Consider the following 57,671-nt stretch of genomic DNA (forward strand, 5'->3'; position numbering starts at 1 on the left):
TCCGGGGGTGTAACCGTGGGGGCCTGCCGGGTGTTCCCGGCGGCGGCCCGGCCGTTGTGGTGCTGGGGCTCGGCCGTGCGGGGGTGTAACCGGGGCGGCATTGCGGGTGTTCCCGGTCGCTGCCGCGTCCGGCCGTTGCCCGGCCGATCGGGTGGTAACCGTGGCGGCCTGCCGGGTGTTCCCGGCGGCCAGCCCGCGGTGACCCGGGCTGTTGCGGTGGTCTGCCAGGTATAACGACCCGGCCCGGCCCCCGATTCCGCCGCCGGAGTGGCCCCGACCACCCGACAGGCGACGCCGAACCCGACAAACCGCCCACCTCGCCGGCCCAGCGAACCCGACACGGCGGCCAGGCCAACATGATCCACTCGGGTTCCTGGAAGTCGCGGTGTCCCGCTGCCCAGGATGCCCCGACTTCATGGAAGCCGAGTGGATCATGCTTGCGTGCACCGTTCGTGTCCCCGGACCGGGACTGACCAACAGGTCGGCGCGTCGTGAGGTCGACCTCGATCGGGTTGCCGTGTGGTGTGGTCGGGCCTGGTTGAGGTTGCCGGGTGGTGCGGTGGGGCCCGTTGAGGTTGCCGCGTCGTGTGGTGCGGCCTGGCCCAGCTCAGCGCAGTGCGAACCCGGCGCAAGATCGTGCTTGATCCAGGAAACAGGGCCTTCCTCGTGCCACGAGACCACTACATCAAGGATCGAGCACGACCTTGCGGACTTTGGGCAGGGCACCGGAAAGCTCGCTCGATCCCCGGCCTGAACGCCGTCGCGTGAGGAGAGTGGCTGTTCGTCAAAGCCCGGCCAGCGTCGATCAAGGAGTTGTGGTGGGTGACAAAATGCTCCATCGTGGCCAAGCTGGGCGCCACAACTCCATGATCGCCTCGACCGGGCAGGGGCAGCACGCGCGGGGCAGCACCGGCGGGGCAGCACGTGCGGGGCAGCACGTGCGGGGCAGCACGTGCGGGTGGGGCAGCCCGAACGTGTCGGACTGCCCCACCCGGGAGCGCGAAGATGAAATCAGAACCCTAGGACGCTCCGCCCGCCGACAACCGGCAGTCGCAGTTCGCTGTCGTTCGGCGCGACCCGCAGTTCGGTGCCGCCCAACGGCAACAACGTGTACTCCTGGTCGCTGGAGAAGACGACCACGCCGATCCGGTGTCCCGCCGGGAAGATGTAGTCCTTCGGCTCCATGGTCCACCGGTAGTCGTACAGCTTGCCCTGGCGCACCGGCGACGTTCGAGCGGCGCTCTTGCGGTTCTGCGGGTCCATCCAACCTCGCGTCACCACGGTCGGGGCTGCGGTCGACCCGGCCGGGCCGTAGTCGACCAGGTACGCGGTGAGGTTCGCGTCCGGCTTGTTGTCGATCGCCATCCGCAGTCGCATCTCCGGACGTCCGGAGATGCGCACGCTCTGCGTCAGCTCGGGGGAGCGGTAGGCGAGTCGGTTGGCGCTAGCGGTGTCCGGGTTGGACACCAGGGTGTCCGGGTGGATGGTCCGACCCTCGTCGACGAAGCTCTGCTCGACACGCGCCTTGGGCGGCTTACCGGTGGTGAGCGTGCCGGGTGCGGTGGCGTCCGTCGCGGCGAGGCGCAGCCCGACCTCACGGGCGGCCGGGTCGGGCCAGTTGGCGTACGTGGTGTAGGCGCGGTCCTCGCGCTGGAGCACCGCCGTCGGCTCGTCCATGATGCCGTTGCGCACGTTCCACAGCCAGAAGTCGAACCAGCGGTTCTCGGTCTGCTTGTACGTCCACGTCTGCCCACCGGGCAGGGTCACCGACGCGCTGCTGCCCGGACCACCGTGGCCGCCCTGGTGCAGCCAGATCTTGCGGGGGACGTCGCGCTTGGCGAGCTGGTCCCACCAGCCGGCGAAGTGCTCGGTCTTCACGTTCCAGTCGTTGAGGCCGTGCACGACGAAGACGCTGGCCTTGACGTTGCGGGCGTCGAGGTAGTCGCGATCCTGCCAGAACTTCGAGTAGTCGCCGGTGATCCGGTCCTGCTTGGCGGTGATGTCCGCGAGCTCGTCGGCGCAGGGCCCCTCGGCGCGCGCCTGCCCGGCGGTGTACTGGGCCAGGATGTCGAGGTCCTCGCCCTGGAACGTCCCGGGCGCGACCACCAGGCCGTTGGCCCGGTAGTAGTCGTACCAGCTGCTGATCGCGGAGACCGGCACGATGGTCTTGAGCCCCTTGACGCCGGTGGTGGCCACCTGGTTGGGCAGTGTCCCGTTGTAGGAGACACCGGTCATGCCGACCGCGCCGGTGGTCCAGCCGGCGGTGACCGGGGCGCCATTGGCGTCGTACCCCTTGGCCCTGCCGTTGAGCCAGTCGATGACCGCCTTGGTGCCGAGCGTCTCGGCCTGGTCCCCGCTGGTCGGGCAGCCGTCGGAGTCGCCGGTGCCGACGCTCTGGCCGAGCACCACCGCGTACCCGCGGGGTACGTAGTAGTCGTCCAGCGAGCCGGGCAGGTTGGCCTTCGCCTGGGCCCGTTGCGCGCCGGCGTCGAGGGCGCGACGCCCGTTGCGGTCGGTCAGGCCGTTCTGCGGCAGGTCGTCGACCAGCACGCTCGGGTACGGCACGTCACCCCAGGTGCCCTTGCGGTACGGGCTGTGCTCGAAGATGACGGGCACCTTGAAGCCCTGCGTGGCGGTCTCCCGGGGCCGGGAGATGTCGATCGCCACCCGGTCGGGCCGACCGTCGTGGTCGGTGTCCACCGGGGTCTGGACGAACACCCGCTCCTCGATCGCGTCGGCGAGCGAGAACACCGGTTGGGTCATGCCGTCGCTGACCACGATGCCGGTGGGCGTGGTGGGCGTGGGCGGAGCCGCAGCCGCGGGTGGGGCTGCGCTGAGAACCAGAGCGCCGGACACGCCGAGGCTCAGGAGGACCAGATGACGGGGTCGACGCATGCGCGTCTCCCTTCGGTTGGGCTGGTTGCCGGGTCGGCAGGGGCCAATCTCGAAGATCCATTCGTCGTCATGCTAGGTCCGCCGAGGCGTCCCGTCGATCCCGTCGGCTGTCCACCGTGGTCGGTCAGGGAGTCGGTGGCGTCACCGCGATGATCAGGTGGGCGCGCTGGTCGCTGGCGTTGCGGTAGAGGTGCGCGAGGCGCGAGTCGAAGGTGACCGACTCGCCGGCGGTGAGGGTGTACGACTCACCGCCGATCTCGGCGACGACAGCACCGCTGATGACGATCGCGCATTCGGTCGACGGGTGCGCCCACGGTTCGGCGGAGCTGGCGTCGCCGGGTGCGAGGTGGGCCTGGAGCACTTCCAGGTCGCCGCGGCCGGGGGTGAGTCGTTCGTAGGTGATCTGGCCGGGTGGCGCGGCCAGCCTGGTCCGGGCGCCGACGCGGCTGACGTGCACCGGTGGCGCCTCGGGCTCGGAGAACAGCTCGGCGATCGAGGTGTCGAAGACCTGGGCGAGTTTGCGCAGGGTGGAGAGGCTGGGGTCGGTGGCGCCGTTCTCGATCTGGCTGAGCAGGGCGGGGGACACGTCGGCGGCTGTGGCGAGCTGACGCAGCGTGAGGGAGTGCTGCTGGCGCAGGTCGCGGAGTCGGTCACCGAGCATGTGTCCTCGTTCCAAAAACAGTGTGGCTGAATCTTGATTGACCTGACTATACGGGTCTGTTTAGTATCGCTGAACAACAGGCGGCAACGTTCGACACCACTAGACAAGGCCGCGTCAAGACGAACCGGACGACGTCCCAGTCCGGCCTACATCCAACCCCGAGACGACGCCCCCGAGAAGCCCGCGACGCCGTCATCCCATCGGCCCCGCCGATGCGTGGTGTCGCCCGCCGGGCGTCGACGCCCCGCGGATCCCGCACGGCGGGCCGCGCGATACGAAGGTAGGAACAGCATGTCGGTGTCTCCCCGCCGGCTCCTCGCCGGAGCGTCCGCTCTGGCGACGCTGGCCGTCCTCTCCGTCAGCGCCTGTAGCGCCGGCGGCAGTGGCGGAAACGCGAACGGCACGGCCAAGACCCTCACCGTGAACACCTCGTTCGTGCTCAAGACCCTCGACCCCGGCCGGGTCTACGAGGCAACCGGTCTGACCGCCGTGCACGCCCTCTACGACACCCTGCTCACCTTCAAGGGTTCGGATGTGAGTAAGCCGGTCCCGGCGCTGGCCGAGTCGTACCAGGCGTCGCCGGACGCCAAGACGTTCACCTTCAAGCTGCGGCAGGGAGTGACGTTCGCCGACGGCAGCCCGCTCACCGCCGACGACGTCGTGTTCTCGCTCAATCGGCTGAAGAACATCAAGGCCAGCCCTGCGGTCACCGTCAGCGGCCTGACCGTGACCAAGACCGACGACAGCACGGTCGTTGTCGCCTCGGCCACCCCCGACCCGAATATCCCGGTGGTGCTGTCGATGCCGTCGACAGCGGTGCTCAACGCCAAGGTCGCCAAGGAGCACGGCGCCCGCGACGGCGCCGACGCCGCCCAGGGCGACACCGCGCAGCAGTACCTGGACACCAACTCCGTCGGCAGCGGCCCGTACGTGCTGAAGTCCTACGACCCCTCGTCGCAGGTGGTGCTGGAGGCCAACCCGAAGTACTGGGGCACGAAGCCGCAGTTCTCCCGGGTGGTGCTGCGCAACATGGATGTGCAGACCCAGAAGCTGACCATGCAACGCGCCGAGGCCGCCGAGGTGTCCCTGGACATCTCCGGCAAGCTCCTCGACGGACTGCCGGGCAGCCTGCAGACCTCCGGCGTGCAGGACACCGTCTACTTCCTCTTCCTCAACGCCGACCCGGCCGTCTCGGCGGTCACCTCGAACCCGAAGTTCAACCAGGCCCTGCGCGCCGCCATCGACTACCAGGGGATCGCCGCCCTGTACGGCAAGGGCGCCGCCCCCGGCGCCGGGCTTGTCGCGCCCGCCTTCCCGGGCGCGCTGCCGGCCGGCGAGGAGTCCAAGCGGGACGTCGCAAAGGCCAAGGCGCTGCTCACCGAGGCCGGCCTGACGAACCCGACGGTCAAGTTCACCTACCCGGCCATCACCTACAAGGGTGTGGACCTCGGCACGGTGGCGACCAAGGTGCAGGGCGACGCCGCCGAGGCCGGCATCAAGCTGGAGCTCAACCCGCAGCCGCTGACCACGTTCCTCGACGAGATGCGCGGCGGGAAGTCTCCGCTCGGGTTCACCCCGCAGAGCCTGAACTACCCGGTCGCCGACTCACTGATCAACAACATGGCACCGGGCCAGGCGACCGCGCTGCGCTCCGGCTGGACTGTCGAGCGGGCCGACCCGGCCGTGGTGGCCGCCGGCAGGAAGGTCACCGAGACCCTCGACCTGGCCGGCCGGGCCACCGCCATGCAGGAGTGGCAGCGGCTGATGAACGCGTCCTCGCCGTACCTCGTGCTGGCCAGCAACTCCTCCATCGTCGTGGCGACCACGGACCTGACCGGGGCGGACTACACCGCCGCCGGTTGGCAGGTGGACGTCGCCGCGGTCGGCCGCAAGTAGTACCGACGACATGACGACAGTCCACGACGGTGAGCCGGGCGCGGTCGCCACGACCGCGTCCCGGCCCCGGGGTGCCCACCCGCTGCTGACCTTCCTGGCCAAGCGGGTGGCGGTCACCGCGGGCCTGCTGCTCGGCGTCACCGTGGTGACGTTCGGTCTGGTCAACGTGGTCCCCGGTGACCCGGTCACCGCCAACCTCTCCGACCAGGCCCTCAACGATCCCGCCGCGGTGGCCGCCTTCCGCGAGAAGTGGGGTCTGGACCAGCCGCTCTGGGCCCAGTACCTGCACTACCTGGGCAACCTGCTGCACGGCGACCTGGGCCACTCCCAGCAGACCGGGCGGGCCGTCCTGGACGACCTGCTGCACTACGTGCCGGCGACCCTGGAGCTGGCCCTCCCGAGCATGGTGCTGGCGCTGCTCATCGGCACCGGGGTCGGCATGCTCGCGGCGGTCCGCAACGGCCGGCTCACGGACCAGCTCGTTCGGATCGGCGCCCTGCTCGGGCTCTCCACCCCGCCGTTCTGGCTGTCGCTGGTCGTGCTGTACGTCTTCTTCTACCAACTCGGCCTGGCCCCCAGCGGCGGGCGACTGTCCACCGACTTCAGCCCGCCGCCCACAGTCACCGGCATGTACACGGTCGACGGGGCTCTCGCCGGGCAGTGGGACGTCGCCTGGGACGCCGCCCAGCACCTGTCCCTGCCGGTGCTGGTGCTGACCTCGCTGACGGTGGCGATGCTGGTCCGCTTCGTCCGCTCGGCGATGCTGGAGGTGCTCCAGCAGGACTACATACGGGCCGCGTACGCCAAGGGCCTGCCGACCCGGGTGGTGCTGCGCCGGCATCTGCTGCGCGCGGGCCTCGTCCCGGTGGTCACCGTCTCCGGCCTGGCGTTCGCCTCGCTGCTCTCCGGGACGGTGCTTGTCGAGAGCATCTTCGGCTGGCCCGGCGTCGGCCAGTACGCGTACCGCAGCGCCACGGCGCTGGACCTGCCCGCGATCCTCGGCGTCAGCCTCTTCGTGGCGCTGGTCTACACGCTTGTCAACCTGACCGTCGACCTGCTGTACGGGCTCATCGATCCGAGGATCCGGTTGTCATGACGACACTTGCAGACCCGAAGGCGGAGCGGGCCCTGGGCCGACGCCGCTGGCTCGGCCGACTGCGCGGCGGCTCGGGCAGCCGACCGGTGTGGCGTCAACCGATCACCGTGGCGGCGTTGACCATCCTCGGCGGATGGTTGCTGCTGGCGTTGCTCGCCGACGTCCTCGCACCCTACGACCCGCTGGCGCAGAGCCCCGACACGTACGCGTCGCCGTCCGGGGCGCACTGGTTCGGCACCGACTCCCTCGGCCGCGACATCCTCAGCCGGGTCATCCACGGCGCCCGACTGTCCATCCCGCTGGCCCTGGCCATCGTCTCGCTGGCCCTGCTGGTCGGCGGGCTGCTCGGGCTGGTCGCCGGATACGTCGGCCGGTTCGTCGACGAGGCGCTGATGCGCCTGACCGACCTGGTGTTCGCGTTCCCGCAGATCATCCTGGCCATGGCGGTGACGGCGGCGTTCGGCCCGAACACCCGCAACGCCGTGCTGGCCCTGGTGATCGTCTCCTGGCCGGTCTACGCCCGGGTCATCCGCAGCGCCGTGCTGAGCATGCGCGGCGACGACTATCTCAACGCCGCCCGCCTGCTCGGCGTCGGGCCGATCCGGGCGTTGCGCCGCGACGTGCTGCCAAACAGCATCGGCCCGGCGATCGTGCTGGCCACCCTGGAGCTGGGCAACGCGGTGCTGCTGCTCGCCGCCCTGTCGTTCCTCGGTCTGGGCCCGCGCCCGCCGGCCGCCGAGTGGGGCTCGATGGTGGCCCTCGGCGCGCAGGACCTGTCGATGTGGTGGGTCAGCGTGTTCCCCGGCCTCGCCATCCTCACCGTGGTGATGGCCTTCAACGTGCTCGGCGACGCGCTGCGCGACCGGCTGGACCCCCGCTACACGAAGGGACGCTGAGGTGGCACCGCTGCTCGACGTCGACTCCCTGGCCGTCACCCTGCCCTCACCGCGTGGCCCGCTGCCGATCCTGCACGACGTGTCGTTGACCGTCGACGAGGGTGAGCTGGTGGGCATCGCGGGGGAGAGCGGCTGCGGCAAGAGCCTCACCGCGCAGACCCTGCTCGGGCTGCTGCCCCCGGGGGCGGCGGTCACCGGCTCGGCCCGGTACGCCGGGACCGAACTGCTCGGCCTGGACGCCCGGGGCTGGCAGCGGGTCCGTGGCGCGGGCATCGCCATGGTGTTCCAGGACCCGAGCGCGGCCCTGCACCCGATGCTCACCGTCGGACGGCAGCTCACCGAGCACATGCGGGTGCACCTGCGGATGGACCGCCGAGCTGCCGGTCGCCGCGCTGTGGAGCTGCTCGACCAGGTCCGCATCCCGGACCCGGAGCGGGCGCTGCGCGCGTACCCGCACCAGTTCTCCGGCGGGATGCGGCAGCGGGTGGCCATCGCCATCGCGCTGGCCGCCCGGCCCCGACTGCTGATCGCCGACGAACCGACGACCGCCCTCGACGTCACAGTGCAGGCCGGCATTCTTGCCCTGCTGGAACGGCTGCGCGCCGAGACCGGGCTGGCCGTCGCGTTCATCACCCACGACCTCGGGGTGCTCAGCGCCCTCACCACCCGTGGCTACATCTTCTACGCCGGGCGGGTCGTCGAGACCGGCCCAACGGGAAGTCTGCTCACCGCCCCCACCCACCCGTACACCGCCGCGCTGCTCGGCGCCCGACCGCACGGCACCCAGAACGGCGGGACGTTGCGGCCCATCCCGGGCGCCCCGCCGGCACCCGGCGAGGCGCCGCCCGGCTGCCCGTTCCAACCCCGCTGCGGGTACGCCGAACCGTCCTGCGGTGAGGCCCCGCCCCCACTCACCCCCGCCGGAGCCGACCGGTCGGTGGCCTGCGTGGTCCGTCCGCACCTGGAGGTGGCCGCGTGAACACCACAGCGCCCGCGCGACTGTCCTTCACCGACGTGGAGGTCGAGTACCGCTCCCGAGGGCGGGGCCGTGTGCGGGCCGTCGCCGGGGTCAGCCTGGAGGTGTCGCCCGGCCAGATCGTCGGCCTGGTCGGCGAGTCCGGGTGCGGAAAGTCCACACTCGCCCGCGTCGCGGTCGGGCTCAGCGCGCCGAGCGCCGGCACCGTCGAGTACGCCGGCCGACCTGTCACCCCGCTGGGCTGGCGGCCACGCTCCGGTGCCGAGGTCGGCCTGCAGATGGTCTTCCAGAACCCGTACGCCTCGCTGAACCCCCGGCGCACCATCGGCTCTCAACTCCTCGACGGCGTGCCGGCCGCGGTCACCGGGTCGGCCCGCCGAGCCCGGGTGCACGAGCTGCTCGAACGGGTGGCCATGCCGACCAGCGCCGCCCAGCGGTATCCGCACCAGTTCTCCGGCGGTCAACGGCAGCGCCTGGCGATCGCCCGCGCGCTCGCCCCGGAACCTCGCATGATCATCGCGGACGAGCCGGTCACCGCGCTGGACGCCTCGTCCCAGGCGCAGGTGGTCAACCTGCTCGTCGGGCTGGTCCGCGACCTCGACATGGGCATGCTCTTCATCTCGCACGACCTGGCGCTGGTGCACGAGATCGCCGACGTTACCGCCGTGATGTACCTGGGCCGGATCGTCGAGGCCGCACCCACCCGCGAGCTGTGGCGCGAGCCACGACACCCGTACACCCGGGCGTTGATCGACGCGGTGCCGCAGATCGGGCCCACCCCGCGCCTGCCCGCCATCCTCGCCGGGGAGGTGCCCGACCCGGCCAACGCGCCCACCGGGTGCCGTTTCCGGCCACGCTGCCCGCACGCGTTCGCGCCCTGCGGCGAGCAGCCACCCACCGTCGACCTGGGCGGCCGCAGCGTCGCCTGCTGGCTCACCGACCCTGCCACGGCCCCGACCGCCGCGCGCTCACTCTGAGGACGCCCCATGCGCATGCCCACCGAACAGGTCCTGGTCAACCTCGCCCTCTACGACGGTGTCCAGGACGCCCTCCAACCGGATCGCGGCATCTGGATCGACGCCGACGGGATGATCCGTGCCGTCGGTCAGGTCGACGACGTCCTCGCCGAGGCCGGCGCGGCCCGGGTGGTCGACCTGGGCGGCGAGCACGTCATGCCGGGTCTGACCAACATGCACGTCCACCTCTCCCTGGGGTTGCCCGGCCACCTCGCCGACACGGTGCACGGCGCGAACCTGGCCGAGTTGGTCCTGCTGATGGCCGACTCGGCCCGGCGCACCCTGCACTCCGGTGTCACCACCGCCCGCCTGGTCGGGGAGAGCCGGTACGCCGACTTCGCCCTGCGTAGGGGGATCGAGGCCGGCGCGGTCGACGGCCCGCGCATCTTCACCGCGGGGCACGCGCTCTGCTGCACGGGCGGGCACGGCTGGGACGCCGACGCCCTGGAGGCCGACGGCGCGGACGGGTTCCGCCGGGCCACCCGCGAACAGCTCCGCGCCGGCGCCGACCTGATCAAGGTCTGCATCTCCGGCGGGATCGCCGGCCAGCACGAGGCGATCGACACCCCGCAGTTGCTCGACGACGAGATGGCCGCTGTCATCCGCGTCGCACACGACTGGGGGCGCAAGGTCACCGCGCACGCCGGCCCGGCCGACTCGGTCCGCCGCGCCGTCGAGCTGGGCCTCGACTGCGTCGAGCACGGGTACGAGCTGACCGACGACGTCACCCGGCTGATGGCCGAGCGGGGTGTCTGGTACGTGCCGACGATCGTGGTGAGCCGCTGTGAGCAGTTCTTCCGCGACTCCGGGGTGCCCGGCTGGCTGATGGACCGGGCCCTCGCGGCCGGCCCACGACACTGGGAGAGCCTCCAGCACGCCATCCGCAACGGTGTGCCGATCGCACTGGGCAGCGACATGCCCCCGCACGCCGGCTACGACGAGACCACCGCGACGGTCCGTGAACTGGAGTTCATGGTGGACGCCGGGATGCCGGTCGCGGACGCGCTCAAGGCCGCCACCACCCGCCCCGCGCAGTGGCTGGGTCGTGCCGACACCCTCGGCACCGTCGAGGCGGGCAGGCACGCCGACCTGCTGGTGCTGCGCGACGACCCGACCCGCTCGGTCTCCGCGTTGCGCACCCTGCACGCGGTGATGAAGGGCGGGGTGGCGTACCGCGACGACAACGGCCGGTTCGGCGTGCCGCGATGAGCAGCATCACCCAGGTCGCCGACGGGTACCTCGACGCGCTCGCCGAGCTGGACCCGCAGGCGGCCGAGGCGGTGGGGCGTACCCCCGGGTCTCATGTTCCGGATCTCTCCCCGGAGGGGTTCGACGCCCGCGCCGAGCTGGCCCGACGCTCTGCGACGGCCGCCGCCGCGGCGACCACGCGCGACCCCGGTGAGCGGTCCCTGGCCGACGCCCTGCTCGATCGGCTGGCCAGTGAGGTCGACCTGTACGACGCGGGCTTCACCACCCGACTGCTCGCCCCACTGGCCACGCCGGTGCACCTGCTTCGGCAGCTCTTCGACAATCTGCCCCGGCGCACCGAGGACGACTGGGCGGTGGTCGCCGACCACCTGCACCAGGTGCCCGACGCCCTCGACCGGTACGCCGCGACGCTGCGCCGATCGGCGCGGCAGGGACACCTGGTCGCCCGCCGCCAGGTGCTCGTGGTCGCCGACCAGTGCACATCCTGGACCACCGCCGACTTCTACGGGCGGTTGGTCGACGGCTGCCCCGACGGCCCGGTCGCCGCTCGGCTGCACCGGGGCGCGCGGCTGGCGACCGCCGCCACCGCCGGTTTCGCTGCGTTCCTCCGTGCCGAGCTGGCACCCGCGGCGTCCGAGGTGGACGGTGTGGGCGGCGACCTGTACCGGGTCACCGCCCGCAGTTTCCTCGGCGCGACTGTCGACCTCGACGAGGTGTACGAGTACGGCTGGGCGGAGCTGGCAGGCACCGCCGCCGAGCTGCGGACCGTCGCGGGTGAGCTGGGCCATTCGCGGGTGGCTGCCGCGCGGGCGGCCCTGGACGCCGACCCGGCCGGGCGGGTGGCGGCCGGGCCAGCCCTGGAGGAGTGGCTGCGCCAGCGCACCGAGCAGCTGACCGACGCCCTCGACGGCACCCATTTCGACATCCCGTCCGCCACCCGCCGGGTGGTGTGCCGGATCAGCCCCGCCACGTCCGGGGTCATGTACTACACGCCCCCCGACCCGGCGTTGACGCGTCCCGGCGCGATCTGGTGGTCGGTGCCCACCGGCGCGTCGACGGTGCCGGTGTGGCGGCACGTCGGGACGCTCTGCCACGAGGGGCTGCCCGGCCACCACCTCCAGCACGCCGTCACCCTCACCACCGGCGCCCTGCACCCGTGGCAGCGCACCCTCTGCCAGGTGCACGGGTACGCCGAGGGGTGGGCGCACTACGCCGAGCGTCTCGCCGACGAGATCGGCCTGTACGCCGACCCGGCCGAGCGGCTCGGCATGCTCGACGGTCAGCTGTGGCGGGCCGCCCGCGTGGTCATCGACCTGGGTCTGCACCTCGGGCTGCCGATCCCGGCCGGCAACGGGTTCACCGAGGAACGCCGTTGGACGCCTTCTCTCGCGGTGGACGTCCTCACCCGTGTCGTCGGGCTGGACGCCGAGACCGCGCGCTTCGAGGTCGACAGGTATCTCGGCTGGCCGGCGCAGGCCCTGGCCTTCAAGGTCGGCGCGCGGCTGTGGCAGCAGGCCCGCCGGGACGCCGAGCGGCGCGAGGGTACGGCCTTCGACCGGAAACGCTTCCACCACACCGCGTTGGCGCTCGGACCCATGGGACTGGACCCGCTCCGCGCCCGCCTGGCCGACCTGCCCTGACCCCCCGCACCGCCGTACCCGATCGGAAGTGACAGCCGATGAGCGATGAGCTCACCACCACCATCACCGACCTGTACCGGTCCCTCGGCGACCGGCCGACCTTCGACGCGCACCTGCATCCCGACCTGACGTTCTGGGAGTCCGACGCCGACGGCCTGCTGTCCGGCCTGCCCGCGCTGGACGACCTGCGCGACCGGCGGGCGACCCGGGCGACGGGGTCGGCGCCGATCTCGGTCGCGCCGGAACACCTGCGCGCCGACGCCTGGGGCGACATCGGTCTGGTCCGGTACGTGCTGCGGGCCCGCTTCGCCGACAGCCGGTCGGACGAGTGTTTCCGGGTTACCGACGTCCTGCGCCGCGAGGACGGCTCCTGGCGCATCGTGCACCACCACGCGGAGGCGGTCCGATGAGCGCCGAGGAACCCACCACCGACCTGTACGACCTGCGGGTCGTGGTGGAGCGGATCGAGGGCCGCTCGGTGTGCGGCCTCAAGCCGGGCGACCACTTCGACGTGACGGAGTCGAATCGGCTGACCATCCCGGCCGGGGGGCATTTCTGCCTCTACGCCCTGGCGGCGTGCCTGCCGTTGCTGCCGGCGAAGCAGCGGGCGCTGGCCGAGGGGGACTGGATGGCCCGGGACAGCCACGTCGCCTGTCCGGACCCGGACGAGCGGCTCATCATGCGCATCGAACGGACCGGCCTTCAGCGCATCCCCACCGAGGAGCTGACGTGAGCGCTGGGCTGGTCGGCATCGGCCTTCAGTCCGACAAGTCCGCCGACGAGTACGCGGAGCTCGCCGAGTTGACCGAGCGGCACGGCTTCGACGTGCTGTCGGTCTTCGGTGACCTGATGTACCAACCGCCGATCTTCCCGTTGCTGGTGGCGGCCCGGCACACCCGGCGGATCCGCCTGGGTGCGGCGTGCCTCAACCCGTTCACCATGCACCCGGTCGAGGTCGCCGGTCAGGTGGCCGCCCTGGACCTGGCCTCGCGGGGTCGGGCCTACCTGGGCCTGGCCCGGGGCACCTGGCTCAACGAGGTCGGTGTGCCGCAGGTCCGTCCGATCCGGCGCATCGTCGAGACGGTCGCTGTCGTGCGGCTGCTGCTCGCCGGCGACGACAGCGGTTTCCAGGGTGGGGAGTTCACTGTCGCGCCGGGCACGTCGCTGCGGTACACGCCGGCCCGTGCCGACGTGCCGGTCCTCGTCGGCACCTGGGGGCGGCAGACCGCACGGGCGGCGGCCGGGTTCGCCGGTGAGGTCAAGGTCGGTGGGTCGGCCAACCCGGCGATGGCCCGGATGATGCGCGCCTGGCTGGACGACGCGGCGGTCGCGGACCGGGACGGCACGGGTGTCGTGCTCGGCGCGGTCACCGTCGTCGACGAGGACGGTGCGCTGGCACGGCGGGTGGCCCGCCGGGAGGTGGCCATGTACCTGGCGGTGGTGGCCGCCCTCGACCCGACGATCGAGGTGGACCCGGAGCTGCTGGCCCGGATCCAGCAGCACGTCGGCCGTCGGGAGGACGACCTCGCCGGCGCGCTGATCGGCGACGACCTGCTCGATCTGTTCGCCTTCTCCGGCACGCCCGAGCACGTCGCGGGGCAGGCGGCGGCGGTGTTCGACGCCGGGGCGAGTCGGGTGGAGTTCGGCACCCCGCACGGGTTGACGCCGCACGGCGGCATCGACCTGCTCGGCCGGCGGGTGCTCCCACTGTTAAGAGCGTGAAAACCTCCTCGTCGAGGACTCCCCGAAGATCGTTGACCTGCATATGATCTTGCGGGAAGTTGCCCGAAGAGGCACTTTCGTCCACATTAGACGAGGAGCACCATGCTCAGGAGAACGCGGTGGCTGTTGGCGGTTGCCGTCACGGCCACGACGCTGACCGCCCTACCGGGCGGCGCAGCCACAGCCGGCGGCATCGACCGACCCGGCGCACCCGCCGCCTCGGTCGACGGCAAGACCCACACCGTCACCCTGCTGACCGGCGACGTGGTGACCGTCCGCAGCAACGGCTCGGGATGCCCGCAGGCCACGATCCGGCCGGTCGACGAGAACGCGGTGATCCACCAGAGCTGCGGCCCCGACGGTCACCTGCACGTCATCCCCGCTCGCGTCGCGTCCCAGGTCGGCCCGGTCCTCGACCCCGACCTGTTCGACGTCACCACCCTGATCGCCGACGGCTACGACGACGACAACTCCGCCGAGCTGCCGCTGATCGTGCAGCCCGCCACCGCGTCCGCCCGGGTGGCCGCGCTCGGTGACGTGCTCCCGCTGCCCAGCATCGGCGCGGTAGCCGGCCGCGTACCCAAGAAGAGCCCCGCCACCGCGAAGCTCGCCACCAACTCGCTGCTCGCCGGCGCGAAGAAGGTCTGGCTCGACCGCAAGGTGCACGCCACCGCCCTGACCGGCGGTGGGCGACCCGCCGGCCTGGACCGCAACCTCGGCCAGATCGCCGCGCCGGACGCCTGGAAGGCCGGCTACACCGGCAAGGGCGTCCGGGTCGCGGTGCTCGACACCGGCGCCGACTTCACCCACCCGGACCTGGTCGGCCGGGTCGCCGAGCGGGCCGACTTCACCGCCGAGGGTGGTGACGCCGTCGACCACAACGGCCACGGTACGCACGTCGCCTCGACCATCGCCGGCACCGGCGCTGCCGCACACGGTCAGCGTCGTGGCGTGGCACCGGACGCCAAGCTGGTGATCGGCAAGGTTCTCGACGACCACGGCTCCGGCGAGGACTCCGGCATCATCGCCGGCATGGAGTGGGCCGCCACCCGGGCCGACGTCATCAACATGAGCCTCGGTGGTAGCGCACCGGACGACGGCACCGACCCGCTCTCGCTCGCCGTCGACGGTCTGAGCAAGTCCACCGGCGCCCTGTTCGTCATCGCCGCGGGCAACAGCGGCGCGCAGATCTCCTCGCCCGGGTCGGCCGCCACCGCGCTCACCGTCGGGGCCGTCGACCGCGACGACAAGCTCGCCGACTTCTCCAGCCGGGGACCGCTTGTCACCAGCAACGTGGCCAAGCCGGAGCTCGTCGCACCCGGTGTCGACATCGTCGCCGCCCGGGCCGCCGGCACCAACCTCCAGGACCCGATCGACAGGTACTACGAGGCGATCAGCGGCACCTCGATGGCGAGCCCGCACGTGGCGGGCGCTGCCGCGCTGCTCGCCCAGCGCCACCCGGACTGGACCGGAGAGCGGCTCAAGGCCGCCCTCGTCGGCGCTGCCGACCCGCTCACCGGCATCGACCCGTACGCCGTCGGCGCCGGCCGGCTCAACGCGGCCCGTGCCCTCGGCGGCCCGACCAGCGACCAGCCGGTGGTCAACCTCGGCACGTTCGCGTACCCGCAGTCCGGGACCAACGAGACGACGCTGAGCTGGACCGGTGAGTCGACTGCCGTTCTCGATCTCGACGTGTCGATCGTCAACCACGACGGCCAGCCGGTGCCGCGGGGCGCGGCGTCGCTGTCGACGAGCCGGGCGACCCTCAAGCGCGGCGCGACGGGGGCGGCGACACTGCGGGTCAACCGCGCGGCGCTGGGCAGCCGGCCGGGCTTCTACCTGGCCACCGTCACCGCCCGCACCGGCCGCAAGCTGGTCGCGACGACCCCGGTGAGCTTCTACGTCGAGCCGCCCAGCTACGACCTGACGATCCACACCAAGCCGATGCCCGGCCTGCGGGACGGCGCGGACACCTGGATCAACCTCATGGTCGCCAACCTCACCGACCCCCTGCTGTTCTACGGCGGGGGCGGCGGCACGCCCGGGGAGACCTTCACCCTGCGGGTGCCGGCAGGCCGGTACTCGGTGCTCGGCGCGTCGATCGCCTACTACGTCGACAGCGACGTGCAGGAGAGCACCCTCACCGCGGCGGGTGACCTGGACGTGCACGCCCCCCGAAGCGTGACCCTCGACCCGGCGCAGGCCCGGCCAGTCACGGCGACCGTCGACGGGGCGGCCACCACGACCACCCGGACCGACGTCACCACCTTCCAGACCGCGGTGAACGGCCTGCCGTGGTGGCACCAGATCAGCGGGTTCGGCGTGGCCACGGCGGTCCGCAGCGTGGCGATCCCGAAGCCCACCATCGGATCGCGGCGTAGCTGGGCGGCCGTCAACATGGACTCGCCGGCCGGCACCGCGAAGCCGTACCGCTACAACATCGTGCACGAGTACGCCAACGGCGTGCCGGCCGACCCGTCGTTCCGGGTGACCAGGGCCGAGCAGGCCCGACTGGCCCGCATCGACGAGCGGTTCCACCAGACCGACTCACCGGAGATGTACACCCTGCTGGTCCGCACGGGCTCCACTCCTGACGGGGTGCCGGTGACCCAGACCTACGAGGGCGTCATGCCGCCGAGCCGGACGTCGTACCTCTCACCGGAGATCGTCTGGGCCGACCAGGGTGTCTACGGCGGACTGGGGGCCATGGAGGCGCCGCGCCAGTACCGGCCGGGCAGCCAGCAGTCCAAGGTCTGGGCGCGGCAGCCGCTGCACTCCGACTGGTACGACGACCCGGCCGGCGCCGACTGGAGCTGCGCCACCGCGCCGTCGCGGTCCCGGGGCAACCTGCACCTGGACATGGTGACGCTGACCGACCAGCACCAGCGGGCCGACTGCCTTCAGGGCGAGGCGGTCGGTGTGAAGCGCAAGCTGTCGCTGTACCGCGACGGCAAGCTCGTCGACGAGCGGTCCGGCCCGTACGGCGACTTCACCGTTCCGCAGTCGATGGCCGACTACCGGGTGACCCTCGACGTCGACACAAGCCTGATCCTCCCGATCTCCACCAAGGTCAACACATCGTGGACGTTCCGGTCCGCCGGCCCGGACGGGACCGGGAGCGTGCCGTTGCCGCTGCTCGCGGTCGACTACGCCCTGCCGATGGACCACAACAACCACCCGGTCGACGGAACGGCCGAGCTGGCCGTCCGGCAGGCGCACGGTGTGAAGACGCAGAAGGTGACGTCGTTCCAGGTCTGGACGTCGACCGACGACGGCGCCACCTGGAAGTCGGCCCGGGTCACCGGCAGCGGTGACAGCTACCGGGTCGAGCTGCCGAAGGCCACCTCCGGGCAGGCAGTCTCGCTGCGGGTGAAGGCCGCCGCCAACGGCGGTAGCGGAATCGACCAGACCATCATCCGGGCGTACCACGCCGGCTGATGGTCACCCCGCTGGTGCGGCCCGGGCCCCCAACCGGGCCGCACCAGCACCCCGCCGGTTTGTGGGAGCCCTCGATTTCGAGCATCCGCTTCGCCGTCGGAGCGGTGCTCATCTCGGGGTGGCTCGTGGCGCTCTCCTGGCGAACACGCCACGAGGTCGCCTGACCGTCACTGGCCCTCCCAGACCGCCTTCGCCCCGGAGTCGCCGGTGCGCACCACGTAATACACGGTGACGGCGGCGGCCACCAGCGACAGCACCTGCAACGCCAGGGTCAGCGGCCGAGCGGGTCGCCCGTCCGCGCTGGCGTCGGCGGCCCTCGGCGGGACGAGCCGGACCAGCGCCAGGGCCACCACGCCCAACCCGATGCTGGCGTAGAGCGTGATGTCACCGAACTCCTGGTGCGCCTCCAGCTTTGGCAGGAACTCAGGGGTGACCCGGTTGGCGGCGCGCATCCGCTCGAGGAAGGCGTCGCCGGAGAGCTTGGTCAGCAGGGCGGCGACCGGCGCACCCACCGCCAGCAGACCCAGCACCCACCGGGTGTGCGGCCGGATCGGCGGGACGAACGCGTAGCCGACAGTCAGCAGGGCCAGCAGCGGCACGAACGCGACAGCGGCGTGCAGCAGCAGAGGGTGGGCCGGGATGCCCATGATCTCCTCGAACATCGGCGTCTCCTCCGGTGACATCGGCATGGACGGTGATCGTCCACACCGGGACGCTATCGGTACCAAGCGGGCGTGTCATCCCCGCTGATCGATCACCTGTCGCGACGTGACTCAGGTCGTCGCCGCGCGTACGCCGAGGCCGACCAGGATCACGCCGGTCAGCCGATCGAGCATTCGTCGCACCGAGGCGGTGCGGAGCAACCGGGCGGCGGCACCGGAGAGGAAGGTCCAGCCGGCGAGCCAACAGGTGTGCAGCGCGGCGTGCGCCGTGGCGAGCAGCACCATCGGCAGCAGGACCGGTCGGCCCGGTTCGAGGAACTGCGGCGCCAAGGTGAGGTAGATGGCGGCGGCCTTGGGGTTCAGCACGTTGCCGAGCAACCCTTGCAGGTACGGGTGGTCCACGCGCCAGGGCAACCTCCGGGCGGAAACCGTCGGTCGCCGTCCCGCCTCCGGGCGACGGCGCGACGCGGACCAGAGCATCCAGAGCCCGAGCCCGACCAGATATGCGGCCCCGACCAGCTTGACCACCCAGAACGCCTGCGATGAGCGGAGCACCAGCGCGGCCAGGCCGACAGCGGCCAGCGTGGCGTGCACGTAGAGCCCGGTGACCGTACCCAGGATGACCCACCAGCCCTGCCGCCGCCCGCCGGTGGCGACCCGCGAGACGACCAGGGTCAGGCTCGCGCCCGGCGTGGCGGTGATCGGCGCGACGGCGACCAGGAAGCCGAGCACCGCGACCCCTTGCATCCTCAGACCACCACCCGGTAGTGGGTGGTGAGCAGGCCGGCGTCGTCGTAGACGTGGAACGCGACGCCGGGCGGCTGGGTCTGGGTGGTCAACGGGCCGTCGCCCTCCCATGGCATCCGCAGGGTGGAGACCACACCCGGGGCGATCCGCAGTGGACGGCCCGCGAAGGTGCTCGCGGCGGCGGTGTGGAAATGCCCGGTCAGCACGGCGACGACCTGCGGGTGGGCGGCGACGAGCGCGGCCAGGGGGTCGGCCGGCAGTAGCCGCATCGGGTCGATGACCGGGTGGTGCAACACCACCGGCGGGTGATGCAGGGCGATGAACGTGGGTGTCCCGGCCGGCACCGAACCCAACTCGTCGGCGAGCCAGGCCATCGTCTCCTCGTCCAGGTGACCGTCGTCCGCACCGGGCACGGAGGAGTCGGCGAGGAGGAAGACCGCCCCGGCCACGTCGTGGCGGGCGTTGATCGGGCCGGTGCCGCCGCCGTCGTCACCGAGCAGACCCTTGCGGTACGCGGCGCGCACATCGTGGTTGCCGGGGCAGACCATGACCGGCAGCGGGGATTCGAAGAGCTTCGCGGCGGTTTCGTACTCGGCCACCTCGCCGTGGTCGGCGACGTCCCCGGTGATCAGGATCGCGTCGACAGGTCGTGGTAGGCCGTGCAGATAGTCCATGACCCGGGCGGTCCGCTCGGCCGACCGGGGATGGCTGTCGAGGTGGGTGTCACTGAGGTGCGCGATGACCAGCACGAGGCTCTCCTAACGGCTATCAACGTGAAAGCCGTCAGGAACGCTACTCCGGGCCAGGTCGGCCAGCGCAGCGCGATGACCGCCGCGGTCAGCTCCGCGAGCGCGGCAGGCAGTCCTTCTTGTACTTGAGGCCCGACCCGCACCAGCAGGCGTCGTTGCGCTCCGGTGGCCAGGCGATCCGCGCGCTGGGCCGCGCCGACACCTCGGCCGCGTAGCCCGCGCGGACCGCCGCGTCAGCCGGATCGCCGTCACGTCGATCGGCGAACGCGGTCAACCCGGCCACAGTCGCGGCGAACACGCCCAAACCGGCCTGACCGGCACCCCGCAGCCGAACCAGCTCCGTCTCCAGCCGGCCCCGGTGCGCGTCCCAGTCCGGCCCGTAGACCTCGGCGAGGGCGGGATGCTCGGCGAGCAGGCGATCGAACTCGGCCCGCGGCCAGAAGAGCAGATCCGACTCGGCGTCCCTGCGCTCACCGGCCCGACGGACGAGCTGGGTCTCCAGCCGGTCCGCCAGGTCGTCCTGCCGGTCGTGCGGCAGGTTCAGGTTGCGTCGTACCCGATGGCGCTGTTGCAAGAGGAAGAAGGCGACACCTGGCGCGTCCGGCGGACCGAGATCGACCACCGGGTCGATGGCGGTGCTGGCCGGCCCGGACGCGGCGGTCGCATGCTCCTTCAGGAGCGTGTCGACCGCCTCGCTCAGCCACGTCTCGGCGGTCGCCGAACGCCCACCGGCGTCCAGCGCGGCACTGACGTAGGCGGGGGCGTCGGGCTGCACGAGCAGCAACGGGCGCAACGCGGTCAACTCCGCCATCGCCTCGTCGTCGTGACCGCCGGCCCGGAACAGCGTGCGGGCCCGCAGCGCGCGGGCGAACCCGGCCCGAGGATCATCGCCGGATGGGTACGCCGCCAAGGCCTGCTCCGCGTACCGCAGCGCGGCCTCGGGCCTGGCCCGGATCTCCGCGATCTCGGCGGCGAGCGTCAGCGCGTCCCCGGCGTCGTCCGGGTCCTCCAACCGGCCCTGCTCGACGGCCTCCGCGAGGTCGGCGGCGACACCGAGCGGATTCGCCGTCCCGAGCGCCGAGCGGCGAAGTTCGGCGAGGTCAGCCTTGGTGAGTGTCTCTCTCGTCGGCACGATCTCACGGTACGTCGGGGTGCTCGCGGTACGCGGGCAGATCACCTGTTACCCCGCTCTCATGCCGCCCGCCGGGCGGACTACGACCACGCGCCGGCCGCAGCGGCCCGCGTGGCGTAGGTGTCGAAGTCGAGCGCGTCCCGTCCGAGAACCCGACGCACCCCGTCGGTCGGTTCGGCGAGATAGCCCGCCCGCATCCCGGCGAACAGGGCGTTCAGCGCCGTGGCCGCCTCCGCCGGAAAGCCCTCGGCGAGCAGTTCGGCGTGGTACTGCTCCGGGGTGAGCTCCAGGTAGCGGATCGAGCGGCCGGTCACCCGCGCGATCGTCGCCGCCGCTGCGGCGAAGGTGAGCGCACGGGGGCCGGACAGGTCGTACACCTGTTCGTGGTGACCTGGCGAGGTCAGCAGCGTCGCCGCCACGTCGGCGACGTCCTGGGCGTCGACGAACGGCTCGGGCGTGGCCCCCATCGGCAGGGCCAGCCGACCATCGAGCAGTGGTTGGCGAAACAGGTCCTCGCTGAAGTTCTGACTGAAGTTGTTCGCCCGGATGATCGTCCACTCGATGCCGGACCTCCGCACCGCCTCTTCCGCGGCGAGCATGCCGGGGGAGAAGTCACTGACCCGGTCGATTCCGCGCCCGGAGAGCGCCACGATCCGGCCGACACCGGAGTCGACTGCCTGCGTCACGAAGTCGGTGGCCAGCGCCGGGTCCTCCGGAGCGAGCAGATAGACAGCAGAGGCACCCGCCACGGCCGGCCGCCAGGTGTCCCGCCGCGACCAGTCGAAGCGCACCTCACCGGAGCGAGAGGCGGCCCGGGCGTGGTGACCCGCCGCCCGCAGCGTCTGAACCAGCCGGCGACCGGTCTTGCCGGTGCCGGCCATCACGAGTGTCGAAGGTGCGTCCGTCGTCATGACCACGAGTCAACGCGCCCGATCGTGGGCGGGACATGTCCTGTCGTACGCCGGGCATGTCCCATCGTCCGCGGTCCATCCTCCGCGATCTATCGTCGGTGACATGGACCCGTTCGACAATCTGCTGCGCGGTCTGCACGCCGACGGCGCGGCCTTCGGCCGGTCGGTGCTGACCCCGCCGTGGGCGCTGCGGTTCACCGACGGTGCCCCGCTGACGCTCTGCGTTCCAATGCGGGGCGAGGGCTGGATCTCGCATCCGGACAGCGACAAGCCTCGCCTGGTCCGGGTCGGCGAGGCGGCCATCGTGCGCGGGCCAGCGCCGTTCGTCTTCTCCGCCGAGCCCCGGTCGAGCTTCGAGCCCGGGGAACTGCGCGACGTCCGGCGCGGCCAGACCGGGGTCCTCGACCCGGTGGCTGCGGATCACACCGACCGACCCGTGCTGCTGGTCGGGGTGTACCACGTCCGGGGTCGGGTGCCTCAGCGGTTCCTGGGCGCGCTGCCGCCGGTGCTCGTCGTGCCGGAAGACCAGGACTGCGCCGCGCTGCGCGACTACCTGGACGCCCAGCTCGATGCGGGTCGGCCCGGACGGCAGGTGGTGCTGGACCGCCTGCTGGACTGGTTGTTGGTGTGCACGGTTCGGGACTGGTTCGACCAGCCGGAGGCCGAGGCGCCCGGCTGGTACCGGGCGCTGAGCGACGACACTGTCGGTCCGGTGCTGCGCGCCATGCACGACGCCCCGGGCCGGCCGTGGACCCTGGCCAGCCTGGCCGCCCATGCCGGGGTCTCCCGTTCCACACTGGTGAAACGGTTCACCGCGTTGGTGGGTGAACCGCCGCTCACCTACCTGACCGACTGGCGCATGGCGGTAGCCGCCGACCTGCTGTCCGAATCGACAGCGACGGTCGCCGCCGTGGCGCGTCGCCTCGGGTACGCGGACGCGTTCGGCTTCAGCGCGGCCTTCAAACGCGTGCACGGCCTGAGCCCGAGCGGGCATCGACGGCTCACCCGGGTCGACGCCACGGCGGCGTGACCGCTGCACTTCAAGGGCCCAGAGCCGGTCGACGAGTGGTCGCAAAACCAACCAACTACGGTCATCTGCCGTCAACCCGTCGTCGGTAGCGTCCGGTCGCCAGTTTCCCGACCAGGTCGCACAAAGGCGGAGTTATGGGCACTGTGGATCGCCGTACGTTCCTCAAGGCGATGGGAGTTCCCGCGATCGGCGCGGCGCTTCCGTTGGACCTCAGCAAGGCGCTCGCCATCCCGGCGAACAACCGGACCGGCACGATCAAGGACGTCGAGCACGTCATCATCCTGATGCAGGAGAATCGCTCCTTCGACCACTACTTCGGCACCATGCGTGGCGTACGCGGCTTCGGTGACCCCCATCCGGCGACACTGCCGTCCGGCAGGGACGTGTGGCACCAGCCCAACGGGAACGACGAACTGCTGCCGTTCCGCCCCGAGGTGAAGGACCTCGGCCAGACCTTCCTGCCGGACCCGCCGCACGGCTGGAACGACGGGCACGCCGCCTGGAACGACGGCCGGTTCGACAAGTGGGTGCCGAACAAGGGCGTCACGGCGATGACCTACCACACCCGCCAGGACCTGCCGTACCACTACGCGCTCGCCGACGCCTTCACCGTCTGCGACAGCTACCACTGCTCGCTCATGGGCCCGACCGACCCCAACCGCTACCACATGTGGAGCGGCTGGGTCGGCAACGACGGCAAGGGCGGCGGCCCGGTCATCACCAACGCCGAGGCCGGCTACGACTGGTCCACGTACCCGGAGCGGCTGGAGCGCAACGGCATCTCCTGGAAGATCTACCAGGACGTCGGCACCGGCCTCAACGCCGCCGGGTCCTGGGGCTGGACCAACGACCCGTACATCGGCAACTACGGCGACAACTCGCTGCTCTACTTCCACCAGTACCAGAACGCGCAGCCCGGAACGCCGCTGGCCGACAGGGCCAAGACCGGCACGGAGATCCACACCCAGGGCCGCGACCCGGAGGCGCTGCTGGCCGACTTCCGCGCCGACGTCGAGGCCGGACGTCTGCCGGAGGTCTCCTGGATCACCGCCCCCGAGGCGTACACCGAGCACCCGAACTGGGAACCGGCGTACGGTTCCTGGTACATCTCGCAGGTCATCGACATCCTCGCCGCGAACCCCGAGGTGTGGAGCAAGATGGCGCTCTTCATCACCTACGACGAGGAGGGCGGCTTCTTCGACCACGTGGTCCCGCCGACGCCCCCGCAGAGCCGCGAGCACGGGCAGTCGACGGTGCCGACCACCAACGAGGTCTTCCCCGGCGACGCCGACCACCCGGCCGGGCCGTACGGCCTCGGCATCCGGGTGCCGATGGTCATCGTCTCGCCGTGGACGCGCGGCGGCTACGTGAACTCGCAGGTCTTCGACCACACCTCACTGATCAAGTTCCTGGAGGCGCGGTTCGGGCACGGCCGGCCGGACCTGATCGAGAAGAACATCACCCCGTGGCGGCGGGCCGTCGTCGGCGACCTGACCACGGCTTTCGACTTCCGGCACCCGAACCGCTCGCGCGACGTCAGGCTGCCCGACACCAACGACTTCAAGCCCGAGGACCTGGTCCGGCACCCCGACGAAATGCCGGTCCCGCCGGCGGACCAGCGGCTGCCCAAGCAGGAGCACGGCGTACGCCCGGCCCGGCCGATCCCGTACACCCTGCACGCCGACGGGCACCGCGACGGCGACTCGTTCCGGATCGACTTCCGCAACTCCGGCGGCGTCGCCGCGGTCTTCCAGGTCCGCCAGCCCGGCAGCGCCGATGCCCCGCGCAGCTACACCGTCGAGCCGGGCAAGCACCTGAGCGACACCTGGCCGGTCACCTCCGGGTACGACCTGTCCGTGCACGGGCCGAACGGGTTCTTCCGCCGGTTCACCGACGGCCGGTCCCACCTCGACGTCACCCCCGCCTACGACGAGCACGGCTACAAGCTCGCCCTCACGCTCACCAACCGCGGGTCGAAGCGGGTCGAGGTGACCGTCCGCGACGGGTACCACGCCCGACCGGTCACGCTGTCGCTGCGACCCGGCGAGACCGAGCGCGCCACGTGGGCGCTCGCCCGCACCCACGGCTGGTACGACCTGACGATTTCCGTCGCGGGCGACGCCGACTTCGCGTACCGCTGCGCGGGTCATGTCGAGAACGGCAAGGACAGCATCAGCGACCCGGCCCTCGGCGGGCTCGTCTGAGCGACACCGCGTCACCCGGGCCGCCGCCGGCCCGGGTGACGCGGCGCGGCACCGCGATCGGCGGCGGATTTGCGGATGAGCGTGATGACTCACAGGCATATTGATGCCGCACAGTCATCACGCTCGTCACGGCGCTCGCATGTCGGCTCTGTCAGAACTCCTCGTACACCGCCGGGTCCTGGTCCGAGAGCCGCCCGTCCGGGCGGCCCAGCGCGGTGATGGCCTCGACCTGCGCGTCGGTGAGCGCGATACCGAAGACGTCCAGGTTCTCGGCCTGCCGCTGCGGCGAGGCCGCCTTGGGCAGCGGAATCACCTGACGGGCCACGTGCCAGGCGAGGATCGTCTGCGCCGGGCTCACGCCGTGCGCGGTCGCGATCTCCACGACGACGGGGTGCTGCTGGAGGTCGTTGCCGTGGCCGAGCGGGCTCCACCCCTGCACCAGGATGCCGTGCTCCCGGTGGTAGTCGAGCGCCTCCTGCTGCGGAAAGTACGGGTGCACCTCGATCTGGTTGACCACCGGCGCGACCCCGGTCTCGACCACCAGCCGCTCGATGTGCTCGGGCAGGAAGTTGGAGAGCCCGATGTGCCTGACCAGGCCACGCTCACGCGCCTCGATCAGCGCCCGCCACGCCTGCACGTACAGGTCTTCCTTGGGGTTCGGCCAGTGGATCAGGTACAGGTCGACCCGGTCGAGGCCGGTGCGGAACACACTCTCCTCGATGGTGGTCAGCGCCTCGTCGTAGCGGTGGTGCCGGCCCGGCAGCTTCGAGGTGACGACCAGCTCGTCCCGCACGTCACCGGCCGACCGGGCGGCCCGGCCGACAGCGCCCTCGTTCTCGTAGTTCACCGCCGAGTCGATCAACCGGTAGCCCGTCCGGATCGCCTGACCGATCGCGTCGACACCCGCCGAGCCGTTCAGCTTGTACGTACCCAGCCCGATCGCCGGCAGAGCCGTGCCGTCAGCGGCCGTCAGGTGCGGAATCGTCATGATCGGAACCCTACCCGCGTGGGGGCGTCCCGGATGGCGAGCGCGGCCTGGATGAGCGCGGCGTGGGTCAGCGTCTGGGGATAGTTGCCGAGGTGGGCACCCGTCGCCGGGTCCACCTCTTCCGGGTATAGGCCGAGTGGGCTGGCGTGGTCGAGCATGGCCTCGAACAGCTCGACGGCCTCACGGCGGCGCCCGGTGCGGGCGAGGGCCTGAACGAGCCAGAACGAGCAGGGCAGGAACGCGCCCTCGGTGCCGGGCAGCCCGTCCCGCCCGGGCGGGTAGCGGTAGAGCAGTGGCCCGCCTGCGGAGAGCCTGTTCCAAATGGCGTCGATGGTGCCGCGTACCCGGGGTGAATCGGTCCGGTCCATGTCGAGCAGCGGGAGGACGAGCAGGGCCGCGTCGAGATCCGGGGAGTCGTACCTGCGGACGTAGCTGCCCGCCGTCGGGTCGAAACCGCGCGTCCGGACGTCGGCGGCGATGGCGTCCCGGGCGTCGTGCCAGCGTCGGCGTTGACGCTCCGGCAGGGGGTGTGTGCCGGCGATGGCCAGGGCCCGGTCCAGCGCGAGCCAGCCCATGAGCTTGGAATGGACATGGTGGGCCGGCTCCCGGACCTCCCAGATACCGGCATCGGGCTCCCGCCAGCGGCCGGCGACCACGTCAGCGAAACCGCGAACCGCCCGCCACGTCTCGGCGGGGAGGCGGTGCCCGGCCTGAGCGAACACCCAGGCGGCGTCGACCACCCACCCGTAGCCGTCGAGCTGGTGTTGACCTGCGGCGCCGTTGCCCATCCGTACCGGAACGCTGTTGAGGTAGCCGGGCCAACCGGCCAGTTCACGTTCCGCTGGAACGCGCCGGCCGTGCAGGGTGAGCAGCGCCGGCAGGCGTGGCCGTTGCAACCGGGTGGCGTGCAACAGCCAGGCGAGGAAGCCGCGTGCCTCGTCGGTCTTGCCGACGCTGAGGAAAGCGCCGACACCGATGCTCGCGTCACGGGGCCAGACATAGCGGTAGTCCCAGTTCCGTACACCGCCGGGATCCTCGGGCAGCGACGTGGTGGGTGCTGCCACCGGCGCTCCCGAGGGCGAGTAGGTCAGCAGCCGCAAGGTGAGCAGACTGCGTACGACGTGTTCCCGGAACGGCAACCGCTCGTCGATCTCCGCGGTCCAGGCCCGCCAACGGGCCTCGTCCTCGACGAGCAGTTCCCAGGCGGCTGTCGGGTCGACGTGGATCATCGGCTCGCGGTGGGCCACAGCCAGGACGACTGTGACCGGATGTCCCGGCGTGACCGTGAACGAGGTGGGCCGACCCGGTTCACATCTGAACGCGGGCGTGCTGTTCAGCGCGACCGCCAACGCCCCCCACTCACAGACGAGCCCTTGGCGCCGGTGCTGTGCTCGGGGCCGGTGGTGCCGCGCGCCAAGGCGGGGATCGAACTCCACCACCGCCTCGACCGCTGCCTGCTCGGCCGACAGCCGTCGCACGATCAGTGTCGTGGGCAGCAGGCGACCACTGACCTCGGCCACCATCGCCTCCGTGAGGCGGAGCCGCCCGCCGCCCGCCGCCCAGGTGGTCTCCAGGGTGGCGGTGTGCTGCCGGTAACGGCGTTCAACGACACTGGCCGGCCCGGCCGGGCCCACCCGGAACGTTCCGGCGTCCGGGCCCCCGACCAGTCGGCCAAAGAGGGGATCGCCGTCGAAGCGTGGAACGCAGAACCAGTCCATCGCGCCGTCACTCGCGACCAGGGCGGCGGCGCGCGTGTCGCCCAGCAGACCGTAGTCGCTGATCGGTGGCTTACCGGTCATGGCGACCGCTCCTCGACGCGCCACGCCGGGGAGCAGCCCGCGTCAGGCCGGGACGGTAGTCGGGCGCCGGTCACCTGGCCTGCAGGAGCAGCCCGAGACAAACCCCGTAGACGACGTGGACGACAGCCGTGACCAGCGGGGTCTGGATGCCGTAGTTGAGAGCGAACAGCCCGGGCGGCTCCAACACCGCCGTGCTCGCCGGTCCCGCCCGTTGCGAGGCCATGCGCGGATGGACACCAGGAAGCAGCGGCAGAATCACCGTCAGCGCGATCCCGACGTGCACAATCCCGAGCAGCCCCCCGATCCACCACTCCGCCCGGTGCAACAGCGCGAACGTGGCCGCGTAACCCAGGGCGAAACCCTGACCGGTACAGAGGTGGAAGAAGAACCCGACGACCCGGGCCCGGTCGGGGTCCTCCGTGACGAAGGTCCCGAGCACCAGGGGGATGTCGAGCCGGGTGAGACCGGCCAGTTGAGCGGTGATCATCGCCGCGGTGAGCGCCGCGGTGGCGACCAACCCGAACAACGCCCATCCGGCCCAGTCCATCTCAGCAGTCGTCGACGTCGCGGGCGTTCGCGGTCATCGGTCACCCTCCGGCTGAACAGCGTGAATCCCACGGCCCGGACCGGACACCAGCCCACCGGGTGTCCGGTTTCTCACCATAAGCCACTGGAGCGGTCGCGCCGACCTGCTCGCTCAGACGTCCCGCGACGAGTTGGCAGCGGGACGGGGTCAGTTTCTGGTGTCCACGGTCGGCTCAAGTCGCGCAAGCAGGGTGCTCACCTCGGTGTGCAGGCGACGCAGCTCTGCTGCCGTGGGAGCCAGCTCGTAGCAGTGGTGGTGCGTGGCGGCGGAGAGCGTCGCCCAGGCGAACGCCACCCGACGGGCGGTTTCGCGGCCGGGACCGAGCCGGCCGCGCAGCATCAACTGCTTCGCGCGGCCCTGCCGGCACTCCGCCACGGTCGGCTTGACCCGCTGCCAGTAGGCGTCGACGCCGCCTTCGAGGGCGAGCCGGATCAGGCAGGCGCAGGCCCGCGGCCACCAGCCCGCAGTGATCGCCGCAGCACCGAGCAGACCGGTGCCGCGCAGCAACTGGTCGGCCGCCGCCAGGCAGCGCTGTGGCGTCGGCGCGGTCACGACAGCGCCGCCGCGAGGAGGCGGGCGTCCGCGACCAGTCCGGGCAGGTCCGCCAGGTACGCGCCGTGCACACCTTCCCGGCATGCCTGGTACGCGTCAGCCGCCCGCCGTCCGTGCCGGCGGAGCAGCTCGTTGCGTACACCACCGCCCCGATCGGGGTCGTCGAACAACGCCAACGCGACGGTGGTGGCCAGCCGCCGGGAGGCGTCTTCGATGGCCGCCTCGATGTCGGCGTGCCGGACACCCCGCGCCACCCGGTTCCGCCAGACCGAGCGGTGGCAGGCCGCTTCGACCGCAGAGCGGCACAGCTCCGCGACCACCGGCCCGCGCACCTCGGCGGGGATCTCCTCGTTGCGCGCCAACGCGTACGCGTCGTCCAGGTAGCGGGTTACCGGGTCAGAGCCGGGCCGCAGCGTCACCACCGACTTCTCCGCGCGGGTCACCTCGATGATCCGCGCCTTGCCGAGATCGAGTCGGCGGACCGCGTCCGGCAGCCGGGTGTCGTGGGTGAAGACGACCACCTGCCGCTGCTCGGCCAGCTCGGCGAGCACCCGGGCCAGACCGTCCACCTTCGACGGATCCATGCTCTGCACCGGGTCGTCGACCACGATGAACCGGAACGGGCTCTCGGGGGCGCAGCTGCGGGGCAGGAACGTCGCCAGCCCGAGCGCCTGCATCTCACCCTGACTCATCACACCCAGCGCCGTGCCGTTGTCGGCGCCGTCCACGCTGACCGGGAAGACCACCCGCCGTCGGGTGTTCGCGCCTGCCAACGTCATCGCACCCAACTCGACGTTGCTCTCCTGCCGCAGCTGCGCCCAAATGTGCTGCGAGTGCCCGGCGAACGGCGCGACCCGCTCGTTGCGGATGGCCGTACCTGCGTCCTTCAGCCAGGCGCGCGCGGCCTTCAACCGGGCCACTGTCGCCTCCCGCGCCGGCAGCCCGCCGACGGTCGCCAGCCACTCGCGCACGTCGGCCGCCGCCGCCCGCCAGCCGGTGTCGCGCTGCCGCAGAAACCCCTCGGCATACGCGCGGGCCGCGTCGACCGCCGCCACCACCGCCGGGTACCGCGCCGCCAGGTGGTCGGCCAGCTCGGCCGGCTCCCCAGGTACGCGCCGCAGCGCGACAACGGCGTCACACAGCAGCCCGGTCGTCGGCTCCGACCCGGGGCCCTCGGGCACCACGAGGTCGTCGATCAGGTGGTGCGTCTGCCGCAGCAGAGCCGTCAGCCGGGTCGTCGCCGTCTGGGCGGCGACGCTGCGCTGCCGAAGCTCGCCGAGCGACTGTGCGGCGGCGGCACGCCAACCACCGTCGAGGGTGCCGGTGACGCAGACCGGGCACGACCCGTCGCCCTCGTCCTCGTGATGTTCGAGGGCGAGGCGGAGCAGCTCGGCGCTCCGCAGTGCCGTCCGGGACCTCCCACCGTCGTACCGCCGGGCCTCGACCGCCGCGTCCCGCAGCTGACCGGCCAGCCGGGTCACCTCGTCGACCGGCGGGGGCGAGGGCGGCGAGCTCCCGACAGAGCAGCACCTCCCGGTCGGTGGTCGCCTCGTCCGGCTCGTCGAGGATCGCCGTCACCGCCGCGAGGTCGACCGCGCCCCGGCCACGCAACAACGCGGCGGTCCGCCGGGCCCGGTCGTCGGCGATCCCGTCGAGCGTGGCGACCAGGGTGGCGCGCTGTGCGCGTACCTCCTTGATGCTGGTGTCGTGCGGCCGGGCGGCGCGCAGCAGACGCTGGTCGGCGTCGGTGAGCGCGTCCAGGCCGAGGATCGCGAAGAGCGCGTCGAAGAGCTGACTCTGCGTTCCGGCGGCGAGCTTGCCCAGCTCGGCCGCGGTGAGGAACGGCCGGTACAGCTCCAGCGAGCGGGCCAGACCCAGCTCGGAGAGGTCCGCGTGCCGGCCCTGAGCACTGGTGACCGTCACCTCGGCGTCGGCCAGTTCGGCACCGACCGGCCAGGCCCGGTGCACCCGGGTCGGCGTGGCCACCCCGTCGACGCGCAGCTCCACATCCACCCAGCACGGGTCCGGGTTGTGCAGGTTGCGCCACCCCGTACGCCAGACGCTGGTCTTGTCGGCCCAGCGGGCGCTGTCGCCGGTGAGGGCGAGTTCGGCGGCCTCGGCGAAGCTGGACTTCCCGGAGCCGTTGCGGCCGACGACCAGGGTGAAGCCCGGGCCGGGGCCGATCTGGATGGTCCGTTCCGGGCCGACGCCGCGGAACCCGGCGACGGTCACCGACTTCAACCAGATCCGTTCCGCCGGACCGTCGTCGGCGGGGGAGCGGGGGTCGAGCCGGGTGGGAGTACCGGCGAGCGCGGCGGTCAGGTCCTCTTCGCCGGTGAGGGCGGCGAGGACGAGTTCGGCGGTTTCGGTCGGTACGCCGTCAGCGGCGGCCAGTCGGTCGAAGATCAGTTCGATCAGGGGCGCGGTGGTCTGTGCGGGCTGGGTCATGGTCGTCTCCAGGCGTGTGGTGTCCGCGGGCCGACGGCTCGTCGACCCGCCCGGGGTGAGCGGTGGAAGTGCGGGTTACCGCGGTCGCGCGGTCAGAGCGTGGCGTTCGCGTGCCAGTCGCGCAGGAACGCGTCGACCAGGGCGTGCGCACGAGGACGCAGGTCGAAGGACTCCTCCCGCCGGCGGCGGGCCATGTGCGACAGGCCGTCCGCGGCCTCGTTGAGGGCGTGGCCGCTGTGCCCCTTGACGTGCGCGAACGTCAGGTCGGGGCGGTGGGCCACCTGCTCGGCGAGCCGGACCAGGGTCGGCTTGTCCGACCAACGGCGCTGCCGCAGGCTGTAGCCGGCGGGCATCGCGTCGGCCTCACCGGCCTGCCAGCGGTGCAGATACCGCACGGCCGTCAGACTGTCCAGCAGCACGGTCATGCCCGCTGGCACCTCGTCGTACCCGCCGAGCAGATAGTCGACCGCGCGGAGTTCGTCGACGAGTACCCGGGACCGGCCGGTCGGGTCGAGCCGGCCGGTGCCCCGCCCGAGCAGACCGTAGTGACCGTCGCTGACCACGTACCCGATGCCGCCAGCGCGGCCCTTCCAGCTGGCGTCGGTCGCCGCCACCAACGGACCGGCCGCCTTCGCCCAGCGGAGCACCCTGCCGCGCCCACGGTCCTGGTCGGGAAGCGGCAGGCAGTCCGCCTTGCGCCCTGAGTGTTCGCTGTGCGCGGCGGCGAGGCGCTCGGCGGTGTCGAGCAGCTCGGCGGCGGAGGTCAGCTCGTCGTAGTGGGCGGCGATGAGGGCGAGGTGGACCGCGTCACCGATGCCCTGGCAGTCGTCGCAACGGGTGGCGCGGGTGTAGGGGCGGAGGATGAGGACGCGGTCGTGCAGGGGCGGGGGGAGCTGGGTCAGGGCGCGGAGGAACTCATCGGGGCGCACGACGCCTCCTGACGTCTAGTGATGGGGAAAGGTTCACTGAGTTCTCACAGCTCCGACACGTCGGTCACGACGGCGGTCAGCGTGTCGCCGGAGCGCTTCGTGCTGGCCGTCTCCTCCTCTCCTTTGTCGAGCGGGATGCTGTGGAGCTGATGTCGTGAACGGATCAGGCGGACGGGATGCCGACGACCTCGACCTCGACGCCCTCGTTGCGCAGTGACTTCATCGCCCGGTAAAGCGCGACCTGAGCGAAGGTGAAGAGCGACTTCACGGTGAGCGGCTTGCCGGAGCCGAGGGCGATCGCGTAGATGACCTTGCGGGGCTGGAAGTTCAGGTCGACGATCCGCCCGGACGGCTGCCGGTCCACCATGTCGACCAGCGCCTTGCGGGCGTCAGCCTCGTACCGCAGCGCGTCGACCGACACCGCGCCCTGCGCGAAGAGGTGGCTCAGCGCCGAGCTGCCCGTCGCGCGCTTGACGTGGATCAGCTCGTCGCCGGGTCCGAGCAGGTCGCAAGCCTCGATACCGCGAGGGTGCTGACTCGTCCGCAGCAGCCGACGGTCCAGCAGGGTCAGGCCGCAGACCTCCGCGGCGTGGACGTTGTACTTCGCCTCGTCCGTCAGGTCGGCGGTCCAGGCCGGGAGTGCGAAGCTGGCCGGCCTGGCCAGGATCTGCTCGATCTCGTCGCGGAGGAATTTGCGGTGCTGGTCGCCGATCTCGTACCAGCCGCCCTCGTGCAGCAGAAGCTGACTCTCCCCGTGCGCGAGCTGTGCGGTGATCCACCGCGACACCGCCGTGGAATCGATCTCCTCCTCGCCGGCCGTGTCCGCGTAGAGGGTGACGCGTCCGTTGCAGAGCGACGGCCACCGCTCGCCGTCCGGGACGCCTTCGGTCTGCGCGAGCACGTCCGCCAGCGTGAGCTCCGGCAGACGCGCCGGCGCGAGGCCGGACTTCGGCACCCGAAGCCTGTACGACTGGACCCGCTCGATCTCGCTGAAGACCCGGCCCGGTACGGCCAGCCCGACCTCCGCCGGATCCGGCAACCGGAGCAGCCGGTCCAGCTGCTCCTCCACCGTCGACAGCCGTGGGTCCGTGGCCGGCACCGGACGGATCTGGGTGATGAACTCCAGGTCAGCGAAGGGTGCTTCCTGCTTGCGGACCCGATCGATCTCCCGCAGGTCGGCGAGCAGGCTCGCGGGTTCGACGCCGAGGTGGATGCGCAGGGTGTCGCTGCCCTCGACCGGGGTGGCCTTGCCGGTGGACCGGCAGACGGTGAGGTTCGGGTTGAACGTCCGCCCGCAGACCTGGCCGACGATCTCGCCCCACTTGTCGATGCCGTACATCCGGATGTGCTGACCGCCCGGGACCATGTTGCGGTCGACCCGGCCGGTGGTGCCGAACACCCGCCGTCGTACCTGCTTGATCTCGTCGGGGGCGAGCGACCGCACCGCGAAGCCGATCCCGAAGCCTGGGTTGGCGAGGTCCAGATCGACCATGTGACGACCGACGGTGCCGTAGGTGAGGGCGTAGACGTTGTCGTCGACCACGACGAGCAACGCGGCACCGCCACTGCTGAACCCCAGGTCGGTTTCCTCTCCGGTCAGCGAGGCGAGCACATCGCACCAGCCGGCCCGCTGGCGCGGCACTGTCCCGTGCACCAGCAGCGCCGGTGCACCGGCGACCAGGCGCTCCTCGACCAGGAAGTCGTGCTGTCGCACGTAGGGGTGGTTCACCGCCTCATGCAGGCCATCGACGGTCGGCGTCACCCGTTCGAGCTGGTAGACCGACGTCAGATAGGTGCCCTCCGGTCGCCCGGGCAGGTCGAGGTCGAAGAGGGTGGGTGCTTCGTACGGCGGACGGGTGACGTCCTTGCGGACGACACGGCGGTTGGTCGGTCTGGTCGTGGTGGCCCTGGTCGTGGTCGGCTGGCTCGCACGGCGCACGTCGATCTCCTCGCGTTGAGAATCGGGGTGGCGGTGGTGCGGGGGGAGGGGTACGCCGAGGACGGGCTTCGCGGGTCCCGCCCTCGGCGCGAGGGGTCAGCTCAGGGCGACGGTGACGCCGCCGGAGAACATCGAGTCGTGCAGCTCGAGCTTGGTGAGCTTGACGTTCTTGGGGATGTCGAAGACCACGACGCCGTTGACCTGGTTGCCGGGGTTGATGTCGTTGAGGAACGTCTCGGCGTTCTTGTTCGCGTAGATCGCCGCGCCGGTGTCGGCGGAGTACTCGGTGCCGTCGGCCGCGTAGGCCTTCTGGCTGCTGCCGTCGAACATCTGCGCTTCCTTGCCGATGTTCTTCACGTTGACCGTGACCAGGCAGAACTGGCCCTGCGCCTTCTGGCCGAGCATGTCGCTGCCGATCTTGGCGACGCCGCACTTGGACGACTTCACAGTGAACTCGAACTTCCCGTCCCGGGCCGGCTGCCCGATCTTGGCGGTCTTGGCCGGCTTCTCCTCGGCCTTGGCGCCACCCGCGTCGTTGCTGGAGTCGCTCGCGATGTCGGTCGAGCCAGCGCCGCAGCCGAGGGCGACGACAGCGGTGGCGAGCAGGGCGAAGGTCGTGGTCTTCCGCATGGCTTCTCCTGAACTGGAGGGTGGCGGCACTCAGTGACGCCGCAGGGGATGGATTGCGCCGCAACCAGCGCGGCGAAAGCAACGAAAGTAAAGCATCGCGTGAAAACACTGTCAACCACGATGTTGCCATCAACCGTCCGCTGTCCTAAGGTTGCGCTGACTGGTTGTCAACGAGGAGCAGACATGCCACAGGTCACCGCTGCGGAGATCTCCCGCATGGCTGGCGTTAGCCGGGCGACTGTCAGTAACTGGCGCCGCCGCCACACCGACTTCCCGTCGCCCTCCGGCGGGACCGAGACAAGCCCCGCGTACGACCTGGACGCGGTCCGTTCCTGGCTCAGCGGTCGAGGTCAGCTGCCGGCCGAAACGCCGGCGGAGGATCTGCGAGCGGCTCTGCGTGAACGCCCAGAGAAGGGTGAGCCGTTACGGCTGCTGCCGTTGGTGCTCGCCGCGCACCGACTCGACCCCGCATACCTCGACAGGGCGCTGGACCTGGCCGACAGGGATCTGATCCGGCGTGCCACCAACCTCACCGGCGATGCGGTGACGTACGGTGGCGACGAGGTCCCGGTCCTGCGGGCACTGCTGCGCTGCGTGCGGGAAGACGGCGCGCTCGTCGCCGCCGACCTTCTCGGCGAGCGGGGCGCCGACGATTCGACCACGACCGGCACGTACCGGACACCGGCGGAGGTGGCGGATCTCATGGCCGATCTGCTGCCCGGCCCCGATCAGCGTTTCCCCGCCGACGTGTACGACCCAGCCTGCGGGGTCGGCGGGCTGCTTGCCGCGGCTGCCCGTCGTGGGGCTCGCCAACTGTACGGACAGGATTTGCTGCCAGCTCAGGCAGCGCAGGCCACGACGCGGCTTGGCCTGCAATTCATCAAGGTGCGCGCCGACATTCGCGGTGGGGACAGCCTGCGCGACGACGCGTTCCCCGACCTGGGAGTCGGCGGGGTGCTGTGTAATCCCCCGTACGGCAACCGCGATTGGGGCCAGGAGGTCCTCGCGTACGACCCGCGCTGGGTCTTCGGTCTGCCACCGAAGGGTGAGCCCGAGCTGGCCTGGGTCCAACACTGTCTTGCCCACCTCGCACCCGGCGGTCGAGCCGTCCTGCTGATGCCACCCGCAACCGCCGAACGTGCCTCCGGTCGCCGCATCCGAGCCGAGCTGGTGAAGAGCGGGGCGCTCCGGGCGGTCATCGCGCTGCCGGCCGGTGCCGCACCACCCCCGCACATCGGTCTGAACCTGTGGGTCCTGACGCGACCCGATGACGGCGCTCAGACGGCTCCCGACACCGTTCTCTTCGTCGACGCAGCCGGGCCAGGCCGACAGGGCTGGGAGTCCGTCCGCGACGCCGCGCTCAGTGCCTGGTCGGCGTATGACGGCGGGGTGTTCGAAGCCGTGCCCTCGGTGGCGCGGGCGGTGCCAGTCGTCGATCTGCTCGCCGGGCCGACCGACCTTGCTCCGGCCCGGCACGTTCAGTCGGTGACGGTGGCCATCCGGCCCGCGGATCACCTGCGCCAGGTGCGGCGGAGGCACGCCGAGCTGCGACACGCGGCGGATGCGCTGATCGGCGTGACGGAGCGGAGCAAGCGGTGGACCGCTGCCGGCAAACAGCCACAGACCTGGCGTACGACGGCTGTCGCGGACCTGCTCCGAGGCGGGGCGCTGACGTTGCTGCGTGCGGTACCCGCTGGTCGCGCAGCCACCGTCGACGCAGACGTCGAGATCCGTGCCGGGGATGTCATCCTGCCGGAGTTGTTCGCCCGGCCCTACCGCGCCCGCGTCGCCGCTGCCGCGGACGATGGCCGTCCGCTGGGCCGCCAGCATCTCCTGCTGCGCCCCGATCCGCAGCGCCTGGACGCGTGGTTCCTCGCGGGGTTCCTCAGCGCGGAGGAGAACGTCAACGCGGCCGCCACCGGAAGCACCATCGTGCGGGTCGATGTGCGCCGGCTTCAGGTGCCGGTCATGACGCTGCCAGACCAACAACGGTACGGACGAGCGTTCCGCCAGGTGCAGGAGTTGCACGATACAGCCGCCACGGTGAGCCGACTCGCCGACGAGGCCGCGGGCGCCCTCGGCATCGGCCTGACCGGCGGTGCGCTGCTTCCACCGGACGAGGCGTAACCGTGACCGATCTTGGGCTGTCACCATTCGCGGTGACGCGACTACGGTAAGACCCCCACTTGACTGAATCCTGCTGGGACCAGTGGCCCTCCCGCCCCGAACGAGTTGCGAAAGCGAGCTGTTGACGTGAGTACCCACCAAAGTCTGGCCGGCTTCATCTGGTCAGTCGCCGACCTGCTGCGCGGCGACTACAAGAAGTCGGAGTACGGCAAGGTGATCCTTCCGCTGACCGTGCTGCGACGCCTGGACTGCGTCATGGCGCCGACTCGCAGGGCAGTGTGGGACCGCGATGCCTCGCTGACGCTCACCAACAAGGACCAGTTGCTCCGGATAGCGGCTGGCCTGAAGTTCTACAACACGTCGATGCAGAGCTTCGAGACCATCGGGTCGTCCGCCCCTGAGGTGGTGAAGAACCTGACCGACTACATCAACGGCTTCTCGCCGAACGCCCGCGAGATCATCGACAAGTACGACTTCCATACGCAGATCGCACGCCTGCAGTCGGCCAAGCTGCTCTATCCGGTCGTGCAGAGGTTCCGGGACATCGACCTCAGCCCGGAGCGGGTCGACAACCACCAGATGGGTTACGTCTTCGAGGAGCTGATCCGGCGTTTCGCGGATGACTCCAACGAGACCGCTGGTGAGCACTTCACGCCACGCGAGGTCATCAAGCTGATGGTGAACCTGCTCATCGGTCCGGACAGCGGGCACCTGACCGGAGCACCCGTGATCAACGTCCTGGACCCTGCCTGCGGCACCGGCGGAATGCTATCGGCGGCAGAGGAGATCATCTCATCCCTCAACCCGAGGGCAACGGTGCGCCTCTTCGGCCAGGAGTTGAACGCCGAGTCGTACGCCATCTGCCGGTCGGACATGATGCTCAAGGGCCAGGATCCGTCGAACATCCACCTGGGCAACTCGTTCAGCGACGACGGCCACGTGGGCCAAAGGTTCGACTATCTGTTGGCCAACCCGCCCTTCGGAGTGGAGTGGAAGAAGGTCAAGGACGAGGTTGACGCCGAGGCCACGCTCGGGCACGCCGGCCGGTTCGGTGCCGGCCTGCCGCGCATCAACGACGGCTCGTTCCTTTTCCTCCAGCACATGATCTCCAAGATGGAGCCACCGGAGAAGGGCGGGTCCCGCATCGCCATCGTCTTCAACGGCTCGCCGCTCTTCACCGGCGCCGCAGAGTCCGGCGAGTCGAACATCCGCCGCTGGATCCTGGAGAACGACCTGCTCGAGGGCATCGTTGGCCTGCCCGACCAGCTCTTCTACAACACCGGCATCTCCACGTACTTCTGGATCCTGTCCAACCGGAAGGCGGAGAACCTGAAGCGCAAGGTGATTCTGCTCGACGCCCGCGACCAGTGGGTCAAGATGCGCAAGAGCCTTGGTAACAAGCGCAAGATGATCTCCGAGGACCAGGTCACCCACATCACCCGGCTTTACGGCCAGGCCCTCACCATCGCGTCGGACGAGTCGCACCCGGACCACGGCAAGGTCAAGGTCTTCCAGGCCACGGACTTCGGCTACCAGCGGATCACCGTGGAACGGCCTCTCAAGCTCCGCTTCGAGATCACCGAGGAGACGCTTGCCACGCTGGCGCAGAGCAAGCCTCTGTCCCGGTACGCGCACCGCGACGAGCTGATCGGCGCGTTCAAGCCGCTGCTCGGCACGGTGTGGTGCACAAAGGCCGAAGCCAAGGACGCGCTCCACGCGGCTGCGGTCGCCGGAGGTGCGCTTTGGCCGACCGGTGCTCCCGCGAAGGCCATCATGGACAGCATCTCCATCAGTAACCCAGACGGGGAAGTGCAGAAGGTCAAAGGCGAGGTCATCCCGGATGCGGACCTGCGCGACTTCGAGAACGTGCCGCTCGCCGAGGACATCCACGAGTACTTCGACCGCGAGGTCCGCCCGCACGTCCCCGACGCGTGGATCGAGGAAGGTAAGACGAAGATCGGGTACGAAATCCCGTTCACTCGCCACTTCTACGTCTACAAGCCACCACGGCCGTTGGCCGAGATCGACGCCGAACTTCGCGAACTCGAATCCCAGATCCAAGCGCTGCTCGGTGAGGTGACCTCGTGAGTATCCAATATGCGGCGCTGCCGGATAGTTGGGTTCGGGCGCGAATCGACAGGATTTCTTCCGTCTCGGCCCGTATTGGTTGGAAAGCCCTTACGGCTGCAGAATATCAGCCTGAAGGTTATGCTTTCTTGGCAACGCCGAACATTAAGTCTGCAAGAATTGACTTCGAAAGCGTCAATTACATATCATCATTTCGATACGATGAGTCGCCGGAACTCAAACTTGCCGTCGGCGACGTCCTGCTGGCCAAAGACGGCAATACGCTTGGCATTTGCAACGTCGTTCGCGAACTGCCGCGCCCTGCCACCGTCAATGGCTCCATCGCGGTCCTGAGGCCACGCGGAGTTGATCCACGGTTCCTCTACTATGTCTTATCGAGCTACCCCGTCCAGCGTCATATCGATATGGTGAAAGACGGAATGGGTGTACCGCACCTCTTTCAGCGTGACATCAAACGTATCGAAGTGCCCTTCCCTCCCCTTGATGAGCAGTGGCGGATCGCCGACTTTCTCGACGCCGAAACCGCCCGCATCGACAGGCTTGCCGCTGCGAGGTTGCGTCAGCGGGTTTTGATTTCTGAGCGTTGGCAGACGCGGCTGGCAGAGGCTGTCTCCAATGCGGTCCAAACGTGCGGCGAGTTGCCGCTGCGCCGCGTTTGTGTCGGCCTTGAGCAGGGCTGGAGTCCTCAATGTGATGACGCGGAAGCTCTGCCAGAAGAGTGGGCCGTCTTGAAGACGAGCGCCGTGTCTTCTGGCCGATTCGATGCATTGGCCCACAAGTTGCTACCAGCTGCCACGGCACCTGACATCCGTTACAAGGTGGATGACGGCGATCTGCTGCTGACTCGAGGTAGCGGATCGGCGGACCTTGTTGGTATGGCTGCCGTGGCGCAGACAGAGGGCCGGAGGTTGCTGCTCAGTGACTTATTGTATCGAGCTAAACTTGCGCAGGGCTGGTCATCATCGTTTGTTGCGTTGGTCTTGAGGAGCCAGTATGGGCGCCAGCAGATAACCTCGACTATCCGAGGCGCAGCTGGCCTTACTGTTAAGATCCGGGGCGAAGACATCCTCGGGTTGACGATCCCCCAGATTCCGCCGAGCGAACAAGCGGCGTTTACGGATTCGCTAGAGAGGGCTGAGTCAGAGCTTTTCCAGCTCTCCACGGTGATTGATCAGAGCAATGTATTGCTTGCCGAGCGGCGGCAGGCGTTGATTACGGCGGCGGTCACCGGACAGTTCAATGTCACGACCGCGAGGGGGGCCGATCTGTCGTGAGCGCACACGTCTACAAGGAACAGGCGTTCGAGGAGACGATCGAGGCTGAACTCCTGGCGGGTGGCTGGCACCGAGGGCTGTCCAACGGCTACCGCCCTGACCTCGGCCTTGATACCGGCGAGTTGGACACCTTCATCGGGGCGACCCAGAAGAAGGAGTTCGACCGGCTCATCACCGCCTACGGCGACCTAGCCACCGCACAGCGGGAGTTTGCGAAGCGTGTCGCGGCCGAGATCGACAAGCGGGGCGCGCTCGACGTGCTCCGGAGTGGGGTGAAGGACCGCGGCGTCACGATTCAGCTCTGCTTCTTCCGGCCCGGCCACACTCTCGCGGTCGGCGCGCTCGACGAGTACCACGCGAACCGGCTCACCGTCGTCCGGCAGTTGCGCTACTCGGCGAAGACGGCCGACGAGTTGGACCTGGGCCTGTTCGTCAACGGCGTCCCGATCGCCACGGCGGAGTTGAAGAACACGCTGACCGGGCAGGACGTCGAGGACGCGAAACGCCAGTACCGCACGGATCGCGATGCGAAGGAGCTGATCTTCGCGCGGCGTACCCTCGTGCATTTCGCCGTTGACCCGCACCTGGTCTTCCTGACGACGCGGCTTGCCGGGGAACAGACCCGGTTCCTGCCCTTCAACGTGGGCTCGAACGGACCTGGGGTGTCCGGCGGTGCGGGGAACCCGCCCGCGCCGGCCGACGGCTACCAGACCTCCTACCTCTGGCGGCAGGTGTGGCAGCGGGACAACTTTCTCGAACTGCTGCAACGCTTCGTGCATGTCGAGGTGCCGAGGAAGGGCAAAGCGGCCCCTCACGCCAGCCCGTTGATTTTCCCGCGCTACCACCAGTGGCACGCGGTGCGGCGAATGGTCGAGCACGCCTCCCAGCATGGGGCGGGCCACAACTACCTGGTCGAGCACTCGGCAGGTTCGGGTAAGTCGAACACCATCGCCTGGCTGGCGCACCGACTGTCCAACCTGCACGACGCGGACAACCAACCGGTCTTCGAGAAGGCCATCGTCATCACCGACCGGGTGGTGCTGGACCGGCAGTTGCAGGACACGATCTACCAGTTCGAGCATGTGGCCGGTGTGGTCAAGAAGATCGACGAGGACTCGCAGCAACTCGCCGACGCCCTTACCGGCTCGACCGCCCGCGTCATCATCACGACCTTGCAGAAGTTCCCGTTCGTGCTGGCCAAGGTCGCCAAGCTGGGCCAGCGCCGGTACGCGGTCATCATCGACGAGGCGCACTCGTCGCAGTCGGGGGAGTCGGCGAACGCCTTGAAGAAGACGCTCGGTCGGCTCGGCTCGGACGACATCGACGCCGACGGCGACCTGCTGACCGCCTCCGCCCTGGCCCGAGGCAAACACGCCAACCTGTCCTACTTCGCCTTCACCGCCACGCCGAAGCAGAAGACGCTGGAGCTGTTCGGCACCCGCAACCCCGGGACCGGCCAGATGGAGCCGTTCCACGTCTACTCCATGCGCCAGGCCATCGAGGAAGGCTTCATCCTCGACGTGCTGCGCAACTACATCACGTACGAGGCGCGGTGGCGGCTGGCCAGCGCCGCGGTCGAGGCCGTGGAGACCGCCGACCCCGAGGTCGACCCGAAAAAGGCAAAGGCCAAGCTGGTACGGGCCGCCGAGCTGCACCCCGAGTCGCAGGACCAACGGGCGCAGATCATCATCGACCACTTTCGTACCGAGGTCAGCGAACGCATCGGCGAGCGGGCCAAGGCGATGGTGGTGACCCGCTCCCGTGAGCACGCGCTGCGGCTCTACCAGGCGATGCGCAAGTACCTCGACAAGCGTGGTGTCACCGATTGCACGCCGATCGTGGCGTTCTCCGGCACGCTCACCCTCGACGGCATCGACTACTCCGAGTCGAAACTCAACGGCTTCTCCGAGGCGGCTCTGCCGGACGCGTTCGCGTACACGAAGGTCGGCGATCGTCAGGCCACGGCCCGCAACCAGACCGAGTACCGCATCCTGGTCGTCGCCGAGAAATACCAGACGGGCTTCGACCAGCCGCTGCTCGCGGCGATGTACGTCGACAAGCCGCTCGCCAGCGTCGCGGCCGTCCAGACCCTCTCCCGCCTGAACCGCATCCACCCGGACAAGACGCAGGACGACGTCTTCGTGCTCGACTTCGCCAACAAGGCCGAAGACATCCAGAAGTGGTTCAAGCCGTACTTCGAGACCACCATCACCGAGCCGACCGACCCGAACCTGCTCTACGACAAGCAGCGCGAGGTGATGGACTTTCAACTGCTTGTCGAGTCGGAGATGGACGCCTTCACCGAAGCCCTGCTCGCCGCCGAGCAGTCCTCGACGACCGACGGGCAATTGGAGAAGGCGCACGCCGCGCTCTACCGGTTCCTTGAGCCGGCGGTCGACCGGTTCACCCACCTGGCCAAGGACGACCTGGACCGCGCCGAGGAGTTCCGCTCGTCGGTGAGCGACTACGTCCGGGCGTACGGATTCCTGGCTCAGGTCGTCGGGTACGCCGACGAGGACCTGGAACGGCTCTACCTCTACAGCCGTTTCCTGCTCCGACGGCTACCCTCCGAGCCGGGTGCGGGCGTCGACATCGGTCCGGCCACGCTGAGCCACCTGCGCATCCGCAAGCGCGCCGAGGAGGACCTCTCGCTGCAACCGTCCGGCGCGCACCTCATCCCCGGCTTCTCGCCCGACGGCGGCGCCGCCCGGCAGGTCGAGGAGAAGCCGCTCAGCGAGGTGATCGAGGAGCTGAATGAGCGCTTCGGCTACGACCTCAGCTCGTCCGATCAGATCCTGCTCGTGCAGCAGATCATCTCACTGGCTGAGGACGAGAAGATGCAACAGGTCGCGCTCAACAACGACATCGAACGGTTCGGTCAGGTGGCTGACCCAGAGCTGGACAACATCGTGGCCCGCAACCATGATCGCAACACCACCTTCGTCGGGCGGTACTTCGACAACCCGGAGTTCCAGGCCGCCGTCAAGGCGGAGGCCCGGCGTCGGGCGTACGGGCTGATCCTGAGCCCGTCTCGCGCCGAAGCCCTGCGCAAGCTCCGCAGTCAGGTCTCCGGGGCGAACGAGCAGCGTGCGACAGCGACCAGCGGCGAGTGACGATACGGGGGAACGCGCGCGGTGAGCGACGTGATACCGGCTGAGGAGTGGGTCTTCGCGGACCGGTACCGCGTCGACGCGCCGATCGGTAGCGGCGGCATGGGTGCCGTCTGGAGCGGCTACGACCGGCACCTGGACCGCCGCGTGGCGATCAAACTGATGCGGAACACGCCCGGCCCCGCGGCGACGTTCGGCAGCGCGGAGAACGCCGCGTTCAACGAGGCGGTGGCGGCAGACCGGGAGCGGTTCCTGCGGGAGATCCGCACTACCGCCCGCCTCGAACTCCCCGGCATCCCCGCGGTGTACGACTTCGGGGTCGAGGAGTCGACCGGGCGCATCTACCTGGTGATGCAGCTGGTGTATGGGCAGACGCTCGCAGAACTCATCGCCTCCCGGGCCTATGCTGCCGACCCGTGGCCGATCACCTGGGCGGTCGCCATCACCGCCCAGGTGGCGGCTACCCTCGTCGACGTCCACCGGGTCGACGTCGTCCACCGCGACATCAAGCCCACGAACCTCATGGTCAGCGACGGGGGAGTGGTCAAGGTCCTCGACTTCGGGGTGGCCATCCTGCGCGGCGCGAGTGCCCTCCCACGACTGACCCAGGTGGGCCTGACCGTCGGCAGCCCGCCCTACATGCCGCCGGAACAGGCCCTGGGCAACCCTGTTGGGCCGGCGAGCGACGTCTACGCGCTGGGGTGTGTCCTGTACGAGGCTCTCACCGGGCGGGTGCCGTTCGTGGAGACGACCAGCCGCTCCTACCAGGATCACCACGTCAACACCCCTGCGCCGACGGCGCGGGCGCTGCGCGCCGACGTGCCCTCCGACCTCGACAACCTGGTCGCGCGAATGCTGGCGAAGCGGCCCGCTGACCGCCCCTCGGCGGAGGACGTCTACGAGACGCTGCTTCCGATCGCCGCCCAGCCCGGTCCCGCTGGACCCGGCGGCAACCGTGACCCGCGCCGTCCCTTCCTTCGCCCCCTCGCACCCGCGCCGCGTCAGCGTGGAGCCGCCCCCGCTCCGAAGCCGACGTCGACGACCTCGGCGCCGCTGAGCATCGACGAGGCGATCGAGATCCAGCAGCAGGTCGGCGACCTGGTCCAGGATTCACAGTTCCAGCAGGCGATCGATCTGCTTGACGAGGCGGTGGGCCGGGCTGCTGCCGAGCCGGCACTGAAGCTGGAGATGCAGGTGGCTCTGGCATCGACGCTGTGGTTCGCCGACGAGTTCAGCCGGGTGGCGGCCGTCCTCGACGAGATTCTCCCGAAGGTCAACGGCGGGGACGAGCTGACCGTTCTCTACTACTACTCGGGCGTCAGTCACGCCGAGATCGGCAACATCGACGAGGCCGTCAAGCAACTCACCGAGTTCCTCGCCCTCGCCGAGCCGTACGACCCCCTGCACCGGGACGCCACCTACCGCCTCGGCATGATGCTGCCCGCCGTCGGCCGCACGAGCGAGGGTCTTCGACACCTCGAGGCGCTTCGGCCGGCCCTCATCGCGGAGTACGGGCCGGGCTCCGCCCACCTCAGGACATTGGACCGGCGGATCGCCCAAATCAGACGTGGACCCGACCTCTAGCGAAGACCGCGACGTCCGGGTCTGTTGGGGCAACGGGAGCGCGTCCGGCAGGGATGCAGGGCGCGCTCCCATCTGGTGTACGACTCAGTGCTCGGATCTGGCGGAGCGGACGAAGCTGGTCCAGGCGGCGGGGGAGAAGGTCAGGGCGGGCCCGGCCGGGTCTTTGCTGTCGCGTACGGCGACGAAGCCGGGCAGGTTGTCGGCAACCTCCACGCAATCCCCGCCGTTGCTGCCGCTGCGGGTGCTCTTGCGCCACTGGGCGTCAATCAAATCAGCCATGGTGGACCTCTCCGATGATCTTATTGATGAGCTGGCTCGATTGTGCCTCATCGAGGGTCAAGTCATCGAGGCTCGCCCACACCTGCTCATAGGCTGCGTACTCTTCGGCTCGGTCGAGGTACAGCGCTCCCGTCCACGACTCGCAGTAGACGACCGGCGGTTCGGGGGTGGTCCGGTTGCCGGGTGGGAAGTCGAGGATGACGAAGGTGCCCGCCTCAGCGCCTCGGTGTATTCCGGCAGTCAGCGGGAGGACTCGGACCGAGACATTAGGAATCTGCCCGACCTCCAGTAGGCGACGAAGCTGGTCGGCCATGGTTGCCGCATCGCCAACCCTGCGGAGCAGTGCTGCCTCGGCCAGGATCACTTCGAGTTTGGGCGCCCGAGGCAGTCGCCGATGGAGGAGGGTCTGCCGCTGCAGTCGTGCTTCAACCAAACGCTGGCGTTCCTCTTCCGTCACCTCGTGGCGGTGCTGGTAGATCGCCATGGCGTAGTCGCGCGTTTGGAGCAGTCCGGGGATGAGTGCTTCATCGAAGCGGCGGATGAAGGATGCGGCGGATTCCAGGCCGACGTAGAGCTCGAACCAGTCGGGGACTGCGTCGCCGTACGAGTGCCACCAGCCCTTGGCCTTGGTCTCGGCGGCCAGGGCGGTGAGGGCGCCGGTCAGGTCGGGCGTCGCCCCGTACAGCTCGCACAGGGCCTTGGCGTCCACCGAGCGGACCGGGCCGAGGCCGGTCTCGATGCGCCACAGCTTCTGCCGGCTGAACTGCATCGCCTCGGACGCGCCGTCCAGCGTCATCCGCCCCTCGGTGCGTAGGTCGCGCAGCGCTCGCCCGAGCTGCCGTCGCGGCACTGTCGATCCCATGTCGTCGGCCATCGGCTCCCGCCCTCTCCGTGTTGCGTTTTGTTACATCAGGACGCCATCGGTGAAACGCGTGATCGTTGCCTTCAAGAATCGATTCCTATAGGCGCTGACACGCGCGACCACTAGACCTTTGACCATACAAGGCACCCCCGACAGGAGCCATCAGCGCGCAATTCCCACGCGCTGTTTGCCGGCGTACCGTCGGGGGTGGAATGGTTTTGGGCGAGCTTTGGAGTTCGTGGCGGATTCGGGTCAGGCCGCACGCGACCAGCATGCCCAGGGTCATTGCGTGAGCGCAGGCAGACGAGTTGACGCCGAGGCTCGGTACGCCGGCGCATCGCGTAGGCCAGATCCCGTACGAATGCGCCGGCTTGCCGCGTGGATACCCAAGTTCTAGGAGAGAGCGGCGTACGGGGCGAATTGCGCGGTGCGGTCGCCGGTCACAACGAGACGACGACCGGTTGCACCTGAACGTTCTTGGTCAGCTGCTGCGGCGAGGGGACGGGCGTGCTGATGTTGACGGACAGGTTGTAGCCATAGATGGCGACTCCGTCGAGGTGGTTCGCGCCCGGCCAGTTCGACTCCAGGCGGACCGCCATCTGCGTGGGAAAGTTGGTGACCTTCTCGGCGCACGAGCGGATCAGGACCACGCTCGGTGTGGCAGTCAAGTGGGTGGCCAGCATCCGGGCCAGCTTCTTGTAGGTCCAACCCCAGTCCTTCGCGCCCGCCTCGGCGTCACCGATCTCCTCGTCGTTGCCGTGCGCGCGGATGCACAGTGGCTCACCTGCCTGCACCCCGGCCAGGTAGGTGGCCAACTGCCGATCCGCCTCGGCCTGCGTGAGCCCGGCGTCGATGGGCAGGAGGGCGCCCCACGCGGCCGCCCCCGACTCGGCTCCCTCGGATTGACGGCGGGTGTTCGGGTCCTGGGTCGCCACGATGAACATGACATGCACCTCCGGGCTCGCTGCCTAATTGGGCGGACGGGAGGAGGTTAGCCCGGTGAGCGAAGAGGCGCGCTGTCGTCTATCCGGCCCGAATTGCCGTGGTCGTATGTCGGACAAAATGTCGCCCGCTATTGTGGACAGGGTCGACTGAACTCGGTCATCGATCCGCAATTCCTGCAGCCGGGTTCGTTCTCGGTGTTCCACTACCGCCCTGGTCGGCGGCTTCGAAATCTGCCGCTTGTGGTCTCAGGTGATTCCCGACGCGCCTGATCGAGGGCTGTAACCACCTACCCAGTCCGGATCACAGCTCGAACAAGACCTCTTGCTTGGCGCCGTGCGGGTCGAGGGGCTCACCGATGCCCGGCGTGTAGAGATGCGCGTCCTGCATGAAGAGTCGCCGGAATTCGTCGTCCTTGACGAGGCGTCGCAGCAGTGCCTTGCTGACGATCTGAAGGTCGTCGCCATTGGACAACAGGCCCAGTATCCATTCGACCGGCAGGTCGCCGCCAACGCCGGTGACGTAGTAGTTCTGCCGCAGCTTTCGCCGGATGAGCTGCTGGAACTTTTTGATGCCCTCGTCAACGGTCGGATAGCTTAAGCGCTGTGACGGGCGAGCCAGCCGCTGCCGGTCACTCCATGTCGAAGCGACGGTGCTTCGAGCTTGGTCACAGAGGAGTAGCGCGGTGTAGGCGCGATTGTGGTGATGGTCCGGGTCGAGCAGTGCCATGTCGACCTTCAGGACGGAGGCGCCGGTGCTCCCCCCGAAGTGCGCGTTGAAGGGTGTCGTCGCGATTCCGCTGAGGGCGAGTCTGGACGGTTCGAACAGCGGCCTCGGCAGCGCATCGATCGAAAAGTAGTCGAGTGCCGAGAAACGCTCCTCAGGTACGACCCGGTGCGTGCCGAGCGTCGACTCGAACAGCACAGGCACGTGTGCATAGGGAATTTCTGTGCCATAGGTGAAAAATGTCGGCCCGATGACTGCGGCCTGCCCGAGCAGGCCAGTCTCCTCAAGAAGCTCCCGCCGCGCCGTCTCGACCGGGGACTCGTTCCATTCGACATGCCCGCCGGGCAGGGCCCACTGCCCTTCGCCTGCCGTGCGGTACCGCAGGCCGAGAAGGACCCGCGCGGCGGCCGCATGCTGCGGGCGTTGCAGCACGATGCACTGCACGCCGCAGTAGAACTCCTGGTTAGTGTTCTGTGCTGGCATCCCGGCCACAGTGAACCGCCCTGTCCCAGATCTTGACAACGGCATCCGCCACATCGTCGGCTGTCTGCCCGGTCGTGTCGATCACGTGAGTGTTCGGGCCGGACTGCAGCCGCTGCGCGACGGCCGTTCGAAAAGACTCGCTCTCGTTGAGCGCCTGTTCGAAGGGGTCGAGGGGCACGGATCGACTGCTGAGGCGGGCACGTCTGCTCTGCTCGTCGGCGGTGAGGTAGAACGTGAGCGTCGGCGCCGGAAGTGGCAGATTGCGCAGGATCTGGGCGGCCTCCCCGGCCACGTGAAGGTGTAGCGCATGGGCCGACGCGACATACCGGTCGGCGATCACGAGCACATCCGGCTGGGCCGCGGCATCCGTCGCGGCGATCGCGCTCAGGTAGTAGAGATACCGTGCGAGCGAGTCGTGACGACGGAACAGAGTCGTTGTTTTCAGTAGCAGTTCGGGAGGTGGCAGGCCGATGTGTGGCGCATCGAGTCGCGCGGCGAGAAGCCGGCACACAGTGGTCTTACCAACGCCGTCCAGACCCTCAACAGCAAGAATCACGAGCCGCTCCGGATCCTGGCCTTGCATGGTCGGGCAGAGGCCCGGTCCAGGACGCCGAGGACAGTCGATGGTGCGGGGTCCCCTAGCCGGTCCAGCCCTCGATTGACCATGCAGTTGTAGACAAACCCCTGCGGATCTATACGGGTGCCGGTCAGCCAGCAGAGGCCGAACGCGCAGAGGTAACGACAGTAACGGATCTCGACGCCGTCTACCCAGCACGCGAGGTTGGACTCCCCGAACTCGGGTGTCGCGACCAGCTCGACAGTAGTCCCCAGAGCCTGGTTGATCTGCCGCTCCACGTGCGCTACCGGCACCTGCGGTCGCGGCAGCATTTCGCCGACGCTGTTCACCGTGCCGTACTCGTCGACCTCCACATGCTCGAAAAACTTGATCGACATCCCGTTCGTGACTGCAAAGCGCGTCAGGTCACCGAGTTGATTCCGGTTATACCGGGTCACTACGGTGTTCAGGTCGACAAGAAGTCCGAGCGCCCGCGCCGAAGCCACCAGATCCTGAATCCGGAATGGTGCCGCCAGCCTGCCGGGCGACGGCCGCGGCTTCGTGTCGTCGAGGGAATCTATGCCGAGGCGCAGCTTCCGGAGGCCTCTGCGAGCGAGGATCTCAAGTTGCGCCGGGCGTGCCAGGACACCGTTGGACACCATCGTGACGTGATCGGCGAAGGTGTCGGCGAGCCCGATGATCTCGGCCAAGTCCGGGTGGAGCAATGGCTCGCCGCCGCTGATGGTGACCTCCGACGCCCGCAGCGAGGCTGCGTCGAGTGCGCCGCTGATCACCTCGACCTGCCCCGGAGAGATGAAGGTCTCTTCTTTGGCCTGACCTTCGTTGTGGCAGTAGAAGCAGTCGAGATTGCATTTCGCGGTGACGATCAGGCGGATCTTTTCGTTGGCCAGCGTGGGCATGGGATGTGGTCCCTTCAGTCGAAGGGTGTGGGCCACTGACTCGTGTAGTAAGGATTACTCCATGGCGGGGCCGCGCACCAGGCCAGGAAGCGCGGATCGGCAGAGGACCGCGACAGGTGGTAACGCGCCGGTGGTGGAAGTATCGCGGACCACCAGTTGGATCCACTGAAGTCAGCCAGCTCGACGTTCCTACATGATCGGAAGTCGGCGAGTAGCAACTCGCAGTCAATGAGCCGCCACGCCTGGACGTCCTGAGCACCCAGGTGGGCGCGCTGCAGTCGACAGTCGATCGCCGTCAGACTGCCGGTCATGGCAGGAGGCAGGTCCAGTGAGGCGACATAGGCCCGCGTAGTGGCGTCGATCTGGTCCCACGCGCCGTCGTTGACCCCATCCCAGACGTCCGCGAGGTACTGCTCAGCCTGGTCATGACGGGCGCTCAGGCACGCGTGTAACGCTGCTGCATTCCCGTCCATCATCTTGGTGGTCGCTCCGGTCACCGCGATATCGAGGATGTCTTCGTAGCGCCACGAGCTATCGTGCGGCAACAGCTCGGCGAGGGTCGATTCAGCCGAGGCCCGCAGTGGCAGCCCGGAAGCCCACGACCGAGCGGTCAGCCAGATGCGACTTCCGCCCCGGTACGCGCTGCGTTCGGTGGCTGGAACTTCATTCAGCATCCGGACGAGGTCGGGCAGCGAGCGCCGCATCGCGTGCAACAGCGCTTCTTCGACTGCGGCAGCTACTTGCGGTCCGATCGTCCGCACCTCGGAATGGTCCGGGCCCTGCAAGGACAGGTCGCGGAAGACGAGCAGCTGATCTGGGGAGAGGTGTGCACGCAGCGTAGCGAGAACGGGACCCAGGTATCCCATCGCGCTGAAGTCTGTGCCGGCGAGGGAGGTCAGTTTCCGGTCGACTTGGGTGGTCAGGTCGCCCGGATCGTACAAATCCCTCAGGGTGTCGAGGACGGAAGTGCGCAGCGGCGTGATGATCGGAGTGGTGGTGCGCTCGCCGATGACACTACGCAGGACCCGGGCGGCCGCGAGGTCGGCCCACGCCGGCGAGTCTGGCTCCACGTGCTCGGCCTCCCAACGCAACGGACCGCCGATCTGGGCGCGCAGGTGCGCGCGGTCGAACCGATCGCCTAGCAGGTGAGCGAGCTGTTCCAGGCCAAGGACGAACAGTTCGCCCCGCAGTGTAAGTGCTCCCACCAGCTCCCACATAGCACGGCGCGCGTCCCGGTCAAGTGAGCCGTTGCCTGCCTCGATCCACCGCGCCGCCAATATGTCACGGATGCGAGACGGAGTCGCGTGCGGCCACTGTTCAGACGTGTTGGAGGCCATGGCCAGGACTCCGGCCCGGCGAAGCGAGACATCACGAAATTCGTCCGCGTCGAGGCCGAGCTCACCGCAGAGTGCCGTGAGTTCCTCGTCCGAATATGTACGGAGATAGTGAGCCTCAAACGGCACGTCGGGCATAGCCTTGTTGAGCATCACCTCCGGTGGCAGTCGGTAGACTTCGGTGAAGCCCACTCGCCAGTCCGTGCTGAGTGCGAGGATCAGGCGGGACAGCCCTGCCGAGAAGAGCGCGGGTAGCACCCGGTCGAAGATGTCGAAAGCGGCCCGAAATCGTTCACCCTCCGTGATTCGATCAAGGTGGTCGATGAAGACGACAGATGCTGCCGGCTGCGTCAGCAGGGCTTGGTGCCAGTCGATCAGAGACAGATCGAGGTAACGAACTTCATCGCCCTGGTCGCGATAGTCCATGACCAGCTTTCGCAGCAGCGTTGATTTCCCTGATTCGTCGATCCCGACGAGCACGTCGATCCGGCGGTGACGACTATCGGCGAGTCCGGCCAGGAACTGGCCGACATCCACGTACTTCTCACTGGGAATCGGGAGCAACCGTCGAGGGGCACCATCCGGTGGCGGTACCGAGCGCGGTGGTTGCTCGGCGTCAGTGAGCTCACGCAGCAGGCGTACGAAGTCCGTGCTGGGCAGCCGTCCGCCCGTCACGTCTTCATGCTGGATGCGGCTGAGACCAAACGTGACGTCGCCCTTGAGTAGCAGTGGCAAGAGCGGCTTGCCTTGGGCCCGCGCTCGATCAACCTCAGCGTTCACCCAATCCGACTCCTCTGCCGAGGGGGACATGACCAGGACAATCACGGCTGCTGTATCAATTCTTTCCTTGAGGACCTGGTCCCATCGGGTCCCGTTGGGGATCTGGTCGTCCATCCATACGTCGATGTGGAGCTCACGAAGGAATGCGACGAGCCGTCGGACGTACCCGATGTCGCTGCGGGAGTAGCTGACGAACGCGTGTCGTCTTCGGCTGGATTCTGGGACGTCGGGCGCGGTAGGCCGTCGACGGGCATTCGCCGCGGCCCACAAGACGGCGGCCGTGGCAAGTGACAGGCCGCCCCCGGCGACTGCGAGATGCGCGCTCGTGGTGGCCGTGTTCGCGGCCAGTGCCAAGACGGCGACCAGTGCGGCAGCCGCCGCTCCGGCTACGCCAAGTCGGACTGTCCGGGACATCACGACCTCCACTCCGGGTATCGTGCTGGCTGGCCGGTCGAGACTGATTCGGTTTCGATTGGCGGGCGGCACAGATCTCAGATGCGGTCGGTCATCCTTCGCGGCTGCCGACTGGCCGTGCGCGCCGGAGCACAATGTCCAGGATGACATTGGCCGGCAACTCAGAAAATCCCGCAACGTGCGAAGCGATGCGCCGAACGTACGTGGTGTTGGACAGGTTCCACACCGACGGTCGTCACCTCGCCGAGTAGATGTTCGGCGTCGTCTTCGGTAGTGGCTCGCCAGTGGGCGGCGGTGAGGCTGGAGTTAGCTGGTGCGTCGTCCACGTCCAGCGGTCGCAATGAAATCTGCCCATGCCTGGGCGGTGAAGGTGAGGGCCGGACCGGCCTGATCCTTGGAGTCGCGTACGGCAACGACGTCGGGCAGGTTGTCGGCGACCTCGACGCAGTCGCCGCCGTTGTCGCCGCTGCGGGTGCTCTTGCGCCAGACGGCGCCAGTCAGGTCAGTCATGCCGCATCTCCCCAGCGATCCGCTTGATCATGTCAGTCGATTCTGCCTCGCCGAGGGCCAGCGCATCCAGCCCTCGCCAGACGCGTTGGTAGGCGGCCAACTCGTCAGGCTTATCGAGGTAGAGCGCCCCAGTCAACGACTCGCTGTAGACCACGGACGGCTCCGGCGCGGCGCGGCCACCCTTGGTCGTCGGGAAGTCGAGGATTACGAACGATCCCGCGACCGCTCCGGGCTGGGGGCCTGCTGCCAGTGGCAGCACCCGGACGCTGATGTTCGGTAGCTCGGACAGCTTGATGAGGTGAGCGAGCTGTTCGGTCATGACCGGTGAGCCGCCAACGCCACGGTGGAGGACCGCCTCAGAGAGCATCGACTCAAGCCTGGGAGCTGCTGGCAAACGCCGAAAGAGTAATGCTTGCCGTTGAAGTCGGACCTGTACGGCACGTTCGCGTTCCTCCTCGCCCAGCATTCCGCCAAGGCGGTAGAGCGCGCGGGCGTATTCCTTGGTCTGCAGGAGTCCAGGGATGAGCGACTCGTCATAACGGCGGAGGTGGGCGGCGGCGGATTCCAAACCGACGTACAGCTCGAACCAGTTCGGCACGGCATCCCCGTACGCGTGCCACCAGCCCTTCGACTTCGTCTCCGCCGCCAGCCCGCGCATCGCCTCGGTCATCTCCGGCGACACCCCGTACAGCTCGCACATCGCCTTGACGTCGAGCACCCGGACCGAGCCCTGGCCGCATTCGAGGCGCCAGATCTTCTGCCGGCTGTATTCGAGGGCGTCGGCGGCGGCGTCGAGCGTCACCCCGGCCTCGTTGCGGAACTGTCGCAGCAGCCGGCCGAGTTGCCGGCGCGGCACTGTCGATCCGATGTCGTCGGGCATCCGCACACTCCCTGGTTCCGTCACGCAACACTGCGTGACCCGCTCCTGCAACTCCTACGGGTTTCAGCAAAGAAAGTCAATGCACAACGGCGAAATTGCGGTGTGGAACGTTGTGTTTCCACTGCGGACTGTCGCAGGCTGATCACAGCACGGCGGCCGGCCGGTCCCCCCGAACGGCCGCCGTGCATCCCCGAAGATCCCTGCGCGGCGGGAAGGCAGGCAGACATGAACGTCAGCAACCAGCGACCAGAGCCGCCGCGCGGCGGCGCGACCTACCGCTCCGCCGCGTACACCAGTCTGTTGCCGTGGCAGGTCCGTGAGCGCCGCTTTGCGCCAGTCGGGTTCGGACGTCGCGGTCTGAACCCCGACGACGTGTACGCCTTCCTCGACCGGGTCGCCGTCGACATGGCCGCCGTCTACGCCGCTCTCGCCGAGAGCCGCCGGGAGACCGCCCGGATCAAGGCCGGCCTACGTCGCTGGCAGACCGATCAGGCCCGCGCCCGCAACGAGCAGGGCCAGGCCCGATGAGCCAGCGGTACGTCATCCACCTGCCCGTGGTCGCCACCGACCTGCCCGCCGCGCAACGCCTGGCCCGGGTCATCGGCCGGTGGATGCTGGTGCTGCCGATGACGGACCCGGGGGAGACCACCGTCTCCGAAGAGGACCATCAGCTCGTCCGGCACCGGGTCTTCTGCGATTTACGGCTGCTGGGCGGTCGGCGTTGCCTCCTGCGCGAGGGCCACGACGGCGACTGCTCCCGCCGCTTGCGCCGATGAAGGGCGCGAATGAGCGCCGTCGGCATGTGAGTAGGTAAACAGCACCCAAGGCCGTCCCGGTACGCGCCGCGGGCTATGACAGGCTCCGCCAGTGACGATCACGACGCTCGGCTCGCGGTTCCTCGCGGCGTTCAACGACATTGAGAAGCACATCAGAGGCGACCTCAAGGCCGACGAGCGCATCAGTTTCACCCAGCTCGCTCGGGAATACGCCGAGAAGAAGCGACTGCCGAGTCAACACAAGAGCGCGTTGGTCGCGTTCGCCTCGCTGCGGAACGCGATCAGCCACGGCACCTACTACGGTGGTCGGCCGATCGCCGAGCCGGTCGAGGTAGTCGTCCAGGAGATCGAGCGGCTCCGACAGCTGATGCTCGAACCACCGCGGGCGCTGCACGTTCTACCTCATGGCGAGGTACGCACGGTGTGTCCGGGTGACCCGGTGGGCACCGCGCTGGACCTGGTTCGGACGCTCGGCTTCTCGCAGCTGCCCGTGTACGACAGCGACGGTTACGCCGGTGTCCTGACCACTAATGCCATAGCTCGGTGGCTCGCCGACCAATTGACCAGGAACACGGGCCTCGCCGAGGAAGAACCGGTCAGCCACGTGCTGAGGTTCGCCGAGCCCGGCGAGAACGCCGTTCTGGTGCCCCGGGCGATCACCGCGGTCGAGGCGATCGAACGGCTGAGCAGTGGAAGACAGGCCGGCCAGTTGAGCACGGCGCTCATCATCACTGAGAACGGCCGACGGACAGACAAGCCGCTGCGGCTGGTCGCCCCCTACGACCTTCCGCTGCTGACCGCCGCCCTTGCCATTGCGTGAGCACCCGTAGGCCAAGCGGATGCGCGCCGCTGGTTCGGTACCCAGGAGTCCGATCCAGCGGCGCCGCTAACCGCATCGACGACGGTCAGCCCGCGAGCGATCCCAGGTTGAAGCCGTCAAGCAGATTGATGAGCTCGCCAAGTCGTACAGCTCCAAGCTGTCATCCTTCCTTGCGGGAACTGGTGATCCTGCGGCCGGCCGCGGTGGCGGCAGAGGCGCATGGTCCCGTTGACTACCCAGGGTCTTGCGTCTCGGGAAACCCTGCGGAGTAGGTGGCGTCCACCAACTCCTGAAGATGGCGAATGACGTCGACCTTGTGCTCGGTATCCGGCAGCTGCTGCTCGCCAGCCGTGACGAGTCCGTTGCGCCAGTGGCCGACGATCTCCCGCTGTGCTGGGGCGGGCAGGTCGGCGATCCACAGCGACCCGAGGTTGTTGTCGACGATCTCCTGGAGGGCGCCGGCGGCCTGCCGGTTCGAGAGCCGAGAGATCAGGAACTCCAGCGTCCAGTCGAACAACCCCCCGGTCGCGGTCCAGTCGACGCCAGGTCTCAGCACGATGAGGCCAGCCATCATTTCCCCACAATGAATACTCGCGGACCGAGGCCCCGGTCCGTAACGAACTGCTCGATGCGTGCCACCTGTTGCGGGGTGAACTTCGCGACGTCCACCGGCACCAGGTCTGCTTTCTCCAAATGTCGCTCAATCTGATACTGCAGTTGCGGCCACTGCCGGTCAAAGAACTGGGCCGGAAAGTTGCCGACCGCATCGTAGCTCCGTCCGGCCTCGTCGACCCAGTCGGCAGAGGAGTCCGCCGGAGCTCGCTGCAGCCGCACGCCCAATTCCTGCTCCAAACGGACCGCCGTCTCCGCCTCGCCCGGACGAAACCTTCCGGTGGCTGGGTCCATGCCGAGATCGTGGACTCGTTGCTGCTCCGTCACCGCATGGCCGGGGGTCTCGCGAGGCGGCTCAGGCTCTGGTGCGTTCCGGCTCGGTGGCGACTCACCTTTCAGGAGTCGGCTGAGGACTTGCTTGAGTTTCTCGATGAGGTCGCCGAGCCGGCGCATTTCCGGAATCAACCGCCGCAGGCTGGCCAGCAACCCGCGCAGCAACCGCGCTATCCGCGCGCCCCACGACGCCACCAAGGTCGTGACCTGTTCCACGACCAGCGGCGCGGCCAGTCCGCCGGTGATGAGGAGTTCGCCCGCGTACACGATGATGCGGGACACGCAGGCGGCGATGGCGTCGCGGACGAGGAGTCGGACGGCGGCCACCAGGCCGGCGGCGCCTTCGGTGATCGCGGCCATGGTGTCGGCGCCCTGGGCGAGGCCGGTGATGGCCTGTTGCTGTTCGGAGGTCCAGGCCCGGTAGGCGGGGCCGGCGCTGCCGCCCCAGCCGGCGACGTCGGTTCGTACGGCGCGTGCCAGTTCGGCGGCGTCGTCGCGGAGCGACCCGGCGACGTTGCGCCAGGTCTGCGCGTGTGCGGTGATCTGCGCCGGGTCGCCGGCGAGCCAGTCCAGCGCCTCGCTGAGTGGCTTGACGTGTTCGATGAGCCAGGCGATCCCGTACTGGAGCAGGGCGCCGACCGGGTCGGAGACGAGGGCGAGGGCGTCCAGGCCGGCGCTCACGACGCCGAGGCTGCCGTCGATCCAACTGCCGGTGCGGACGCCCTGGGCGATGAGTTCGATGTCCTCGCAGATCCACACGCCCGCCCAGGCGCTGGGTGGGGTGTCCGCAGCGGCGGCGACGAGCGGGTTCGACGTCACCTGTGCCGCCGCACCCCGTCGAGTAGCTGCTTGGCGTGGGCGTCGGAGCTTCGGTATCGGTCGGCGCCGACCCGCAGCTTGCCGGCGGTGTCCCGTACCGATGCGGCGGCGGCGCCGATGCTGTCGAGCAGGGTGCGCTGGAGGCCGTCGAGCAGCACCGGCATCATCGCGCAGAGCTGCCCGTAGGCGTCGGCGCCCAGTCGGACGTGTTGGCCTGCCTGCCGGGCGGTGTCGAGGCTGCTGGCGCAGCGGTCGAGGTGGGCCGCGTGGGCGGTCAGGTCGTCCGGGTCGACCTGGATGCCGTCACCGGCGGGCATCGTTCGATCCCTGGTCGGGGAGGAGCCGGCTGCGGTACGAGTGGATGATGGCCTGGGCGCTCGCGTCGTCAAATGACTCCGTGGCTGCGACGGTGACCTGTCGAAGCAGGTCGGCGCGCGCGGCAGCGGTGGTCTCCAGGATCTGCCGAGCGGTGTGCGCCGCGGGTTGTTGCCGGACGCGTTCGTCGAGCCGTAGGTCGATCAGCAGGCCGACTGAGTCGACTGTGACGTCGACAGTCCGGTCGGTGTTGTGGGCGGTGCCGGTCAGACCCCGCATCGTCGCCGACAGGGTCTTGGCCCGTGTCGCCCGCTCGGCGAGCGACGTTTCCCACTCGTCGAGCCGGCGCTCCGCCGCGTCGAGCGCAGCGTCGTCC

50 protein-coding genes (1 of these 50 running past the window's edge) are annotated in these 57,671 nt (G+C 69.4%); 21 read left to right on the forward strand and 29 right to left on the reverse strand.

The annotated features are described in order from the left end of the window. Positions 1–1,011: 1,011 nt before the first annotated feature. Together ACLQ3F_RS26880 and ACLQ3F_RS26885 are read right to left on the reverse strand one after the other, a co-directional pair. Positions 1,012–2,895, reverse strand: a complete 1,884-nt coding sequence (locus tag ACLQ3F_RS26880) for a Xaa-Pro dipeptidyl-peptidase (protein WP_425852132.1) — start codon at positions 2,893–2,895, stop codon at positions 1,012–1,014. A gap of 124 nt (positions 2,896–3,019) precedes the next feature. Then, positions 3,020–3,556: a helix-turn-helix domain-containing protein gene (locus ACLQ3F_RS26885; protein WP_357208222.1), complete on the reverse strand. Its 537-nt coding sequence runs from the start codon at positions 3,554–3,556 to the stop codon at positions 3,020–3,022. A gap of 291 nt (positions 3,557–3,847) precedes the next feature. Here ACLQ3F_RS26885 and ACLQ3F_RS26890 point away from each other — a divergent pair, with 291 nt between their 5' ends. The 11 genes from ACLQ3F_RS26890 to ACLQ3F_RS26940 all read left to right on the forward strand — a co-directional run bounded on the left by ACLQ3F_RS26890 (position 3,848) and on the right by ACLQ3F_RS26940 (position 17,445). Continuing rightward, on the forward strand, positions 3,848–5,452 hold the full coding sequence (locus ACLQ3F_RS26890; RefSeq protein ID WP_425852133.1) for an ABC transporter substrate-binding protein: 1,605 nt from the start codon (positions 3,848–3,850) through the stop codon (positions 5,450–5,452). A 10-nt stretch (positions 5,453–5,462) separates the two neighbouring features. Beyond that, a complete protein-coding gene (locus ACLQ3F_RS26895) occupies positions 5,463–6,548 on the forward strand; it encodes an ABC transporter permease (RefSeq protein WP_357207682.1) in 1,086 nt (361 codons plus the stop codon). Further along, on the forward strand, positions 6,545–7,444 hold the full coding sequence (locus ACLQ3F_RS26900; protein WP_357207684.1) for an ABC transporter permease: 900 nt from the start codon (positions 6,545–6,547) through the stop codon (positions 7,442–7,444). Before ACLQ3F_RS26895 ends, ACLQ3F_RS26900 begins: the two co-directional genes overlap by 4 nt. A 1-nt stretch (position 7,445) precedes the next feature. Beyond that, on the forward strand, positions 7,446–8,423 hold the full coding sequence (locus tag ACLQ3F_RS26905) for an ABC transporter ATP-binding protein (protein ID WP_387349942.1): 978 nt from the start codon (positions 7,446–7,448) through the stop codon (positions 8,421–8,423). Then, a complete protein-coding gene (locus ACLQ3F_RS26910) occupies positions 8,420–9,397 on the forward strand; it encodes an ABC transporter ATP-binding protein (protein WP_357262523.1) in 978 nt (325 codons plus the stop codon). Before ACLQ3F_RS26905 ends, ACLQ3F_RS26910 begins: the two co-directional genes overlap by 4 nt. Positions 9,398–9,406: 9 nt before the next feature. Further along, entirely contained in the window at positions 9,407–10,645 is a 1,239-nt protein-coding gene (locus tag ACLQ3F_RS26915; RefSeq protein WP_357207693.1) for an amidohydrolase family protein, read from the forward strand. Further along, a complete protein-coding gene (locus ACLQ3F_RS26920) occupies positions 10,642–12,285 on the forward strand; it encodes a DUF885 domain-containing protein (protein ID WP_425852137.1) in 1,644 nt (547 codons plus the stop codon). The genes ACLQ3F_RS26915 and ACLQ3F_RS26920 overlap by 4 nt, the downstream gene beginning before the upstream one ends. Before the next feature lie 38 nt (positions 12,286–12,323). Beyond that, a complete protein-coding gene (locus tag ACLQ3F_RS26925; RefSeq protein WP_425852139.1) occupies positions 12,324–12,695 on the forward strand; it encodes a nuclear transport factor 2 family protein in 372 nt (123 codons plus the stop codon). Beyond that, positions 12,692–13,018 carry a TIGR04076 family protein gene (locus ACLQ3F_RS26930; RefSeq protein ID WP_396796435.1) on the forward strand — a complete coding sequence of 109 codons (327 nt, stop codon included), beginning with the start codon at positions 12,692–12,694 and terminating at the stop codon, positions 13,016–13,018. Before ACLQ3F_RS26925 ends, ACLQ3F_RS26930 begins: the two co-directional genes overlap by 4 nt. Then, the gene (locus ACLQ3F_RS26935; RefSeq protein ID WP_425852141.1) at positions 13,015–14,007 is read left to right on the forward strand and encodes an LLM class flavin-dependent oxidoreductase; all 993 of its coding nucleotides are present in this window, start codon (positions 13,015–13,017) and stop codon (positions 14,005–14,007) included. Before ACLQ3F_RS26930 ends, ACLQ3F_RS26935 begins: the two co-directional genes overlap by 4 nt. A 102-nt stretch (positions 14,008–14,109) precedes the next feature. Next, complete coding sequence (locus ACLQ3F_RS26940; protein WP_425852144.1) at positions 14,110–17,445, forward strand: S8 family peptidase; 3,336 nt, start codon at positions 14,110–14,112, stop codon at positions 17,443–17,445. A 167-nt stretch (positions 17,446–17,612) separates the two neighbouring features. Here the strand turns inward: ACLQ3F_RS26940 and ACLQ3F_RS26945 are convergent, their stop codons facing one another. From ACLQ3F_RS26945 to ACLQ3F_RS26965, 5 genes are all read right to left on the reverse strand, one after another. Next, positions 17,613–18,134, reverse strand: a complete 522-nt coding sequence (locus ACLQ3F_RS26945) for a DUF2231 domain-containing protein (RefSeq protein WP_425852146.1) — start codon at positions 18,132–18,134, stop codon at positions 17,613–17,615. An 84-nt stretch (positions 18,135–18,218) separates the two neighbouring features. After that, complete coding sequence (locus ACLQ3F_RS26950; protein ID WP_425852148.1) at positions 18,219–18,854, reverse strand: LysE family translocator; 636 nt, start codon at positions 18,852–18,854, stop codon at positions 18,219–18,221. Between the two features lie 2 nt (positions 18,855–18,856). Next, the gene (locus tag ACLQ3F_RS26955) at positions 18,857–19,603 is read right to left on the reverse strand and encodes a metallophosphoesterase (protein ID WP_425852149.1); all 747 of its coding nucleotides are present in this window, start codon (positions 19,601–19,603) and stop codon (positions 18,857–18,859) included. 88 nt (positions 19,604–19,691) lie between these two features. Then, positions 19,692–20,735 (reverse strand): SEC-C metal-binding domain-containing protein, encoded by a 1,044-nt coding sequence (locus ACLQ3F_RS26960; protein ID WP_425852151.1) that lies wholly within the window; start codon positions 20,733–20,735, stop codon positions 19,692–19,694. A gap of 80 nt (positions 20,736–20,815) precedes the next feature. Continuing rightward, positions 20,816–21,646, reverse strand: coding sequence for an NAD(P)H-binding protein (locus tag ACLQ3F_RS26965; protein WP_425852153.1), 831 nt, complete (start codon positions 21,644–21,646; stop codon positions 20,816–20,818). A gap of 103 nt (positions 21,647–21,749) precedes the next feature. Here ACLQ3F_RS26965 and ACLQ3F_RS26970 point away from each other — a divergent pair, with 103 nt between their 5' ends. Both ACLQ3F_RS26970 and ACLQ3F_RS26975 read left to right on the forward strand, forming a co-directional pair. Continuing rightward, positions 21,750–22,676 carry an AraC family transcriptional regulator gene (locus ACLQ3F_RS26970; protein WP_425852154.1) on the forward strand — a complete coding sequence of 309 codons (927 nt, stop codon included), beginning with the start codon at positions 21,750–21,752 and terminating at the stop codon, positions 22,674–22,676. A gap of 134 nt (positions 22,677–22,810) precedes the next feature. After that, a complete protein-coding gene (locus ACLQ3F_RS26975; RefSeq protein ID WP_425852156.1) occupies positions 22,811–24,880 on the forward strand; it encodes a phosphocholine-specific phospholipase C in 2,070 nt (689 codons plus the stop codon). A 151-nt stretch (positions 24,881–25,031) separates the two neighbouring features. On the opposite strand, the gene ACLQ3F_RS26980 is transcribed toward ACLQ3F_RS26975, so the two are convergent. The 9 genes from ACLQ3F_RS26980 to ACLQ3F_RS27020 form a co-directional block, all read right to left on the reverse strand. Next, positions 25,032–25,868, reverse strand: coding sequence for an aldo/keto reductase (locus tag ACLQ3F_RS26980; RefSeq protein ID WP_425852157.1), 837 nt, complete (start codon positions 25,866–25,868; stop codon positions 25,032–25,034). Then, a complete protein-coding gene (locus ACLQ3F_RS26985) occupies positions 25,865–27,667 on the reverse strand; it encodes a glycoside hydrolase family 15 protein (protein WP_425852159.1) in 1,803 nt (600 codons plus the stop codon). Before ACLQ3F_RS26985 ends, ACLQ3F_RS26980 begins: the two co-directional genes overlap by 4 nt. 70 nt (positions 27,668–27,737) lie before the next feature. After that, entirely contained in the window at positions 27,738–28,214 is a 477-nt protein-coding gene (locus ACLQ3F_RS26990) for a hypothetical protein (protein ID WP_425852161.1), read from the reverse strand. 186 nt (positions 28,215–28,400) lie between these two features. Then, positions 28,401–28,805, reverse strand: coding sequence for a hypothetical protein (locus ACLQ3F_RS26995; protein ID WP_425852163.1), 405 nt, complete (start codon positions 28,803–28,805; stop codon positions 28,401–28,403). Then, positions 28,802–29,986, reverse strand: coding sequence for a hypothetical protein (locus ACLQ3F_RS27000; RefSeq protein WP_425852164.1), 1,185 nt, complete (start codon positions 29,984–29,986; stop codon positions 28,802–28,804). The genes ACLQ3F_RS26995 and ACLQ3F_RS27000 overlap by 4 nt, the downstream gene beginning before the upstream one ends. Further along, on the reverse strand, positions 29,940–31,253 hold the full coding sequence (locus tag ACLQ3F_RS27005; RefSeq protein WP_425852166.1) for an AAA family ATPase: 1,314 nt from the start codon (positions 31,251–31,253) through the stop codon (positions 29,940–29,942). Before ACLQ3F_RS27005 ends, ACLQ3F_RS27000 begins: the two co-directional genes overlap by 47 nt. Before the next feature lie 92 nt (positions 31,254–31,345). After that, positions 31,346–32,182, reverse strand: a complete 837-nt coding sequence (locus tag ACLQ3F_RS27010; protein ID WP_425852168.1) for a ribonuclease HI — start codon at positions 32,180–32,182, stop codon at positions 31,346–31,348. A 163-nt stretch (positions 32,183–32,345) separates the two neighbouring features. Beyond that, positions 32,346–34,121: a DUF6119 family protein gene (locus ACLQ3F_RS27015; RefSeq protein WP_425852170.1), complete on the reverse strand. Its 1,776-nt coding sequence runs from the start codon at positions 34,119–34,121 to the stop codon at positions 32,346–32,348. Positions 34,122–34,217: 96 nt separating this feature from the next. Next, positions 34,218–34,751, reverse strand: a complete 534-nt coding sequence (locus ACLQ3F_RS27020) for a DUF4352 domain-containing protein (protein ID WP_425852171.1) — start codon at positions 34,749–34,751, stop codon at positions 34,218–34,220. Positions 34,752–34,934: 183 nt separating this feature from the next. Here ACLQ3F_RS27020 and ACLQ3F_RS27025 point away from each other — a divergent pair, with 183 nt between their 5' ends. The 5 genes from ACLQ3F_RS27025 (at position 34,935) to ACLQ3F_RS27045 (ending at position 44,934) form a co-directional block, all read left to right on the forward strand. After that, complete coding sequence (locus ACLQ3F_RS27025; RefSeq protein ID WP_425852172.1) at positions 34,935–36,878, forward strand: N-6 DNA methylase; 1,944 nt, start codon at positions 34,935–34,937, stop codon at positions 36,876–36,878. A 126-nt stretch (positions 36,879–37,004) separates the two neighbouring features. Then, the gene (locus ACLQ3F_RS27030; protein ID WP_425852173.1) at positions 37,005–38,966 is read left to right on the forward strand and encodes a type I restriction-modification system subunit M; all 1,962 of its coding nucleotides are present in this window, start codon (positions 37,005–37,007) and stop codon (positions 38,964–38,966) included. After that, positions 38,963–40,240, forward strand: a complete 1,278-nt coding sequence (locus tag ACLQ3F_RS27035) for a restriction endonuclease subunit S (protein ID WP_425852175.1) — start codon at positions 38,963–38,965, stop codon at positions 40,238–40,240. Before ACLQ3F_RS27030 ends, ACLQ3F_RS27035 begins: the two co-directional genes overlap by 4 nt. Continuing rightward, the gene (locus tag ACLQ3F_RS27040; RefSeq protein WP_425852176.1) at positions 40,237–43,353 is read left to right on the forward strand and encodes a type I restriction endonuclease subunit R; all 3,117 of its coding nucleotides are present in this window, start codon (positions 40,237–40,239) and stop codon (positions 43,351–43,353) included. Before ACLQ3F_RS27035 ends, ACLQ3F_RS27040 begins: the two co-directional genes overlap by 4 nt. Positions 43,354–43,374: 21 nt before the next feature. Beyond that, complete coding sequence (locus ACLQ3F_RS27045; protein ID WP_425852178.1) at positions 43,375–44,934, forward strand: protein kinase domain-containing protein; 1,560 nt, start codon at positions 43,375–43,377, stop codon at positions 44,932–44,934. 84 nt (positions 44,935–45,018) lie between these two features. Here ACLQ3F_RS27045 and ACLQ3F_RS27050 read toward each other — a convergent pair whose 3' ends face one another. The 9 genes from ACLQ3F_RS27050 to ACLQ3F_RS27090 form a co-directional block, all read right to left on the reverse strand. Beyond that, positions 45,019–45,213, reverse strand: a complete 195-nt coding sequence (locus ACLQ3F_RS27050) for a DUF397 domain-containing protein (protein ID WP_425852180.1) — start codon at positions 45,211–45,213, stop codon at positions 45,019–45,021. Continuing rightward, positions 45,206–46,087 carry a helix-turn-helix domain-containing protein gene (locus ACLQ3F_RS27055; protein WP_425852182.1) on the reverse strand — a complete coding sequence of 294 codons (882 nt, stop codon included), beginning with the start codon at positions 46,085–46,087 and terminating at the stop codon, positions 45,206–45,208. Before ACLQ3F_RS27055 ends, ACLQ3F_RS27050 begins: the two co-directional genes overlap by 8 nt. Positions 46,088–46,515: 428 nt before the next feature. Further along, positions 46,516–47,019, reverse strand: a complete 504-nt coding sequence (locus ACLQ3F_RS27060) for a hypothetical protein (RefSeq protein WP_425852184.1) — start codon at positions 47,017–47,019, stop codon at positions 46,516–46,518. Positions 47,020–47,320: 301 nt separating this feature from the next. Continuing rightward, complete coding sequence (locus ACLQ3F_RS27065; RefSeq protein WP_425852186.1) at positions 47,321–48,226, reverse strand: NUDIX hydrolase; 906 nt, start codon at positions 48,224–48,226, stop codon at positions 47,321–47,323. Next, positions 48,207–48,782: a hypothetical protein gene (locus ACLQ3F_RS27070; RefSeq protein ID WP_425852188.1), complete on the reverse strand. Its 576-nt coding sequence runs from the start codon at positions 48,780–48,782 to the stop codon at positions 48,207–48,209. The genes ACLQ3F_RS27065 and ACLQ3F_RS27070 overlap by 20 nt, the downstream gene beginning before the upstream one ends. After that, positions 48,779–49,702: a radical SAM protein gene (locus ACLQ3F_RS27075; RefSeq protein ID WP_425852190.1), complete on the reverse strand. Its 924-nt coding sequence runs from the start codon at positions 49,700–49,702 to the stop codon at positions 48,779–48,781. Before ACLQ3F_RS27075 ends, ACLQ3F_RS27070 begins: the two co-directional genes overlap by 4 nt. 14 nt (positions 49,703–49,716) lie before the next feature. Further along, positions 49,717–52,380 carry a TIR domain-containing protein gene (locus ACLQ3F_RS27080; RefSeq protein ID WP_425852393.1) on the reverse strand — a complete coding sequence of 888 codons (2,664 nt, stop codon included), beginning with the start codon at positions 52,378–52,380 and terminating at the stop codon, positions 49,717–49,719. A 156-nt stretch (positions 52,381–52,536) separates the two neighbouring features. Next, on the reverse strand, positions 52,537–52,740 hold the full coding sequence (locus tag ACLQ3F_RS27085) for a DUF397 domain-containing protein (RefSeq protein WP_425852192.1): 204 nt from the start codon (positions 52,738–52,740) through the stop codon (positions 52,537–52,539). Next, a complete protein-coding gene (locus ACLQ3F_RS27090; protein ID WP_425852194.1) occupies positions 52,733–53,620 on the reverse strand; it encodes a helix-turn-helix domain-containing protein in 888 nt (295 codons plus the stop codon). The genes ACLQ3F_RS27085 and ACLQ3F_RS27090 overlap by 8 nt, the downstream gene beginning before the upstream one ends. A 225-nt stretch (positions 53,621–53,845) precedes the next feature. On the opposite strand from ACLQ3F_RS27090, the gene ACLQ3F_RS27095 reads away from it, so the two are divergent. From ACLQ3F_RS27095 to ACLQ3F_RS27105, 3 genes are all read left to right on the forward strand, one after another. Next, complete coding sequence (locus tag ACLQ3F_RS27095; RefSeq protein ID WP_425852196.1) at positions 53,846–54,148, forward strand: DivIVA domain-containing protein; 303 nt, start codon at positions 53,846–53,848, stop codon at positions 54,146–54,148. Beyond that, positions 54,145–54,396, forward strand: coding sequence for a hypothetical protein (locus ACLQ3F_RS27100; RefSeq protein WP_425852198.1), 252 nt, complete (start codon positions 54,145–54,147; stop codon positions 54,394–54,396). Before ACLQ3F_RS27095 ends, ACLQ3F_RS27100 begins: the two co-directional genes overlap by 4 nt. 91 nt (positions 54,397–54,487) lie before the next feature. Then, entirely contained in the window at positions 54,488–55,216 is a 729-nt protein-coding gene (locus ACLQ3F_RS27105) for a CBS domain-containing protein (protein WP_425852200.1), read from the forward strand. 232 nt (positions 55,217–55,448) lie between these two features. Here the strand turns inward: ACLQ3F_RS27105 and ACLQ3F_RS27110 are convergent, their stop codons facing one another. The 4 genes in view from ACLQ3F_RS27110 to ACLQ3F_RS27125 are tightly spaced (each overlapping or abutting the next) and all read right to left on the reverse strand, a layout consistent with a single transcriptional unit that may run on beyond the window. Further along, positions 55,449–55,790 (reverse strand): hypothetical protein, encoded by a 342-nt coding sequence (locus tag ACLQ3F_RS27110; RefSeq protein WP_425852202.1) that lies wholly within the window; start codon positions 55,788–55,790, stop codon positions 55,449–55,451. Further along, on the reverse strand, positions 55,787–56,980 hold the full coding sequence (locus tag ACLQ3F_RS27115) for a WXG100 family type VII secretion target (protein ID WP_425852203.1): 1,194 nt from the start codon (positions 56,978–56,980) through the stop codon (positions 55,787–55,789). The genes ACLQ3F_RS27110 and ACLQ3F_RS27115 overlap by 4 nt, the downstream gene beginning before the upstream one ends. Next, positions 56,977–57,297, reverse strand: coding sequence for a type VII secretion target (locus ACLQ3F_RS27120; RefSeq protein ID WP_425852204.1), 321 nt, complete (start codon positions 57,295–57,297; stop codon positions 56,977–56,979). The genes ACLQ3F_RS27115 and ACLQ3F_RS27120 overlap by 4 nt, the downstream gene beginning before the upstream one ends. After that, positions 57,284–57,671, reverse strand: partial view of a YbaB/EbfC family DNA-binding protein gene (locus ACLQ3F_RS27125; protein ID WP_425852205.1) — the 3' portion only. Its footprint extends 53 nt past the window's final position; 388 of the gene's 441 nt are visible here — the last part of the coding sequence; its start codon lies beyond the right edge, outside the window; it ends in the stop codon at positions 57,284–57,286. Before ACLQ3F_RS27125 ends, ACLQ3F_RS27120 begins: the two co-directional genes overlap by 14 nt.

The organism is Micromonospora sp. DT15, from assembly GCF_049841475.1.
Taxonomy (GTDB): domain Bacteria; phylum Actinomycetota; class Actinomycetes; order Mycobacteriales; family Micromonosporaceae; genus Micromonospora.

Coding starts and splice junctions, on each gene's coding strand:
- ACLQ3F_RS26880 (WP_425852132.1), bottom strand. CDS start 2,895: ATGCGTCGACCCCGTCATCTGGTCCTCCTGAGCCTCGGCGTGTCCGGC.
- ACLQ3F_RS26885 (WP_357208222.1), bottom strand. CDS start 3,556: ATGCTCGGTGACCGACTCCGCGACCTGCGCCAGCAGCACTCCCTCACG.
- ACLQ3F_RS26890 (WP_425852133.1), top strand. CDS start 3,848: ATGTCGGTGTCTCCCCGCCGGCTCCTCGCCGGAGCGTCCGCTCTGGCG.
- ACLQ3F_RS26895 (WP_357207682.1), top strand. CDS start 5,463: ATGACGACAGTCCACGACGGTGAGCCGGGCGCGGTCGCCACGACCGCG.
- ACLQ3F_RS26900 (WP_357207684.1), top strand. CDS start 6,545: ATGACGACACTTGCAGACCCGAAGGCGGAGCGGGCCCTGGGCCGACGC.
- ACLQ3F_RS26915 (WP_357207693.1), top strand. CDS start 9,407: ATGCGCATGCCCACCGAACAGGTCCTGGTCAACCTCGCCCTCTACGAC.
- ACLQ3F_RS26920 (WP_425852137.1), top strand. CDS start 10,642: ATGAGCAGCATCACCCAGGTCGCCGACGGGTACCTCGACGCGCTCGCC.
- ACLQ3F_RS26925 (WP_425852139.1), top strand. CDS start 12,324: ATGAGCGATGAGCTCACCACCACCATCACCGACCTGTACCGGTCCCTC.
- ACLQ3F_RS26930 (WP_396796435.1), top strand. CDS start 12,692: ATGAGCGCCGAGGAACCCACCACCGACCTGTACGACCTGCGGGTCGTG.
- ACLQ3F_RS26940 (WP_425852144.1), top strand. CDS start 14,110: ATGCTCAGGAGAACGCGGTGGCTGTTGGCGGTTGCCGTCACGGCCACG.
- ACLQ3F_RS26945 (WP_425852146.1), bottom strand. CDS start 18,134: ATGCCGATGTCACCGGAGGAGACGCCGATGTTCGAGGAGATCATGGGC.
- ACLQ3F_RS26950 (WP_425852148.1), bottom strand. CDS start 18,854: ATGCAAGGGGTCGCGGTGCTCGGCTTCCTGGTCGCCGTCGCGCCGATC.
- ACLQ3F_RS26965 (WP_425852153.1), bottom strand. CDS start 21,646: ATGACGACGGACGCACCTTCGACACTCGTGATGGCCGGCACCGGCAAG.
- ACLQ3F_RS26970 (WP_425852154.1), top strand. CDS start 21,750: ATGGACCCGTTCGACAATCTGCTGCGCGGTCTGCACGCCGACGGCGCG.
- ACLQ3F_RS26975 (WP_425852156.1), top strand. CDS start 22,811: ATGGGCACTGTGGATCGCCGTACGTTCCTCAAGGCGATGGGAGTTCCC.
- ACLQ3F_RS26980 (WP_425852157.1), bottom strand. CDS start 25,868: ATGACGATTCCGCACCTGACGGCCGCTGACGGCACGGCTCTGCCGGCG.
- ACLQ3F_RS26985 (WP_425852159.1), bottom strand. CDS start 27,667: ATGACCGGTAAGCCACCGATCAGCGACTACGGTCTGCTGGGCGACACG.
- ACLQ3F_RS26990 (WP_425852161.1), bottom strand. CDS start 28,214: ATGGACTGGGCCGGATGGGCGTTGTTCGGGTTGGTCGCCACCGCGGCG.
- ACLQ3F_RS27005 (WP_425852166.1), bottom strand. CDS start 31,253: ATGACCCAGCCCGCACAGACCACCGCGCCCCTGATCGAACTGATCTTC.
- ACLQ3F_RS27020 (WP_425852171.1), bottom strand. CDS start 34,751: ATGCGGAAGACCACGACCTTCGCCCTGCTCGCCACCGCTGTCGTCGCC.
- ACLQ3F_RS27025 (WP_425852172.1), top strand. CDS start 34,935: ATGCCACAGGTCACCGCTGCGGAGATCTCCCGCATGGCTGGCGTTAGC.
- ACLQ3F_RS27050 (WP_425852180.1), bottom strand. CDS start 45,213: ATGGCTGATTTGATTGACGCCCAGTGGCGCAAGAGCACCCGCAGCGGC.
- ACLQ3F_RS27055 (WP_425852182.1), bottom strand. CDS start 46,087: ATGGCCGACGACATGGGATCGACAGTGCCGCGACGGCAGCTCGGGCGA.
- ACLQ3F_RS27060 (WP_425852184.1), bottom strand. CDS start 47,019: ATGTTCATCGTGGCGACCCAGGACCCGAACACCCGCCGTCAATCCGAG.
- ACLQ3F_RS27065 (WP_425852186.1), bottom strand. CDS start 48,226: ATGCCAGCACAGAACACTAACCAGGAGTTCTACTGCGGCGTGCAGTGC.
- ACLQ3F_RS27075 (WP_425852190.1), bottom strand. CDS start 49,702: ATGCCCACGCTGGCCAACGAAAAGATCCGCCTGATCGTCACCGCGAAA.
- ACLQ3F_RS27080 (WP_425852393.1), bottom strand. CDS start 52,380: ATGTCATCCTGGACATTGTGCTCCGGCGCGCACGGCCAGTCGGCAGCC.
- ACLQ3F_RS27085 (WP_425852192.1), bottom strand. CDS start 52,740: ATGACTGACCTGACTGGCGCCGTCTGGCGCAAGAGCACCCGCAGCGGC.
- ACLQ3F_RS27090 (WP_425852194.1), bottom strand. CDS start 53,620: ATGCCCGACGACATCGGATCGACAGTGCCGCGCCGGCAACTCGGCCGG.
- ACLQ3F_RS27095 (WP_425852196.1), top strand. CDS start 53,846: ATGAACGTCAGCAACCAGCGACCAGAGCCGCCGCGCGGCGGCGCGACC.
- ACLQ3F_RS27100 (WP_425852198.1), top strand. CDS start 54,145: ATGAGCCAGCGGTACGTCATCCACCTGCCCGTGGTCGCCACCGACCTG.
- ACLQ3F_RS27110 (WP_425852202.1), bottom strand. CDS start 55,790: ATGATGGCTGGCCTCATCGTGCTGAGACCTGGCGTCGACTGGACCGCG.
- ACLQ3F_RS27120 (WP_425852204.1), bottom strand. CDS start 57,297: ATGCCCGCCGGTGACGGCATCCAGGTCGACCCGGACGACCTGACCGCC.